This is a genomic window from Brumimicrobium sp., assembly GCF_048268645.1.
In the GTDB taxonomy this organism is placed as follows: Bacteria; Bacteroidota; Bacteroidia; order Flavobacteriales_D; family Crocinitomicaceae; genus Brumimicrobium; species Brumimicrobium ulvae.
Genome location: NZ_JBLWVE010000002.1, coordinates 1 through 57,671 on the forward strand (window position 1 = coordinate 1; position 57,671 = coordinate 57,671).

At 36.5% G+C, this 57,671-nt stretch carries 55 protein-coding genes (1 of these 55 running past the window's edge); 34 read left to right on the forward strand and 21 right to left on the reverse strand.

All coding sequences use genetic code 11. The annotated features are described in order from the left end of the window. The 3 genes from ACN0U3_RS03105 to ade all read right to left on the reverse strand — a co-directional run. A partial coding sequence (locus tag ACN0U3_RS03105; protein ID WP_417265107.1) for a PKD domain-containing protein occupies positions 1 to 2,473 on the reverse strand: 2,473 nt, incomplete at its 3' end. A gap of 38 nt (positions 2,474 to 2,511) precedes the next feature. Next, entirely contained in the window at positions 2,512 to 2,940 is a 429-nt protein-coding gene (locus ACN0U3_RS03110; protein WP_417265108.1) for a hypothetical protein, read from the reverse strand. Between the two features lie 273 nt (positions 2,941 to 3,213). Next, entirely contained in the window at positions 3,214 to 4,839 is a 1,626-nt protein-coding gene (ade, locus tag ACN0U3_RS03115; RefSeq protein WP_417265109.1) for an adenine deaminase, read from the reverse strand. Positions 4,840 to 5,039: 200 nt separating this feature from the next. Here ade and ACN0U3_RS03120 point away from each other — a divergent pair, with 200 nt between their 5' ends. The 5 genes from ACN0U3_RS03120 to ACN0U3_RS03140 all read left to right on the forward strand — a co-directional run bounded on the left by ACN0U3_RS03120 (position 5,040) and on the right by ACN0U3_RS03140 (position 8,013). Further along, entirely contained in the window at positions 5,040 to 5,378 is a 339-nt protein-coding gene (locus ACN0U3_RS03120; protein WP_299203478.1) for a hypothetical protein, read from the forward strand. A gap of 60 nt (positions 5,379 to 5,438) precedes the next feature. Further along, positions 5,439 to 5,564 carry an FAD-dependent oxidoreductase gene (locus tag ACN0U3_RS03125; RefSeq protein WP_417265231.1) on the forward strand — a complete coding sequence of 42 codons (126 nt, stop codon included), beginning with the start codon at positions 5,439 to 5,441 and terminating at the stop codon, positions 5,562 to 5,564. Positions 5,565 to 5,763: 199 nt separating this feature from the next. Continuing rightward, a complete protein-coding gene (locus tag ACN0U3_RS03130; protein WP_417265110.1) occupies positions 5,764 to 6,378 on the forward strand; it encodes a hypothetical protein in 615 nt (204 codons plus the stop codon). Between the two features lie 210 nt (positions 6,379 to 6,588). Beyond that, on the forward strand, positions 6,589 to 7,242 hold the full coding sequence (locus ACN0U3_RS03135) for a hypothetical protein (RefSeq protein ID WP_417265111.1): 654 nt from the start codon (positions 6,589 to 6,591) through the stop codon (positions 7,240 to 7,242). A gap of 126 nt (positions 7,243 to 7,368) precedes the next feature. Next, the gene (locus ACN0U3_RS03140; RefSeq protein ID WP_417265112.1) at positions 7,369 to 8,013 is read left to right on the forward strand and encodes an LA_2272 family surface repeat-containing protein; all 645 of its coding nucleotides are present in this window, start codon (positions 7,369 to 7,371) and stop codon (positions 8,011 to 8,013) included. A 26-nt stretch (positions 8,014 to 8,039) separates the two neighbouring features. On the opposite strand, the gene ACN0U3_RS03145 is transcribed toward ACN0U3_RS03140, so the two are convergent. Next, the gene (locus tag ACN0U3_RS03145; RefSeq protein ID WP_417265113.1) at positions 8,040 to 8,435 is read right to left on the reverse strand and encodes a hypothetical protein; all 396 of its coding nucleotides are present in this window, start codon (positions 8,433 to 8,435) and stop codon (positions 8,040 to 8,042) included. A 150-nt stretch (positions 8,436 to 8,585) separates the two neighbouring features. Here ACN0U3_RS03145 and ACN0U3_RS03150 point away from each other — a divergent pair, with 150 nt between their 5' ends. The 3 genes from ACN0U3_RS03150 to ACN0U3_RS03160 are packed head-to-tail and all read left to right on the forward strand — an operon-like array spanning position 8,586 to position 10,317. Further along, positions 8,586 to 9,059 carry a hypothetical protein gene (locus ACN0U3_RS03150; protein WP_417265114.1) on the forward strand — a complete coding sequence of 158 codons (474 nt, stop codon included), beginning with the start codon at positions 8,586 to 8,588 and terminating at the stop codon, positions 9,057 to 9,059. Between the two features lie 19 nt (positions 9,060 to 9,078). Further along, positions 9,079 to 9,768, forward strand: coding sequence for a hypothetical protein (locus tag ACN0U3_RS03155; RefSeq protein ID WP_417265115.1), 690 nt, complete (start codon positions 9,079 to 9,081; stop codon positions 9,766 to 9,768). A 27-nt stretch (positions 9,769 to 9,795) separates the two neighbouring features. Next, on the forward strand, positions 9,796 to 10,317 hold the full coding sequence (locus tag ACN0U3_RS03160) for a hypothetical protein (protein WP_417265116.1): 522 nt from the start codon (positions 9,796 to 9,798) through the stop codon (positions 10,315 to 10,317). 172 nt (positions 10,318 to 10,489) lie between these two features. On the opposite strand, the gene ACN0U3_RS03165 is transcribed toward ACN0U3_RS03160, so the two are convergent. Continuing rightward, a complete protein-coding gene (locus ACN0U3_RS03165; RefSeq protein ID WP_417265117.1) occupies positions 10,490 to 12,613 on the reverse strand; it encodes a M3 family metallopeptidase in 2,124 nt (707 codons plus the stop codon). 178 nt (positions 12,614 to 12,791) lie between these two features. Here ACN0U3_RS03165 and ACN0U3_RS03170 point away from each other — a divergent pair, with 178 nt between their 5' ends. From ACN0U3_RS03170 to ACN0U3_RS03220, 11 genes are all read left to right on the forward strand, one after another. Next, positions 12,792 to 13,382: a hypothetical protein gene (locus tag ACN0U3_RS03170; RefSeq protein ID WP_299203487.1), complete on the forward strand. Its 591-nt coding sequence runs from the start codon at positions 12,792 to 12,794 to the stop codon at positions 13,380 to 13,382. Positions 13,383 to 13,462: 80 nt separating this feature from the next. Further along, on the forward strand, positions 13,463 to 14,305 hold the full coding sequence (locus tag ACN0U3_RS03175) for a hypothetical protein (RefSeq protein WP_299203490.1): 843 nt from the start codon (positions 13,463 to 13,465) through the stop codon (positions 14,303 to 14,305). 3 nt (positions 14,306 to 14,308) lie between these two features. Further along, positions 14,309 to 14,773, forward strand: coding sequence for a DUF4268 domain-containing protein (locus ACN0U3_RS03180; protein ID WP_299203493.1), 465 nt, complete (start codon positions 14,309 to 14,311; stop codon positions 14,771 to 14,773). 126 nt (positions 14,774 to 14,899) lie between these two features. Next, the gene (locus ACN0U3_RS03185) at positions 14,900 to 16,543 is read left to right on the forward strand and encodes an acyl-CoA carboxylase subunit beta (RefSeq protein ID WP_299203496.1); all 1,644 of its coding nucleotides are present in this window, start codon (positions 14,900 to 14,902) and stop codon (positions 16,541 to 16,543) included. Between the two features lie 12 nt (positions 16,544 to 16,555). Further along, positions 16,556 to 17,011 (forward strand): GNAT family N-acetyltransferase, encoded by a 456-nt coding sequence (locus ACN0U3_RS03190; protein ID WP_299203499.1) that lies wholly within the window; start codon positions 16,556 to 16,558, stop codon positions 17,009 to 17,011. 9 nt (positions 17,012 to 17,020) lie between these two features. Beyond that, complete coding sequence (locus tag ACN0U3_RS03195) at positions 17,021 to 19,066, forward strand: M13 family metallopeptidase (RefSeq protein ID WP_417265118.1); 2,046 nt, start codon at positions 17,021 to 17,023, stop codon at positions 19,064 to 19,066. 15 nt (positions 19,067 to 19,081) lie between these two features. Next, complete coding sequence (gene miaA, locus ACN0U3_RS03200) at positions 19,082 to 19,975, forward strand: tRNA (adenosine(37)-N6)-dimethylallyltransferase MiaA (protein WP_417265119.1); 894 nt, start codon at positions 19,082 to 19,084, stop codon at positions 19,973 to 19,975. Between the two features lie 77 nt (positions 19,976 to 20,052). Then, on the forward strand, positions 20,053 to 20,685 hold the full coding sequence (locus ACN0U3_RS03205; RefSeq protein ID WP_417265120.1) for a hypothetical protein: 633 nt from the start codon (positions 20,053 to 20,055) through the stop codon (positions 20,683 to 20,685). A gap of 222 nt (positions 20,686 to 20,907) precedes the next feature. Then, on the forward strand, positions 20,908 to 22,692 hold the full coding sequence (gene rpsA, locus ACN0U3_RS03210) for a 30S ribosomal protein S1 (protein WP_417265121.1): 1,785 nt from the start codon (positions 20,908 to 20,910) through the stop codon (positions 22,690 to 22,692). A gap of 499 nt (positions 22,693 to 23,191) precedes the next feature. Continuing rightward, on the forward strand, positions 23,192 to 24,853 hold the full coding sequence (locus ACN0U3_RS03215) for a YceI family protein (RefSeq protein ID WP_417265122.1): 1,662 nt from the start codon (positions 23,192 to 23,194) through the stop codon (positions 24,851 to 24,853). Positions 24,854 to 25,039: 186 nt separating this feature from the next. Continuing rightward, on the forward strand, positions 25,040 to 25,906 hold the full coding sequence (locus ACN0U3_RS03220) for a DUF2279 domain-containing protein (protein WP_417265123.1): 867 nt from the start codon (positions 25,040 to 25,042) through the stop codon (positions 25,904 to 25,906). Positions 25,907 to 26,009: 103 nt separating this feature from the next. Here ACN0U3_RS03220 and fabF read toward each other — a convergent pair whose 3' ends face one another. Continuing rightward, the gene (gene fabF, locus ACN0U3_RS03225; protein ID WP_417265124.1) at positions 26,010 to 27,254 is read right to left on the reverse strand and encodes a beta-ketoacyl-ACP synthase II; all 1,245 of its coding nucleotides are present in this window, start codon (positions 27,252 to 27,254) and stop codon (positions 26,010 to 26,012) included. A gap of 655 nt (positions 27,255 to 27,909) precedes the next feature. Between fabF and ACN0U3_RS03230 the strand changes: the two genes are divergently transcribed. After that, positions 27,910 to 28,764, forward strand: coding sequence for a rhomboid family intramembrane serine protease (locus tag ACN0U3_RS03230; RefSeq protein ID WP_417265125.1), 855 nt, complete (start codon positions 27,910 to 27,912; stop codon positions 28,762 to 28,764). A 191-nt stretch (positions 28,765 to 28,955) separates the two neighbouring features. On the opposite strand, the gene menD is transcribed toward ACN0U3_RS03230, so the two are convergent. After that, positions 28,956 to 30,692, reverse strand: coding sequence for a 2-succinyl-5-enolpyruvyl-6-hydroxy-3-cyclohexene-1-carboxylic-acid synthase (gene menD / locus ACN0U3_RS03235; RefSeq protein ID WP_417265126.1), 1,737 nt, complete (start codon positions 30,690 to 30,692; stop codon positions 28,956 to 28,958). A gap of 149 nt (positions 30,693 to 30,841) precedes the next feature. On the opposite strand from menD, the gene ACN0U3_RS03240 reads away from it, so the two are divergent. Next, positions 30,842 to 34,339: an N-acetylmuramoyl-L-alanine amidase gene (locus ACN0U3_RS03240; RefSeq protein WP_417265127.1), complete on the forward strand. Its 3,498-nt coding sequence runs from the start codon at positions 30,842 to 30,844 to the stop codon at positions 34,337 to 34,339. A 167-nt stretch (positions 34,340 to 34,506) separates the two neighbouring features. Here ACN0U3_RS03240 and ACN0U3_RS03245 read toward each other — a convergent pair whose 3' ends face one another. Next, positions 34,507 to 35,361, reverse strand: coding sequence for a substrate-binding domain-containing protein (locus ACN0U3_RS03245; RefSeq protein ID WP_417265128.1), 855 nt, complete (start codon positions 35,359 to 35,361; stop codon positions 34,507 to 34,509). 1 nt (position 35,362) lies between these two features. Further along, on the reverse strand, positions 35,363 to 37,135 hold the full coding sequence (locus ACN0U3_RS03250; protein ID WP_417265129.1) for an ABC transporter ATP-binding protein: 1,773 nt from the start codon (positions 37,133 to 37,135) through the stop codon (positions 35,363 to 35,365). A 134-nt stretch (positions 37,136 to 37,269) separates the two neighbouring features. Here ACN0U3_RS03250 and rlmB point away from each other — a divergent pair, with 134 nt between their 5' ends. Beyond that, a complete protein-coding gene (gene rlmB, locus ACN0U3_RS03255) occupies positions 37,270 to 38,025 on the forward strand; it encodes a 23S rRNA (guanosine(2251)-2'-O)-methyltransferase RlmB (protein ID WP_299203540.1) in 756 nt (251 codons plus the stop codon). A gap of 198 nt (positions 38,026 to 38,223) precedes the next feature. On the opposite strand, the gene ACN0U3_RS03260 is transcribed toward rlmB, so the two are convergent. From ACN0U3_RS03260 to ACN0U3_RS03290, 7 genes are all read right to left on the reverse strand, one after another. Next, positions 38,224 to 38,931: a YjjG family noncanonical pyrimidine nucleotidase gene (locus tag ACN0U3_RS03260; protein ID WP_299203543.1), complete on the reverse strand. Its 708-nt coding sequence runs from the start codon at positions 38,929 to 38,931 to the stop codon at positions 38,224 to 38,226. Then, positions 38,928 to 39,350: a hypothetical protein gene (locus ACN0U3_RS03265; protein WP_417265130.1), complete on the reverse strand. Its 423-nt coding sequence runs from the start codon at positions 39,348 to 39,350 to the stop codon at positions 38,928 to 38,930. The genes ACN0U3_RS03260 and ACN0U3_RS03265 overlap by 4 nt, the downstream gene beginning before the upstream one ends. Positions 39,351 to 39,402: 52 nt before the next feature. Then, a complete protein-coding gene (gene upp / locus ACN0U3_RS03270) occupies positions 39,403 to 40,050 on the reverse strand; it encodes a uracil phosphoribosyltransferase (protein ID WP_417265131.1) in 648 nt (215 codons plus the stop codon). Positions 40,051 to 40,266: 216 nt separating this feature from the next. After that, positions 40,267 to 40,665 (reverse strand): DUF1987 domain-containing protein, encoded by a 399-nt coding sequence (locus ACN0U3_RS03275; protein ID WP_299203552.1) that lies wholly within the window; start codon positions 40,663 to 40,665, stop codon positions 40,267 to 40,269. Positions 40,666 to 40,771: 106 nt separating this feature from the next. After that, positions 40,772 to 41,593 (reverse strand): hypothetical protein, encoded by an 822-nt coding sequence (locus ACN0U3_RS03280; RefSeq protein WP_417265132.1) that lies wholly within the window; start codon positions 41,591 to 41,593, stop codon positions 40,772 to 40,774. An 11-nt stretch (positions 41,594 to 41,604) separates the two neighbouring features. Beyond that, positions 41,605 to 42,285: a hypothetical protein gene (locus ACN0U3_RS03285; RefSeq protein ID WP_417265133.1), complete on the reverse strand. Its 681-nt coding sequence runs from the start codon at positions 42,283 to 42,285 to the stop codon at positions 41,605 to 41,607. Then, positions 42,264 to 42,812: a DNA-3-methyladenine glycosylase I gene (locus ACN0U3_RS03290; RefSeq protein WP_417265134.1), complete on the reverse strand. Its 549-nt coding sequence runs from the start codon at positions 42,810 to 42,812 to the stop codon at positions 42,264 to 42,266. The genes ACN0U3_RS03285 and ACN0U3_RS03290 overlap by 22 nt, the downstream gene beginning before the upstream one ends. A gap of 51 nt (positions 42,813 to 42,863) precedes the next feature. Between ACN0U3_RS03290 and ACN0U3_RS03295 the strand changes: the two genes are divergently transcribed. Continuing rightward, on the forward strand, positions 42,864 to 43,466 hold the full coding sequence (locus ACN0U3_RS03295) for a transferase hexapeptide repeat family protein (protein ID WP_417265135.1): 603 nt from the start codon (positions 42,864 to 42,866) through the stop codon (positions 43,464 to 43,466). Between the two features lie 28 nt (positions 43,467 to 43,494). On the opposite strand, the gene ACN0U3_RS03300 is transcribed toward ACN0U3_RS03295, so the two are convergent. Further along, positions 43,495 to 43,935 (reverse strand): PaaI family thioesterase, encoded by a 441-nt coding sequence (locus ACN0U3_RS03300; RefSeq protein ID WP_417265232.1) that lies wholly within the window; start codon positions 43,933 to 43,935, stop codon positions 43,495 to 43,497. A 96-nt stretch (positions 43,936 to 44,031) separates the two neighbouring features. Here ACN0U3_RS03300 and ACN0U3_RS03305 point away from each other — a divergent pair, with 96 nt between their 5' ends. The 10 genes from ACN0U3_RS03305 (at position 44,032) to mnhG (ending at position 52,295) form a co-directional block, all read left to right on the forward strand. Beyond that, positions 44,032 to 44,517 carry a hypothetical protein gene (locus ACN0U3_RS03305; protein ID WP_299203570.1) on the forward strand — a complete coding sequence of 162 codons (486 nt, stop codon included), beginning with the start codon at positions 44,032 to 44,034 and terminating at the stop codon, positions 44,515 to 44,517. A 45-nt stretch (positions 44,518 to 44,562) separates the two neighbouring features. Then, positions 44,563 to 45,126, forward strand: a complete 564-nt coding sequence (locus ACN0U3_RS03310; protein ID WP_417265136.1) for an L-threonylcarbamoyladenylate synthase — start codon at positions 44,563 to 44,565, stop codon at positions 45,124 to 45,126. A 3-nt stretch (positions 45,127 to 45,129) separates the two neighbouring features. Beyond that, positions 45,130 to 46,449 carry a DEAD/DEAH box helicase gene (locus ACN0U3_RS03315; RefSeq protein ID WP_299203576.1) on the forward strand — a complete coding sequence of 440 codons (1,320 nt, stop codon included), beginning with the start codon at positions 45,130 to 45,132 and terminating at the stop codon, positions 46,447 to 46,449. Positions 46,450 to 46,564: 115 nt separating this feature from the next. Further along, complete coding sequence (gene mbhE / locus ACN0U3_RS03320; RefSeq protein ID WP_417265137.1) at positions 46,565 to 48,874, forward strand: hydrogen gas-evolving membrane-bound hydrogenase subunit E; 2,310 nt, start codon at positions 46,565 to 46,567, stop codon at positions 48,872 to 48,874. A 1-nt stretch (position 48,875) separates the two neighbouring features. Next, positions 48,876 to 49,289 carry a Na+/H+ antiporter subunit B gene (locus ACN0U3_RS03325; protein WP_417265138.1) on the forward strand — a complete coding sequence of 138 codons (414 nt, stop codon included), beginning with the start codon at positions 48,876 to 48,878 and terminating at the stop codon, positions 49,287 to 49,289. Positions 49,290 to 49,294: 5 nt separating this feature from the next. Then, a complete protein-coding gene (locus ACN0U3_RS03330; RefSeq protein WP_417265139.1) occupies positions 49,295 to 49,648 on the forward strand; it encodes a Na+/H+ antiporter subunit C in 354 nt (117 codons plus the stop codon). Beyond that, positions 49,645 to 51,171 (forward strand): complex I subunit 5 family protein, encoded by a 1,527-nt coding sequence (locus tag ACN0U3_RS03335; protein WP_299203590.1) that lies wholly within the window; start codon positions 49,645 to 49,647, stop codon positions 51,169 to 51,171. Before ACN0U3_RS03330 ends, ACN0U3_RS03335 begins: the two co-directional genes overlap by 4 nt. Next, a complete protein-coding gene (locus ACN0U3_RS03340; RefSeq protein WP_417265140.1) occupies positions 51,168 to 51,644 on the forward strand; it encodes a Na+/H+ antiporter subunit E in 477 nt (158 codons plus the stop codon). Before ACN0U3_RS03335 ends, ACN0U3_RS03340 begins: the two co-directional genes overlap by 4 nt. Further along, a complete protein-coding gene (locus ACN0U3_RS03345; protein ID WP_417265141.1) occupies positions 51,641 to 51,916 on the forward strand; it encodes a cation:proton antiporter in 276 nt (91 codons plus the stop codon). Before ACN0U3_RS03340 ends, ACN0U3_RS03345 begins: the two co-directional genes overlap by 4 nt. Continuing rightward, a complete protein-coding gene (gene mnhG / locus ACN0U3_RS03350) occupies positions 51,909 to 52,295 on the forward strand; it encodes a monovalent cation/H(+) antiporter subunit G (RefSeq protein ID WP_299203599.1) in 387 nt (128 codons plus the stop codon). Before ACN0U3_RS03345 ends, mnhG begins: the two co-directional genes overlap by 8 nt. Before the next feature lie 552 nt (positions 52,296 to 52,847). Here mnhG and ACN0U3_RS03355 read toward each other — a convergent pair. The 4 genes from ACN0U3_RS03355 to ACN0U3_RS03370 form a co-directional block, all read right to left on the reverse strand. Beyond that, entirely contained in the window at positions 52,848 to 53,654 is an 807-nt protein-coding gene (locus tag ACN0U3_RS03355; protein ID WP_417265142.1) for an SDR family oxidoreductase, read from the reverse strand. A gap of 60 nt (positions 53,655 to 53,714) precedes the next feature. Further along, on the reverse strand, positions 53,715 to 54,284 hold the full coding sequence (locus ACN0U3_RS03360; RefSeq protein ID WP_299203605.1) for a DUF1287 domain-containing protein: 570 nt from the start codon (positions 54,282 to 54,284) through the stop codon (positions 53,715 to 53,717). 153 nt (positions 54,285 to 54,437) lie between these two features. After that, on the reverse strand, positions 54,438 to 54,977 hold the full coding sequence (locus ACN0U3_RS03365; protein ID WP_417265143.1) for a PepSY-like domain-containing protein: 540 nt from the start codon (positions 54,975 to 54,977) through the stop codon (positions 54,438 to 54,440). 121 nt (positions 54,978 to 55,098) lie between these two features. Then, positions 55,099 to 56,334, reverse strand: coding sequence for an exo-beta-N-acetylmuramidase NamZ domain-containing protein (locus ACN0U3_RS03370; RefSeq protein ID WP_417265144.1), 1,236 nt, complete (start codon positions 56,332 to 56,334; stop codon positions 55,099 to 55,101). Between the two features lie 21 nt (positions 56,335 to 56,355). On the opposite strand from ACN0U3_RS03370, the gene ACN0U3_RS03375 reads away from it, so the two are divergent. Next, a protein-coding gene (locus ACN0U3_RS03375) for an ABC transporter permease (RefSeq protein WP_417265145.1) crosses the window boundary here: on the forward strand, positions 56,356 to 57,671 show its 5' portion. The gene runs 385 nt beyond the window's last position; the window shows 1,316 of its 1,701 coding nt (coding positions 1–1,316); the start codon lies at positions 56,356 to 56,358; its stop codon lies off the right edge, out of view.

A 57,671-nucleotide genomic window follows, 5' to 3' on the forward strand; every position in this document is an offset into this window, starting at 1 on the left:
TGTTGTAGGTTCTTGTGATTACCTCAGGACAAGTATTTCCATCTGAAACATCACTTACGTGAGTCACAATTGGATTTGCTGTACAGTTATCAGCTTCATCTGTAATTAAGGTAACATCTGCTGCTGGAACATCTCCTATACACTGAACTGTTAGGTCAGCTGGTGCTGTTCCGGTTGGATTCGTATTATCATCAATAGTAATCGTTTGAACCACGTCAGTGCTATTACCGCAATCATCCGTAATTCTATACGTTCTTGTGATTACCTCAGGACAAGTATTCCCGTCTGAGACATCACTTACGTGAGTTACAGTTGGTGTAACAGTACAGTTATCAGCTTCATCTGTAATTAGTGCCACATTTGCGGCAGGCACATCACCAATACATTGAACTGTTAAATCAGCTGGAGCCGTTCCTGTAGGTGGAATAATATCATTAATGGTGATGGTTTGCGTACACGTTTCTGTATTTCCACAATCATCTTCAATTTGATAAGTACGCGTAATCACCTCAGGACATGTATTTCCATCAGAAACCTCGCTAAGCAAAGTAAAAGTAGCGGGAAGCACTGAAGCCCCTCCAGTTGTAGAAGCTGAGCCACCTGCCGCTTGGAAAGCCGCAAAGTTTGCATAAGCAGGTTGTTCAGAAATATCACACACTGCAGTTAAAGCAGGTGGACAATTCATGGTTAGCACTGCATTAATAATAGTAATTGTAAATGATGTTTCATTTTCACAAAACGGAGCTACAGTAGCTCTATCATAAATATATAAAGTAGTTGTTGCAGAAATCACATCACCAGGATTGTATTGCGTACCTGTACCATTCATTCCTGTATAATACGCTTCATTCCCTGTCAAATTAACACCTGTAATTGCAGGCAGTGTATAAGGGCTACATTGAGTTACATCAGCAACAGGGTCGATCACTGGAGAAGGATCTACAGTAATACATACCGTTGTATCATAGTCACATCCGAAATTATCTGTTACTTCAAAAGTATAACATGCATTACCTGTTGAAGTAGGTTCAACAGTAATAGGATTTGTACCACCAACTATTGTGGGGTCAGCTTGCCATCCTTCAGTAACAATTGTCGGTGTAAATGTAATTGCGGGTGGCAGAATAGCTGGATCGAAGTTCAGGCTCCAGTCAAAAATGAATCCGTTATCACTTCCCATATGGTCTGTAATAATTAAGGTCCAGTCTCCATTTAAATCGCAACCTATCAATCCTCCCATAGAGTTTGCAGACTCATATGAACCAGCTGGCAAACTTACACCACCAGTTCCGTTAGCGACTAGTGTTCCATTTGTAGCTGTTGGATCAAAACAGTAATTGTATCCTACCCCTTGAACCGTAGGTTGCCCATCATCATCAACAGGTTCTCCAAGAAATGTGTTAGACCCTCCAGGATAATCTTTTAAAGAAACAGTCTGCCCGTTTGGACATTCAATAACGATATCTAAATCTCCCAAATAAGAATGTTCAATATCAAGACAGATAGATACAATATCACTAATGTTGGTAACAGTTTGAGTTGCTCCATAGCAATCGATATTAACACTCGTTTCATAAGAAACTCCAGAGCCATCTGGTAGAGATATAGGTGGAAAATTAGGTTGATCACATGTTTTTTCATAAGTTACAGGAGTAACCACACCGTTAAAACTTGCTTGTTCCCCCAAACATATAGGGTCTGGACTTCCAATGGTGCCAGAGAAATTAGGTGTTGTAGAAACTCGGATTTCTTGATCTATATCATTAGCGTTAGAACAACCTTGGACATCTTCAATTTCAAGCTGTACAATATATGCACCCTCAGTTGTATAAGTATGTGTAACACTTTGTCCCACAATAGCTGGGCCATCTTGCGTGCTCCATGTAAAGGTAGAAGTCGCATCAGATTGTGCGTAGGAGGTATTATTATCTGGATAAACTCCAGTTCCATTCATGGTTACTGCAGTCCCTTGACAGATTCTAATAATTCCATCTCCATCAGGAGCAGGAGAAAAAATTGCGTTCGCAATAATATCCTGACAAGGTTGAGTACAAGCGATGTTAGCACTCCAACCGGCATTATTCACAGACCCATCAGATGTAAAAACAAAAGTCAAACACCCAGAAGTATTACTTGTCGTTGCAGCAACAAAGCCTGGACCTGCGGTTCCTGTATAAGATCCTAATGTAGGAGCAGCGGTACTATTTCCGTCATAAATCGTCAACATATCCCAGCTGTTCTCACTATCGAAAAACGTAAAATCTGCTGTTAACTTCCCTCCATTATCTGGACAGATGGTATAGGTCAAATTTTCACTACCACTATAACTCCCTCCATTTCCTCCGGAGTCATAAAAGGTACCACTACATGTTGAAATAGAACCCCCATTGGTCATATTGTAATTTTGCGCTTGTAGGATATTCATTCCTAAAAATAGGAACAGCAATGTCATTGCTAATTTAGCATGTTTCATATAAAAGTTTTAGCTTTAGTAGTTTTGTAAAAGATGGCTTACCTGTTTCTCACTTGTTTATTAATGTATTCGTTGGATTGAATAACAATGATCGTGTTATCGCTCGCATCTAAACGAAAAACACCTTTCTCAATCCCGGGAAAAGAATACAGTAAAAAATTGAAACCATCAGCTTTAGCTGCTGCTGCAAACTCACTTGGAGTAATTTCATTTTTCATGTATAAGATTTGTGGTAAAACTGGTAATTGATTGAATTTCACAATAGCAACCGTATCAATTTTGTACCCTTCTGTTGATTTAATTTTTAGGTACTCAATCAATCCTGGGTTATCCGATATACTTGATTGGTATTTTTGATCTCCTAAAAATTCTTTAACAAGTTGATCAGCAGATGGTGATTGGGCGTTTAATTGTATAGAAATAAAAAAAGTAAATAGTAACAATGCACACGTTGTTATCTGTTTCATAAATGTAGTTTTGTGTTTAACAAGCTTTTAACGCTATTCAACTTTTAAAGTTGCTTAGAATTAAGTTTTTATCGATAAAAAAACATTACATTTTTATTAACAACATGTTAAAAACAATCTCAAAAAACTGATAATCAAGAGGGTTAACCCCTCATTTTATTTGGTGTTTTTTCTGACTTTTTTTTAAAAAAAATATAAAACGAGAGTTCCGAAAAAAATAAGGTTAAAATTTGAATTACAGTAATTCTTAAAGAATCAGAAACAACTAAACATTTATTCATGATAAAGTGAAACAAACTCAAATGCTCCTCCATCGAAAAGTCCTTTGTCACTCAATTTTAGCTGAGGAATAACCAACAAGGCACAAAACGACAAGGTCATGTAAGGAGAGGTCAATTTCGACCCTAACTCTTTGGAACGTTTGTCTAGAAAAGCATAGCGCTCAGCAACCTTTTCCCCATCATCTGTTGTCATTATTCCTGCAACAGGTAGCCCCAAGACCTCTTCCTCATTTCCATTGGCTAAGGAGATTCCTCCCTTCTCTCTAATAATTAAATTGATTGCTTTTTGAATGTCTGCATCATTGGTTCCTACCGCAATAATGTTGTGACTGTCATGAGCCACACAAGAAGCAATGGCTCCTTCCTTCAATCCGAAGTTTTTGATAAATGCCACTGCTGGTTCCGCATCAAAATAACGATTAACAACAACCACTTTCAGCACATCGTGCTCAAGGTCTGCCAATAATTCCCCATCTTTTGACCTAAGCGTGTGTTGAATTTCTTTAGTTACCAGTTGACCATCCTCAACTACAATTACACGTACACTCTCACTAGTGGAAGGGACCTTTAATTGCGACAATTCAACAGGCGAACAACTAAAGTTATTGGGTACCTCTGCATCTACTCTTGCGAATTTCACCTCATCATTTTCAAAAACGATATTTCCATCGATAATGGTTTGGCAAACATTAAAATCTATTAAATCCTCAACGATACAGAAGTCAGCTTGATCTCCGATACGCAGTTGGCCCACATCCATTCTATAATGTTCAATTGGTGTAATACATGCTGCATTCAAAACATTGAACAAGTTACAGCCTTTTGCAATTGCCCTTGCTACCAATTTATTAATGTGTCCAACTACAAAATCATTAGGATGTTTATCGTCAGAGCACAACATTATTTCATTTGGAAACTCATCAATTAAAGTCCACAATGCATCAAAATTCTTCGCGGCACTTCCTTCACGTATGAGAATCTTCATTCCGTATTTTAACTTATCAAGCGCTTCTTCTTTAGTAAAACATTCATGATCAGTTTCAATTCCCGCTTCGATATACTTCTTTGCATCTTCCCCCCTTAACCCTGGAGCATGTCCATCTACTTTTTTATTCAGGCTCTTGGCCAATTCAATTTTCGCCATCACTGATTCATCTCGAAAAAGCACACCAGGGTAGTTCATCATTTCAGCCAAGTAATTCACGCGTGGCAATTTGAACAATTCACGAAGATCTTCTAGGTCTATTTCAGCACCAGCAGTTTCAAAAGTTGTAGCAGGAACACAAGAAGGCGCACCAAAAAAGAATTTAAAGGGAGTTTGATTTCCATTTTTCACCATGTACTCCACTCCACTTCGTCCCAAAACATTTCCAATTTCATGCGGATCAGATATCGTAGCAACCGTACCTTGTTTTACCGCTAATCGGGCAAATTCAGAGGGAATTAACATTGAACTTTCAACGTGAACATGCGCATCTATAAACCCAGGGAGTATATATTGATTCGGGACATCATTGTGCGGTGTGATTGAATGGATTTTTCCTTTTTCAACTTTCAATATCCCTTTAATGATTTGTTTATTCTGTATATCGACTATGTTCCCTTTAAACTCTTGCATTTAATATTGTTTTAGGTAAAAATAAAAAATCAAAAGCTTTAGTCTATAAATTTGACAGATTAAATACTTTCTGCTTTTAAACACATATTTATAATTTCTTCTAAAATTATATGAAATGTCATTTCTTGGATTTACTAATAATTAGTTTTATTTTTTGAGGCTCAAACAATTAATGAAAGCCCTAACTAAAAACTGATACTATGAAAACACTACAAATCACTCTTGGTCTATTACTTATTTCAAGCTTATTTGCATTTGACTTGGAAGATTATGAACATGAGAAGTTCATCGGAACATACGGACATAAAGCCAGTTATGCGATTATTATCAATCCCGATATGACCTTCACTTATATTGACAACACAAACAATAAGAACATAAGTATATCAGGAAAATGGGAGTATAAAGGCAAAGAAATCCACCTAAAAAGCAATTCAAGATCTAAAATAAGATCCAAATGGACCTTGATTAATAAAGACTCCTGTTTGAAATCTAAAAAAGGTTTTACATATTATACATTGTGTAGGAATTGTGATTGAACTAAAAATAACACTCCAATAATTGAAATATAATCATTTCCTTTTCTCCAAATTCAACACATTCATTGGGCAGGTTCGGAAACGGCAACTGTTTGGAATGGTTATATGGAGGGTGCTTTAAGATCCGGTGAAAGAGCAGCTATGGAGGTTTCTGAAAGTTTAAAAATGGAAGCTAAACAAAATTGATTGACTCCTCCCGAAAAAAACACTTATACATCCTACACAACAAATAACATACAACCGATTGTAATTGGGATGGGAAACACTTTTTTTTGAGTCTAGTTTATTCGACCTAGTAAAGTATATGTGTTTTTAGTATATTTAGAGTATGAATGCAATGGTGTGTATTTTTGTAAGCTTTAATTTATTTGGAAGGTAACTAATAATGATTAGACTTATTCAAATATTTTTTATTTTCTGTATCTTCAACTTGACTGCACAAAATGGCAATGTTGTTATTGTTTTTCCAAATTCAGCAGTGCTTTATGAAGCTTATAGCAGTGTTTTGAAAGTTGGATTTACGAAAAAAAAGATTAGAAAATTTATTTTGGAATGTGAAGGATGTGATACTATTTATCAAAAATCAGAGAACGATCCAACAGAATTTGTTCTAACACCAGGAAGCGTGAATAAAGTTGTATTGAAATTGAAAGATCCTAGAAAGAACACCATTCTCGAAAGATTAGAAATTAAAGTGACAAAACCACCTGCTCCAACATTAAAAATTGATCACCACGATAGTCAATATAAGGTAAAGAACATACCCGAAAATCTATATTTAGAAAAGCCCAAAGACTTGCCAATAATATCAGAGTACTTTATTTTAAGTTGGACAATAAAAATTAACGACACTGTTTTAAAAGGCTTTACATCGAAATTAACAGAAGAGGTTAAAAACTATATACAACAAAAAAATAAAGGGATAATGAGAATTGAGGTCATCTATAGAGACGTCTATGGAAAACAGGAAATGAACGAATTTTTTGAATTTGAATTATGAATAATTATTCCCCCTTCTTACCATCAACCTCTAAAACCTCCTGTTTTTACATTCATGTAAAACCAAATATTTGTATCTTGGTTAAAATAATTAATAAACTGTAGAGCTGTCAGGTTAAAGATTGAAACGTACTTATTTAGTTCTCTCTCCTTATTTATTTGAAAAATGTTCACATTCACAACATAATAATCGATGTATAAACTTCTACTGATGATAACTCTACTTAATTTGAATTCTATTTCAAATTGCTATGGGCAAGAAGCTTCCGACTCAGTAGAACATTCAATAGGTGATCTTCTAATCGCTAATATTCATTATGGAACGTACTTCTATAAGCAAGACTTTAATGGCCAACTAAATAACTTCGATCATTCTAAAATTTTCAACCCTATACAAACCATAGGCATTTCATTGTCGGGTATATATTCTAATGGGGATAAACACACATACGGTATTCACTTTTCTTATGCTCAAGTCATTCCTCAAAAGGTAAATGTAAATGATACGACTGGAGGAATTATTAATGGTTTTAATTTTGGATGTAGCTTTTATGGGCTTAACTTAACTCCAAAGTCAAAATTTTCAAGTACTATTGTTGGAATAGGCTTTAACACAGGTCGTCTTAGAATAAAATCAGAATCTTATAAGTCGCAAAAGAATCCATTTTTTGCACCCGTTATATCTTTAAGTCCAAAGTTTTATTTAGGTAAAATAACAATTGGTTTAAGAACCGAATATCAATTGGATGTTTCCAAAAAAGGATGGCGTTCAGTTAATTTTACTAATAAGAAAAACAGCATTTCTGTTTTAAAACTGAATCAATCCGCATTAATAACCTACTTTTCTTTAGGATGGAAGTTTTGAATATGCCTAATGTTGATGGAGAGTATTGAATCAATCATGCTATTCAAAACAAATCATTTTCTTATATTTAACTTTATTAGCACTTAAAATCCGATTTACTCGATTGATTTAGCAAAAAGCTCAAATATGTTTCGAACACTAATTATATTATTGCTTTTATTCTTCAACAGTGTTTCTTTTTCACAAAATAATTTATCCGAAATTGACAAGAAAGAAAAAGATCGATATGGTATTTGGCTTATTCCGTCAGCATCAAGAAATATTTACGGAATTGCTACTGGTTTTGTTGGCTCAGAATCAATTTGCAATAGACCCTATACCAAACACTCTCATGGAATTAACCTACAGCTAATTGGTCAAGGAATATTTCAAGTCTTTTTAATCAATAAAGCGAAGTTCAACGATCCACAAGCAAATTCAGATTCCACCAATCTTTTCACTCAGGATACTATCCCCTTGCGGGCCATCCACAATGGACTAATTGTTTCTCCTTTTGGGACGTTTACCGACCAAGTAAATGGCCTCTCTTTTTCATTATGGATGAGTATGGGCAAAAAAATAAACGGAGTTTCCATTAATCTTCTCTGGAATTTTTACGATAAAATGAATGGCATATCAATAGGTTTAGTAAATCAAACAGCAGAAACGAATGGACTACAAATTGGCATGATCAATAAGTCATTAAAGTTAAAAGGAGTTCAATTGGGATTTTGGAATAAAAATGAAAAAAGATCACTTCCAATAATTAATTGGAATTTCAGTCGTGATTAATAATTATTCCTCAAAAGAAACAGGTTCTAATCACGGTTTTCGCATCCACAAGCTGTGAGGAGTACGGAACCAAAATCACTTTTCGTAGTGGACTCATGCCCGGGCCCTACTTTTTCTTTTTTATAAAAGACTAGGTTGCATCCATCTTCTTTCGTTTCTAGGCCAAAAGTAACAGTGTATTTATACCCATCACGTCCATAGGACTTCGAAACTTCCCCTTGGTCAAAAATTACCGTTGCATCCTTTGGTGAAATCTGAATTGGCAAACCTAAATCGGAAGAAAAAGCAGAAAGTGCTCCCAATACATCTTGTCGGCAAGCATCATTTTTAGTATTTTCTGTAATTTTTTCGTCTGGAAAAGAACATGATATTAAGCTACTCATCACGCAAAACAAAATTAATGTAATAGGGCTTCTTGTCATAGTGTTGGTTTTTCTTGCAAGATATAAAAACTCATCAAAAAAGCTTACTTTTGAAGTCTGCTAAAAACAACTTAATAAATATCAGATGAGTAACTTGTTTGAACAGTGCTATAGTTTAGTGACTAGCTAGATCAAAAAAAGCAAAAATAAATGGACGTTATTAAAGATAATTTTTTCTACATCTGGCTAGTTCTAGCAGTTTCAATGCTTGCATTTTTCTTTATCGTTGGAGAAAAAGCAATGAGAAAATTCAAAAGTCTTGAAACAAAACACATTTTATTTTCAGAGAAATTTGCTTCGGGCTACTCCACAAAGTCCCTTAGAACTCGTCATGGTGGGGCAAGCAAGCTATTGCATATTGTAATTACCGAAAAAGAACTTATACTTAAAACCTATTTGTTTATGGCATTTATAGCAAAAAAGCATGATTTACTTCATATTATCCCACTCACAGATATAGTGAGTACTGAATTAAAAAAGAATAATATACACTCAAAACTACACATTAAGTTTTTTGGAGTTAATGGTGAGGAAAAAGAAATTGTATTAATGTCAGATAGAATTTTGAAGATTAAAAAAATTCTAGATCAATACATTGCAAAACACAATTCCTTAAAGGAATAAGTGATAATTTTATACAACAATGCTAAAAAGAAGTCTATTATTAATTTCACTTTTGTATTCCTTTTTGAACACTGCTCAAGAAAATCACGACAGCAATAAATCTATTTTATTGCGTGGTAAAGCATCTGCATTTGTAATTATCGAAGATTTATATTTCTTAAATTGGAATCTAGGTACAGAATATAGATTTGCTGAACGCCATTCGATTGGAGTTGATTATGTGTTTTTTAGATGGCGGCAAGAAAATGACATTTACATAGACGGGATAGATTCTGGTTCAGGGCCAAGTGCTTATTCTCGCAGACGATACTTCCTGATCGACTACCGATTTTACCCATTCAGAAAACTAATGCAACAGAAAAGTATAGATCTATACATTAACCCTTTCGTTAAAATCGGTCAAAGAAAAATTTGGTCAGACGATCCCGAAACCTATTATTCAGACAATGATGGATCCGCAATATTAAATCAAGGTTCTACTTTTTTTGACTATGGCTTTGCACTTGGTTTACACTACTCGTTTGGCAAAAAAGACAGAATAGGTTTAGACCTAAATATAGGAACCGTTTATCGAGAAACACAAATTCAATATGAGCAGCGTTTTGATTATGATAACTTTGTTCTTGTCGAAAGTACTTCAGGCAACCGAAATCACTGGACAATGCATATGAGACTAAATCTATATATAAAATTATTTAAATTTGAATAAATACTCATTTTACCAATAAAACAAAACATGAATAAAATAAGCTACTTCCTTATTTCCATACTCTTTTTATTGAGTTTCACTACTCTATCACAGGACGAAATAAAGAAAACAATAAAACTCCAAGCGGAAAAAATAGTAACTTCAGTCTTTGAAAAAGAGTATGACACCCTAATCAAATATACCCACCCTAGGCTCATTGAGCTCGCAGGAGGAAAAGATGTTTTAATGGAAATAATAAAGTCCGAAATGAAAGCAATTGAAGAGCAAGGCTTAATTATTGAAAAGGTAGAAATCGGAGATTCCATCCTGCTTGGAAAGCACAAAAAAGAATACCACACCTTAGTTCCAAAAGTTATGATTTTTAGAATTCAAGGAAAAAGGATATTGTCGAAGAGTTATTTATTTGGATTTTCAAGTGACAAAGGTAAAAACTGGACATTTATTGAAGCAGACAAATTACAATCTGAAAAAGGGGCCTTAATTCTCCCCAACTTCAAAACTTCAATTAAAATTCCAAAACAACCAGACCCGATTTTCTTAGAGGATTAAATAAGTATAAAGTGGTTGAAACCTCTGTTGGATATCAAATAGATTCAATAAGTGAAGGACAAACCCTCACTTATTGAATTTATAAGCAACTAGTAAGCTATTTAATTTCTCCAAACAACAGTCCTTTAACAATTAAAGCATCTGCTCTTCGCTCACAGTTTTCCTTTTTATACTAATTCAACCCTCTGGCTTTAATCATCGGTGCAATTTCTGGTGCTCTTCCGCTCCAATCCTTGTACATTGCATCATAGTCTAAAGTGTTTCCAACTGAAAGAACCATATCTCTATAGCGTTGACCATTCTCTCTGGTCATTCCTCCATTCTCTTTAAACCATTGGTAGGCATCATGATGTAACATTTCTGTCCATAGGTAAGAATAATATCCAGCAGCATATCCACCACTAAATACATGAGCAAAATAGCTAGAACTGTATCTTGGTTTAACCGCATGAACCTTATCTAAACCATATTTGTTCAACATCGTTTTTTCGAATGTTTTCACATCAGTAATTTCACCTTGCGAAGAAATGGTATGCCATGCAAAATCAATATTTGATGAAGCTAAATTTTCTGTCAAACCATAACCTTGATTAAAAGTTCCTGCGGCTTGGATCTTATTTAAAAGCTCAGTTGGAATTACTTTTCTAGTTTGATAATGCAATGCATAATTATTTAAAACCTCAGGTTCTGTCGCCCAACTCTCATTTAACTGCGACGGGAATTCAACAAAATCTCTTGCAACCGATGTTCCGGATAAACTAGGATACTTTTGATTGGCAAAGAAACCATGTAAAGCATGACCAAATTCATGGAACATTGTAATGGCATTATCAAAACTCAATAAAGTAGGCTCACCGTCTGCTGGCTTTGGATAATTACACACATTGTAAATCACAGGCTTTGTTCCAAAAAGGTGTGATTGATCAACGAAATTACTCATCCATGCGCCTCCTCTTTTACTTTCTCTAGAATAAAAATCTGCATAAAACAATCCTAGTTCAGAACCGTCCTCTTCAAAAACTTCATACACCAAAACATCTTCATGGTATACCGGAATATCATCTCTCTTCTTAAATGTTATTCCATATAGTTTTTCTGCTGCATAAAACACTCCGTTTTCCAAAACAGACATCATTTCAAAATAAGGCTTGATCTCATTTTCATCTAAGTCATACTTTGCCTTACGCACTTTTTCTGCATAATAATTCCAATCCCAAGGTTCCAAATCACCTTTGATTCCATCTGCGTGCATCATTTCTTCAATCATCTTAGATTCTTCTTGCGCTTTTTCAATTGCTGCTGGAATTAAGCCATCAAAGAAATTACGGACATTGTCCTTATTTTTAATCATCGTTTTTTGAAGGCTCCAATCGGCATAAGTTTCAAAACCTAACAATTGTGCTTTTTCAAGACGTAAAGTCGCCAATTTCATCACTAGGTCTTCCGTATTGTTTTTTTCACCACTTGTTCTGTTCCAAGCATTTTCAAAAACTTTTTGACGTGTAGCTCTGTTTGACAATGAACTCAACAAAGGTTGTTGTGTGGTGTTCAAGATAGGAATCCTATAAGCGCCATCTTCAGTTTTTAGTGAGGCCAAAGTAGATTCACTCAATCCTTCTAATTCTTTTTTATCTGTGATGATTAACGCCCCCTCATTGGTTGCTGCCAAAAGTGTTTTTCCAAATTCTGCTGTCAAGGAAGCTAAGTTTGAATTAATTTCTTTCAACTTTTCCTTCTCCTCAGTGCTTAAATTTGCTCCTGCAACAACAAAGTCTTTGTAGTATTCTTCGAGTAGTTTTTCTGATTCTGCGTCTAGTGACAAAGTCGCTTTTTGGTCATGCAGCTTTTTAATGCGCTCAAACAATGCTGAATTCAGATAAATTTCATCGTTCAACTCCGAAAATAATGGCGCTAACTTTTGATTTAATGCCTGCAAAGTATCATTGGTGTGTGCACCCGTTAAAGCATAAAACACATTTGCTGCACGACTCAATTGTTCACCACTTTTTTCCAAAGCAACCAAGGTATTTTCGAACGTCGGTTCTTCTTCTTGATCGATGATTTTCTCAATATGCGCTCTTTTCACACGAATTCCTTCCATAATGGCAGGCTCAAAATGTTCATTTTTAATCTGGGTAAAATCCGGTGCCAGGTAAGGCAATTCACTCACCATTACCAATGGATTATCTGAAAATTCTTCATTCATGTTTTCTGATGTTCTCTTTTCATTCGCTTGATCGCCACAACTCGAAAGTCCGACAGCCAAAGCAAACAGGATTAAACTTGTTTTTTTCATCTCAATACAGCTTTACTTTTTTTATATTTTCCCTAAAGATAGTAAAAAGCAACACTCAAAGAACATTGAAATAATCTCCTGCTATTCTTCACAGGATATTCCAAGAATATTTTCTATCTTTTTAGTCCAAAGAACCAGAAAAAAGTAAGTATCTTTCCCCGTTAAAAACAACAAAGTAATGACCAAGTACATCTCTTTCCTTACCTCTGCCCTGCTGCTCTTCTCGTGTCAATCCACAAAAGAAAGTAATGACAAGGAGGTGTACAGTTATTTAGAGCTTTGCTTTGAAGATTATTATTTAAATTATGATGTTGAAGTTACGCCTTTGCTCAATCAGTTTGAATTGCATTTATTGGAAGAAGGCCATTTATCCGATACCACAGGTCAAGCCTACAAAGCACTCTTTAGTTCTTTAGACAGTACTGATTACTTCAATCCTCCATTAAAAAAAGAGGACTTCAATAATACAATTCTTTATAAGAGTCCTTCAGACATCATGGCTTGTGCGACAACTGTTTTTTCAATTGATTCATCAGCGGTTTTGAACACCCAATTCTCGAAAATAGCCAAAGAAATCAGTGACAAAATCACCAATGAAGAGGAAATTTCAATTCATTACTTCTTCAACATATACCAAACCCGATTAAGCAATGCAGAAATAAGAATGCCTTATGTTAAGCAGTCAATCTTACTTTTGCTCTACCGATGGTATTTTAAAAGTAAATACGACAGGGAAATCCAAATAAAGGAAACACATAGAATCGAGTAGTCTTAATTTAAATGGTCAATTTTCAGATTCACCTTCCTATTTCAATTCAATAAGCTTATCTTTGTTCAAAAATTTACATTATGAGACTCGCTCAAATAGCTAGAAAATTAAAAGTAAAATCAACTGAAGTAGTCGCTTTTATTGAGCAAAAATTTGAGGTTCAAATCCCACACGCTCCAAACACTAAAATTCCTGATGAATTTGTTGGTGAAATTTTAAATCATTTCGCTCCAACTGAGATTGAAAACCATGTCGTTGAAGAAACTGAAAAAGAAGTACTTCCTTCTAAGGAATTAAAAGAGGAAGAAACGATTCAAACTCAAGAAGAACTAATTAAGGAATCAGCTGTAGAGTCAGTATTGGAAGCTAAAAAGGAAATACATGACGAGTCTCACCCTGAAGAAAGCACCCAAGAAACAGTAGAACTCAACATTGAAGACGGTGTAATTAAAGCACCAAAAGTGGAGGTTGAAGGAGTGAAAGTCATTGGAAAAATTGATTTACCATCTGATCGAGCTGAAGAAACAGAAGAAGATAAGCCGGAGGACGAAGAAACAACTGAAACAGAAACTTTAGGAGAACCTATAAACGAAGCAAATAAAGAGGTTCAAACTCCTAAGCCAAAAAAGAAAAGTAAAAAATCGAGTCCGAAAAAGAAATCTAAAAATCAGCTCACCTACGAAGAGGAAAAACTCAAAGCTCAAGAAGCCTACAAACAAGAGTTAGAAAAGAAAAAGAAACTCGAAAAACAAAAGAAGAAAGAGAATTACGAGCGTTTGATGAAGGAGCGGTCGGCACAAAAGCCAAAAAAGAAGTCCAGTAAAAAGAAAGCTCAACAGAAGGTGCAAAAAAGACAGGAAGAAAAAAAGCAAGAAGCTCCAAAGTCTTTATGGGGACGTTTTATTTATTGGCTTAACCACTAATTCATGTTTTCGAAGGAAGAACGCAAGGCTTTAAACGCTGCATTTTGGACCCGATTCAAAGAAAAAGCAGGAGTTAATAAAGGTGCAAATGGAAAGCGCATCAATTGGGTGAACTACCCAACACGTGTAAAACAAATTTACATTCGCTTGCATGCTGATACTAAAATCGCACGTTTTTCTATAGACCTACAAGATAAAGATGAAGGTGTTCGCATGCTTGTTTGGGAACAGTTTGAAGAACTTAAAAAAGTGCTCGAGGAAGAAATGATTGTCCCAGGTGTTTGGGAAGAACTTGCGTACAATGCTGCTGGACAACCCATTTCAAGAATTTCTTGGACCCTTGATCAAGTAAATATTTACAAGAAAGAGGACCATCAAAAAATATATGATTTCTTCATTCCTTTACTCGTTCGATTTGATCGATTTTATTCAACTTACGATGACATTCTAATTGGCTTATTGAAGTAGGCCAGCATCAGCTTGAAAAATATTGGTGAAAACGATGTATATAAGAAACAAAACCGAGAATTTCTTGTAAAAATCGGTCTAAAATCAGCTATTTCGATTATTTTTAACCCACAATATTTTTATACCATGGCAATTTCAAAAAAAGAATTAGATTTCAATAAAAACGACGATGCAATGCGTCTTAAAATAGCACAACTGGAAAGAGAACTTGCAAAAGTTTATGAAGGAGGTGGAAAAGCAAGAATAGAAAAACATCACAACAAAGGTAAGTTGACAGCACGCGAGCGCATTGACTTATTATTAGACAAAGGTTCATACCGCTTTGAAGTCGCTGCATTTGCAGGAAAAGGAATGTATGAAGAGCATGGCGGATGTCCTGCTGGTGGAGTTGTAATTAAAATAGGATATGTTTCCGGTAAACAATGTATCGTTGTAGCCAACGATGCCACGGTGAAAGCGGGAGCATGGTTTCCAATAACAGGGAAGAAAAACCTAAGAGCGCAAGAGATTGCAATGGAAAACAATCTTCCTATTATTTACTTGGTGGATTCTGCTGGAGTATACCTTCCAATGCAGGACGAAATTTTCCCAGACAAAGAACATTTTGGTCGAATATTCAGAAACAATGCTGTTATGAGTTCGATGGGAATTACACAAATTGCTGCAGTAATGGGTAGTTGTGTAGCAGGAGGAGCTTACTTGCCTATAATGTCCGATGAGAGTTTAATTGTGAACAAAACTGGTACAATTTTCTTGGCAGGTTCCTATTTAGTAAAAGCTGCTATTGGAGAAAGTATCGACAATGAAACATTAGGTGGTGCCACAACGCATACTGAAATTTCAGGGGTGTGTGATTACAAATCTGAGTCTGATGAAGAATGCATTGAGACGATTCGTGAATTAATGAGTCAAATCGGAGCACCAAAGTCAGCTGGTTTTGACAAAATAGAAGGTGTTCTACCGAAAAAAGACCTCAAAGACATCTACGGTATTTTACCAAAAGAAAGAACAAAACCTTATGATGTTCGTGATGTTATAGAATGTATTGTTGATGATTCAAAATTCACAGAATACAAAAAAGAATATGGTCAAACCATCGTTACAGCGTATGCCCGAATTGATGGCTGGAGCGTTGGAATAGTTGCCAATCAAAGGTCCATTACCAAAAATGGTAAAGGAGAAATGCAGTTTGGTGGAGTAATTTACTCTGACTCTGCAGATAAAGCCGCTCGATTCATTATGAATTGCAACCAGAAAAACATCCCATTGGTTTTCTTACAAGATGTTTCAGGATTCATGGTAGGTTCGAAAAGTGAACATGGAGGAATCATTAAAGATGGTGCAAAAATGGTAAGTGCAATGGCCAATTCGGTGGTTCCAAAATTCACAGTTGTGATGGGGAACTCCTACGGAGCAGGAAATTATGCTATGTGTGGGAAAGCCTACGACCCACGTTTAATGCTCGCATGGCCGACTGCAGAATTAGCAGTAATGAGTGGAGCTTCAGCAGCAAAAACCCTAATGCAAATTGAAATGGCTTCTTTAAAATCGAAAGGTGAAGAGATTACCAAAGAGAAAGAAAAAGAAATGTATGACGCGATTAAAAATCGTTACGATGAGCAAATCAGTCCATACTATGCGGCTTCTAGAATTTGGGTAGATGCAATTATTGATCCTGCTGAAACAAGAAACATCATCGCTTTAGGAATTGAAGCAGCGAATTTGAAACCTGCTGAGAAACCATATAACGTTGGAGTAATTCAAACATAAAAAACGGAACAAATGCTCAATTGGCAATTTAAACATTATAATGATTTGTCATTAAATGAATTTCATGACATCATTGCGCTGCGTATAAAAGTATTCGTTGTAGAACAAAACTGTCCTTATCAAGAACTTGATGGAAAAGACAAAAAATCCTATCACTTAATCTGTAGGAATGGAATTGGTGACCTTGTAGGAACAATGAGAATTCTTCCTCAAGGTGTTGCCTATAACGATGTTGCTTTTGGAAGAATTGTTCTTGACGAAGAAGAAAGAGGTGAAAAAGAAGGACATCAAATGATGAAAGAAGCAATGGCTTTTTGTCTAGCTGAATTTGGCGATGTTCCTGTTTACTTATCTGCCCAAAAACATTTAGAACCATTTTACAACAAACATAATTTTAACTCAACAGGAAAAGAATACTTAGAAGACGGTATTCCTCATGTCGAGATGTGCTATACCCCAATTAAATAAAACAAAATCATGTTCAACAATTTAAACAAAGGCTTATTGTTGGTTTTAGGAGCTTCCTTAGTCGCTTGCGGAACTTCAAAAAACGACAAAAAGAAAATTAATGCAAATTCACCTTATACGATAAACACAAGCTATTTGGATAAATCAACTTCTCCGAAAGATGATTTTTTCCAATTTGCAAACGGAACTTGGATCAAAAACAATCCTATCCCTCCTTCAGAATCACGTTGGGGAAGTTTCAATGAATTGGACCAGGTCAATAAAGTGAAATTAACCTCCATTCTCAACGAAGCATTGACTGCAAACGCACCAAAAGGAAGTGACCTTCAACTCATTGGAGATTACTACAAAGCAATGAAAAACGAAGACGCAAGAGCCAAGTTTTCATTGGAAAAAATTGAAGAAGTCAAAAAAGAACTTGAACAATTCAAGTCTAATGAAGACATCCCGCAAACTGTCTTTTCTTTGAAGGAAAGAGGTATTTCAGCATTTTACAGTATTTACGTAGGTCAAGATTTAAAAAACGTTGACCAACATGTGCTTTATTTATCACAAGGAGGACTAGGAATGCCTAACCGTGAGTATTATTTAGACCGAACAAACCAACCCATTCAAAAGGAGTACATTAAGTACATGACAAAAGCTTTCGAATTATTTGGATTTGACCATCCTGCTGAACGTGCAAACTATGCTTTTGAATTAGAATTGAAAATGGCTGAAACAATGATGAAGCCTGCTGAATTAAGAGTTCCGGAAAACACCTACAATCCAATGTCAATCGAAGAAGTTCAAAAAATGAACAGGTTCATTGATGTTAAACGTTATATTTCTAACTACAGCAATGGTAAAACAAAGCAAGTTATTGTAGGTCAACCAGATCACTTCATCAAACTATCCACTATTTTCGAACTCCAAAATTTCGAAAGCATCCACAATTACATCGCGTGGAAAATGATCAATCATTACGCTCCATACATGCATGAAGAGTTGGTGAGAATCAACTTTGATTTTTACGGAACTGCTCTTTCAGGCAAGAAAGAAATGAAACCAATCAATGAAAGGGCAATTGAGGAAATGACCAACAAACCAGTCAAAACAGCACTGGCTAAAGAATTTGTTGCACGTCACTTCTCTGAAGAAGCAAAAACAAAGGTGAATACAATGGTAGACCACCTTTTAACCGTTTATGAAGAGCGTATCAACAATTTAGAATGGATGACTACGGAGACAAAAAGGGAAGCTTTGAAAAAACTTCATTCTATAGGACGAAAATTAGGTTATCCTGACGAGTGGAAAAACCTAGACGGATTAACCATCGATGGTGAAAACTACCTGGCCAATATAGATGAATGCAATCGTTTTTACTACAAAGAAAACATGTCTAAATTGTCAGAACCTGTGGATAGAGATGAATGGGGTATGCCCGCTCATATGGTTAATGCTTACTACCATCCCTTGCTAAACGAAATTGCATTTCCAGCAGGAATAATGCAAGCGCCATTTTTTGACATCAACGCTGAAGACGCTGTTAATTATGGAGGCATAGGAATGGTTATCGGACATGAGTTCACTCATGGATTTGATGATATGGGAAGTAAGTTTGCTGCAGATGGGTCTTTCACAAATTGGTGGTCGGAGACTGACCGTCAGAATTTTGAAGAAAGAACCGAAAAGCTAGGCGCTACATTTAGTGGCTTTTGTCCTATTGATGGTCACTGTGTGAATCCAGATTTAACGATGGGTGAAAACATAGCCGACTTGGGAGGAATCACCATGGCTTATTATGCTTATGCCATGACAGATGAGTATAAGCGTGGGGAGATCAAAGAAGGATTTACACCAGCGCAACGCTTTTTCATTGCCTATGCTCAATTGTGGAAAATCAATTATACAGATGCTGAATTGAAAAAACGTATCGCAACTGACCCACACAGTCCGGGGAAATATAGAGTAAATGGACCTTTAATGAATTCACCAGAGTTCTTTGAAGCCTTTAATATAAAAGAAGGTGACCCAATGCGTAAAAGTGCGCAAGAAATTTCTAAGATCTGGTAAACTAGATTCAAAAGAATGAAAAAATTAATTGTAATTGCAGGGCCAACAGCAAGCGGAAAAACTTCGCTTGCTGTGGCATTGGCAAAACAATTAAAGGCACCGGTAATTTCTGCGGATAGTCGACAGTTCTACAAAGAACTTTCTATTGGAACTGCAAAACCTAGCGCAGAAGAAATGGATGGTGTTCCACATTATTTTATTGGATCACACAGCATTCATGACGCATTAACCGCAGGACAATATGAAAAGCAAGCCCTGGCCAAGACCGAAGAACTATTCAAGCTGCATGACTATATTATACTTGTGGGAGGCTCCGGAATGTTTATCAATGCTCTAATCTATGGTACAGACCAATTGCCACACGAACCAAAAGTACGTGAATTTTGGAATACCGAATTTGAACAAAGGGGAATTGAGTTTCTTCAGGAGAAACTAAAATCTGCCGACCCTGAATTTTTCGCTGAAGTAGATAAAGCAAATCCTGTTCGTCTCATTCGTGCTTTAGAAATCATAGAAATTACAGGTCAACCCTACTCTACACTTCGAAAGCAAAACAAGAAAGTTCCGCGTTATAATACGCACTACTTTGTCATTGATCACCCAAGAGAAGAATTATACAACCGTATAAATCAACGGGTCGACAACATGATTGAAGAAGGCTTGATTGCTGAAGTCAGAAAACACCAAGAATTTCAAAACTTACAAGCTTTAAATACAGTTGGGTATAAGGAAATTTTCGAATACCTTAATTACAACATCGCTTATGAAAGAGCGATAGAACTCATCAAACAAAACACCAGAAGATACGCCAAACGTCAACTCACTTGGTTCAGAAAGGAAGAAAATGCTATTTGGTTAACACCTGTCAATCAAGAAAGCATGATTCAATCAATACTTTCCACACTTTAGACCTTCCTTGGGTTTTGGCACTAAAAACCTTTGATATCAAAAATCATTTTAGTTATATTTGATGTAAACAAATCAATATGAAGCACATAATACTCACCCTACTGTTTTTCGGATTGACTTTTAGCGCATGTAAAAAGAAGGACATTGATTTTATCATGACAGGTCAGGTCAGCGCTTTAAATAACGGAGCAAACATCAGTAATGTGAGTATACAAGCTTATACCTCTAGTCTAAGTAACAACCTCCCAAAGTTAGTCGGAACCACAACAACAGATGCTTCAGGAAACTATGAATTAAAAATCGAACGATCAAAGTTTGAGCTTTTAACCCTCAAGTTAAATAAGGACAATTATTTCGAAGGCATAAAAACCTATTCTTTTGACGATTTGACCACAGCGCAAGAAAATGAAACTCAACACTCACTAAGTCCAAAAGCTTTTACTCACTTTATCGTCAAGAGCAACACCAACAATCAATTGAAAATTCAGAAAATTTCAGGAAAAACGGATTGTGAGGCATGTTGCGCAAACGGTATTTACATATACGAAGGACCAATAGACACCATTGTAAGTTGCGCCAACGATGGTGACACCTACATGAAGTTTTATTGGTGGAAATATGGACCTGGAGGCAACAACGTTTTAGCGAATGGAGTTGACAGCATTTACAACAATGCCTTTCAGACCATAGACTACAATTTTGATTTTTAAAGCATTACATTATAGCCTTCAAATAAATGTGTACTCTTTCATAAAACACGAAATAAAATACACATTTTCTCCATTACATTTTGTCATTCAATTAAATATACTCTATCTTTGCACTCCAATTTAATGAAAAATTGGGAAATCGTTAATCTTAAGCCCGACGATTTAATATAAACATCTTTCAAGTTTTTAAGATTGCTTGGAATACAATTAAAAGTTGCCAATATGGCTGAAAACAAAATTATTGCTCAGGGAAATCCTGAATTTGACTGGGACGCGTTAGCTAACGAAGGTTATAGTCAAGCCCAACACGCTGAATACGTTGATACGTATGGCGAAACATTAACTTCTATCAATGAGAAAGAAGTGATCAAAGGAACTGTTGTTGCAATTACAGACCGTGAGGTTGTTGTAAACATCGGTTACAAATCTGAAGGAGTTATTCCTATTAACGAATTTCGTTACAACCAAGACCTTAAAGTAGGTGATGAAGTTGTAGTATTTGTTGAATCTCAGGAAGACCGTAACGGTCAACTTGTTGTTTCTCACAAGACTGCACGTATGCACCATGCTTGGGATCGTGTTAACGAAGTGTTGAAAACTGGTGAGGTTATCACTGGTCATGTTAAGTGTAGAACAAAAGGAGGATTAATCGTTGATGTATTTGGAATTGAGGCATTCTTGCCAGGATCTCAAATTGACGTTAAGCCAATCCGTGACTACGACATGTATGTTGGAAAAGACATGGAATTCCGTGTTGTTAAAATCAACCAAGAATTTAGAAACGTTGTTGTTTCTCACAAAGCGCTTATTGAAGCAGAGCTTGAAGAGCAGAAAAAACAAATTATCTCTGGTCTTGAAAAAGGACAGGTTCTTGAAGGTACAGTTAAAAACATTACTTCATACGGTGTATTCATCGATTTAGGTGGTGTTGATGGTCTTGTTCACATTACAGATCTTTCTTGGGGACGTGTTAACCACCCAGAAGAGATTGTTCAATTAGATCAAAAATTAAATGTTGTAATCCTTGACTTCGATGACGATAAGAAACGTATCGCTCTTGGATTGAAACAACTACAAGCACATCCTTGGGATGCACTTGATGAGAACATGAACGTTGGAGATACTGTAAAAGGTAAAGTAGTAGTACTTGCTGATTACGGAGCTTTCGTTGAAATCGCACCAGGTGTTGAAGGATTAATTCACGTTTCTGAAATGAGCTGGTCACAGCACTTAAGAACAGCACAAGATTTCCTTACTGTAGGTGATGAAGTTGAAGCTGTTGTTCTAACATTAGACCGTGAAGAACGTAAAATGTCTCTTGGAATCAAGCAATTGATGCCAGATCCATGGGAAGAAATTCAAAACCGTTACCCAGTTGAGTCTAAGCACAAAGCTAAGGTTCGTAACTTCACTAACTTCGGAGTTTTCGTTGAGCTAGAAGAAGGTGTTGATGGTTTAATTCATATTTCTGACCTTTCTTGGCAAAAGAAAATCAAGCACCCATCTGAATTCTGTAAAGTTGGAGAAGAAATGGAAGTTGTGGTTCTTGAAATCGATCAAGAAAACAGACGTATCTCTTTAGGTCATAAACAACTTGAAGAAAACCCATGGGATGTATTTGAAACTATCTTCGGAGAAGGTTCGGTACACCAAGGTACTATCGTTGAACAAAAAGATAAATCAGGTATCGTATCTTTACCATACGGTGTAGAAGGAATTTGTCCTGCTAAGCACATGCGTAAAGAAGATGGTTCTAATGCGAAAGTAGAAGAGCAACTTGACTTTAAAGTGATCGAGTTCAATAAAGATGCGAAGAAAATCGTTGTTTCTCACTTAAGAACATTTGAAGAAGGTGAAGATAAACCAACTACTAAAAAATCTAGCGGTAAAGCTGGAGGTGGTAGTACTTCAAAAGCAATTAGTGATGTAAATAAAGGTTCTGAAAAATCTACATTAGGAGATTTGGATGCACTTGCAGCATTAAAAGAAAAAATGGAAGGAAAGTAATTTCTTAACATCTTAATACTAAAAGTCCCGGTTCATTTGAATCGGGACTTTTTTTATTTGATTCTCCGCCTTCTTAGCACTATGAATTTTAATGGATATCTTGCTTGATTGTCAACCTTTAAGTTAAAACCCTCAATCTGTAAGACTTTTATTGTAAAAAATGATATTCAAAAGATATATATAAAGATTTCTCGTCATCCCAATAAATTGGGATTCTGTCGAAAAGACAGGTTTCAGGCTAGGACAAATGGGAAAAAGAAGAAAAGCAGAGCTTTTCTTCTTTTTCCCTAACTTGACCCCACACACGACTGTCCTTTCGATCATCCCAAAATTCTTTGATTTTTGGGATGGAGAAATCTTATAAAAATGTTACTGGTATAGTCGCGGAGAATCACTTTTTTATTTATAATTCTTTGATTGTTCAACAAATTGTATTTTTACTTGTTATTAATACACTTCTAAAAAATAACAACTATTTTTATATAAAATTAAATTGATTATGATCACCATCACAGCAGTATTTTTATTGATCTCAGGAATTTTCGCAGCCTTAGCAAAAGTGAGAAAAAACACAAAACCTAGCGAGTTTATCGCTGTATTTATCCTCGGACTGAGTACGCTTATCCTGACAAAAGACTACTTCTTTGATGGAAATGGACCAAATCAAACCATCACTTTCATTCTTATCGCAACACTTAGTGTGAGTTTTGCTCTTGGAGAATTACTGAAGAAAAAACAACAACCTATTTTCTTAATTATCCCCTTTCTTTTAAGCTTTGTACTCCTACTCTTTCCTGAATTGTCAACACATGAATACTTAAGTCGTGGCGTTGAAGATGTGTTTATATTGCTTGGCTTTGCTGCAATAAGTGCGTTGACTCCTATCATCATGCATGTATTTAATCTGCTGATCAAATACCTAACTGCTAAATTTAGTCCTATCGTATGGAACAAAACCGATGCCCACTTATTAGAAAGCGCATTAGCTTACGCCTTTATTGGTGGAATTGCCGCTTTAGGTGGATTCCTTTTAGGAAAGTTAGGCCTGTTAATTGCCGCTACATTCTTCCTTTCCACTTCCTTTATCGCACGAAACAGAACTTCTATCACTCCTAGTATTTTATTGAGTACAGGTGGAGCTCTATTCCTTGTCTCAGCCGCTTTTATGATTATGGAACAAGCAGGATTTCAAGCATTAGACCTTACCAATGGAGAAGTGCTTGAAGGAATTTTTATGGCTGGATTTATTGCAGTGATCTACGAATTATTTATTCGATTGGCTCAACATAGAAAAGGAAAATGGAGGGTTTTGTTACTGTTTAAAGCCTTGTTCGTTCCTGTGATGATCATCTTTTTACTTGGCTTTGCTTACACACAATTGGAACGTTTAGGCGGCGTACTCACATTAAGTGCTTTGCTCATTTCTTTGGGCGTACTATCACTTTTATACAGTACTTTTAAAATCGCTTCGAATATTATTGGCCTTAAATTAATTACTTTAGGATCAGTTTTACTTATTGCTCCTTTATTCTCACCTGTCCAGCAAAGCTCAGGTATCGATTTAGGTGCTTTAGGGATTTCACAAGATGAACAGAGTAAGAAGCCAAAAGCAGCAGGAAAAAGCTATCACGAAAAACTAAATGAACCAAATGGTCAAGACCTTGCCCAAGCAATTGGAAAATGGACAATTGATGAGGAAGCTTCAAAAGTATTCTTTGAACTTGGTCCTGTAGGCGGAAGAACCAGTGGAGAGTTTAGCGTCGTAAAAGGAAGCTTCAACGTTAAGGAAAACACTGCACAGTCTGAAATATCTGTGGCGATGCCCGTAAAGAACATCACGACATTCAATTCTATGCGGGATGAATCACTTTTGGAAGAAGAATATCTTCATGAAGAAAAGTATCCTGAAATTAAATTCAAAGCTAAAAGCTTTACCCCGGAGGGAGATGCCTACAAAGTTGACGGAGAATTTACTTTACTAGGGGTCACCAAAGACTTATCGCTGACTTTAAAACTTGTCGGGATTGGTGAAAAAGATGGAAAGGAAATAATGGTTCTCTGGGGAAAAGCATCCTTGAACCGAACGGATTATGGAATGTCGTCTTCTGCAAAAATCGGGGATATTGTTGACTTTCATTTTGAAGTTCAGTTAAAAAGATAGCACCGTTAGGGTAAAAAACATTACCGCAAAGTGAAGAGTGATTTGAACAAAGTTAAAAAGTCAAGTAGATTTTAAATAGCTGTAAAAGAACTTTTGAAACAAAGACAACTTGCATTCTACATTTCATTCACTACTTTTAAGCCAGTGAAAAAACTGGTCCTCATACTCTTTTGTAGCCTGACTTTTATGAGTCAAGCACAGCCTTTTTTTGAAAATGATTCTGTTTTCAATCCAAAAAGAACCGCTTGGTCCAGCGGAATTATCGGTGCGGGTTGGGCAGGAAGTATTCTTACGTTAAGAAATGTGTGGTACAAAGAAAGTTGGACAAATGATTTTCACACATTTGATGATTCCCGACAATGGTTGGGTATGGATAAAGCAGGCCATTTTTTCACAGGCCACATGATTACCAAAAACATTTCATCGGTTTACCGCTGGTCTGGTATTGAAAGAAAGAAAAGTTTACTCATCGGTTCAGCTGTTGGATTTGGTTATTTGGCCAGTCTTGAGTTACTCGACGGCTACTCTGATGAATGGGGTTTTTCTTGGGCTGATGTGGGCGCCAACGCGCTCGGAGTAGCTTGGTACGCATGGCAAAATCTACTTTGGGAAGAACAACGCTTCAAACTAAAGTTCAGCGCCCACCTATCCCCTTATGCACAATACCGTCCAAATGTACTAGGAAACTCCTTCTCTGAACGATTATTAAAAGATTACAATGGACAGACCTATTGGATTTCTATTACTCCAAGTCAGTTTCTAAATACCTCATCAACATTTCCAAAATGGTTAAGTTTTAGTTTTGGATACAGTATAGACGAAAAGTTACACGGAGACCTTAATGTCTTTAATTATGTGGATACAAAAAGTGGAGTTAAAACCTTCCATGCTAAAAGTCAATACCTTTTCTCTCTCGACATAGATTTCGAACAGTTCAATCCAAAAAGAAAATGGATTTCAACTCTATTCAAAGTAATTAACCATGTTAAGGTTCCGTTTCCAACATTGATTTTCAATGGAAATAAATTGGAGGTAAGTCCGCTTTATTTTTAATTTAACCACAAAGCCCGCAGAGTTTTTCGTAAATAAAAAGAGGAGAATAGAAAGTTCCCTCTCTGTTCTCCTCTATGTTTTTCTTTCTCCGAGTAATCCGTTCTTATTCTTCGTATCTTTTCAACAACACCGCAGCAATATGTCCTCCAAATCCAAAAGTATTGCTCAAAGCATAATCTACTTTCGCAGGAACACCTTTCCCCACAGGGAAGTCATAACTGTCTTTACAACTCTCTTCGAAATCCTCAACGTTAATCGTTGGCGGAACCATTTGATCTTTGATGGATTGAGCACAAAGTATCGCCTCTACCGCACCAGCAGCACCTAATAAATGTCCTGTCATCGATTTTGTTCCACTCACCAACAATGATTTACGTTTTTCAAAAACAGCATCCAATGCTTTGATCTCACTAACATCTCCGTTTGGAGTTGATGTTGCATGCATATTGATGTAATCAACTTGGTCTGCGGAAATCCCAGCTTCTTCCAAAGCCAATTTCATTCCTTTAATTGCTCCTGCACCTTCTGGGTGCGTCCCTGTTAGATGGTATGCATCTGCAGCCATTCCACCACCAACAATTTCAGCAATAATATTTGCACCACGCTTTTTCGCATGTTCTAGCTCTTCTACAACTAAAGCTCCAGCTCCTTCTCCCATCACAAAACCATCACGGTTCACATCAAAAGGACGAGAAGCAGTGGCATAATCATCATTTTTTGTTGACAAGGCTTTTAAAGAACCAAAACCACCGATGGTTGCCGCCCCAATAGGAGATTCTGAACCACCTGAGATAATCATATCTGCTTTATTCCAACGAACATAGTTAAACGCTTCGATAATTGCCGTAGTTGAAGTTGCGCATGCAGAAACTGGTGCAAAGTTGATTCCGCGAAGCCCGTATTTCATAGAAATTACACCTGCAGCGATATCCACAAGAATTCTAGGAATAAAAAACGGGTTAAAACGAGGTGTTCCATCTCCATCGTGAAATTCTTTCAATTGATCCTCAAAAGTTTGAATTCCACCATTTCCAGAACCCCAAATCACTCCCACTCTATCTAAATCTAATGATTCAAAATCTATTGCAGCTTGCTTTACCGCTTCGTCTACAGCAACCAATGAGTATTGCGTAAACATATCATATTTCTTACGTTCTTTTCTATCTATATGGTCTTCCGGATTAAAATCCTTTAGCTCACAAGCAAATTGTGTCTTGAATTTAGAGGCATCAAATGTTTTAATGGGCGCAGCTCCACTGACTCCAGCAAGTGCATTTTTCCAAAACGCTTCAACTGAATTTCCAATTGGTGTTAAGGCTCCCATTCCTGTGATTACAACTCTACGCATAATATTTTAAGTTTTTTATTGCGGGGCGAATATAAGAATAATCAATTACGAATGATTCAATTAGGAATTACGAATTTTAGAATTACGAATGATTCAATTACGAATTGAAACAATTACGAATGGCTTTAACTCTGGGCGTGGTACCAAAAGCCCGTCGAATTGCAGCTAATTGTTCCACTTGGCCATCTTGCTCCCTACTCTCTACTCTTGCTCAATACTCTTGCTCAATACTCTTGCTCAATACTGTTTTGGGGCTTACCTAACCTTCTCTCCGTAAACTCCAAGAAAGTTAGGTCGGGCTATTCACTGTATCTTTTTTTACAAAAAAGGATGCCGTTGCTATCCCTAAGCCGAAAAAAAGAATTTCTGCTTCGCAACTGGCAGTTAAGTACGGAAAAACTTTCCGATTCTAAAATTAGTAAACTGAAAAGCTTAATCACTAAAAAGCAGGAAATGAACTCAAAGCATCCTCCCCCTTTATCCCCCTCCAAAGGGGGAAACGCAGATTCAAACATTTTAGCTTGAGAAAACACATGCCGATATTAAAATAAGTAAAACGGAAAATATTCATTCTTAAATCGTTCTAAAAAAGCAAAGACTTAATGACAGAATGACGTAAGTTTACAATCGGAACACATTTTGACAAGCCTTTTCTATGAAAATGATTCAATCAGACAAAAGCCGAACACTCGAGGCGCTTATTTACCCTTTATTGGTATTGATAGTGATGTGGTCTGTGTTTTTATTGGATCGTTATTTTCAATTGGGACTGTACAAATTTGGTGTTAAGCCACAAACTATGGAAGGCATCAAAGGTATATTCCTCATGCCATTCATCCATGGTCAACGCGACTTCTCTCACATCATCAACAATTCTGTTCCCACCTTCATCTTGTTAAGTACCTTGATCTATTTCTATCGTGAAATTGCATTACAAGTAACACTCTTTGTTTGGTTAGGAACTGGATTTTTATTGTGGTATTTGGCAGTCAACACCCATTCTTACCATATCGGTATGTCAGGAGTCCTTTATGGATTGTTTGGATTTCTTTTCATCAGTGGATTCTTTAAAAAGTATTTGCCCTTGCAAGCGATTTCATTATTTGTTGCCTTTGTATATGGATCAATGATTTGGGGAATCTTTCCTATGGAACAAGGTGTTTCCTGGGAAGGACATCTTTCAGGGTTCCTTGTCGGATCGTTATTGGCGGTTGTTTTCCGTAAAAAAGGTCCAGTACCTCCAAAGTACCGCTATGAAATTGAAAAAGAAATGGGAATTGAACCACCAGATTTAGAAGGTCAATGGAAAGAAAATCGGAGAATTTGGGAAGAGCAGCAATTGGCACGTCAGGAAGAAATTAGACAGCGTGTTGCAAAACTAGAAGAATTAAAAAGAGACCAACCAGCTGAGCCTGAAGGAAAAATAGAAAGTAAAAAAAAAACCTCAACATCAAACTACATTGACGTCAATTACCATTTCGTTCCCAAGAAAAAGAAAGAAGAAGAATAATGACTAAAAGTTAATTCACTCAAAATCACTAATCCTACCATTTGACCACATTAAATTAATATTCTACCGTTCAAGTAATTAAACTGAATTTAAGATCAAAGAATATATAAATTAGCAACAGCTATGAATTAGCAACATAAACCAACGTTTTTTTTGACTCCCATTTACTAAAGTAATTGGGAGTTTTTTTTTTATAATTCTAAAACGGGAGCATTCTTCACTTTTGTTTTTTCGAAGTAATCAGCCAGTACTTTACTACTCAATTCACCATCTGTGAAAATTTCGAATACTGCAGGTCGGTCATTTGATTGAATCGCGTAAAAGGCATCCAACTGATTATCGATTTCCTCCATTGAATTCGCTGCATAGTAATTAACGTTAAAAGCTGCGCAAATTGATTGCGCTGAAAAATTGTGTTTCGCCACAAAAAATTCGTCTCCATTTGGAGTGGTTTGAGGACCAGGAATAATATTGAAAATACCTCCTCCGCCATTATTGATCAAGAACACACGAAAGTTTGAAGGAACATGGTGATTCCAAAAAGCATTGCTATCGTAAAAGAAGCTAATATCTCCTGTAATGAAAGTATGCAATTTATTTTCTCCGACAATGGCGTTTCCTATCGCTGTGCTTGTAGAACCATCAATCCCACTTGTTCCTCGATTACAGAAGTAGGAAACACTCTTAATTGGATCAAAAAGTTGAGCATAACGAATCACAGAACTATTTGAAAGGTGCAAGTCGCTTTGATCTGGGATGGTATCTAAAATCAGATTGAAAACAGATAAATCTGAATAAGGTATTGTATCTAGATAATCCAAATGATTACCTTGAACGAGATAATCAAGTTGTTTCCATTGTTCACCATAACGTGAATTGTTCCTTGAGAATCCTTCCTCTAAAAGCACATCAAAAAAATGATTTGGCTGCATTGGAATTGAATTGGTCAAAGACTGAAAAGTATCCATGAACTGGAATTCCTCACCGATTTTCCAATGATTTTTCGCTTGATATTTTCGTAGATAGGACTTGATTTTCTTGGAAATTACAGCTCCTCCAATGGTAATCAACAAGTCCGGCTGATACAATTCCGGATCTTCATCCAAGAAACTTGTAATGGTTCTATCGATGCAATGAACAAAGCTTCTGTCTTGTAAATTACTGGTGTTTTCAACCACAACAGCCACGCTTTTATCACTGGCTAAATTCTTTAACTGTTCATTTAAAAAGGCATTTTTGGGCATTTGTCCACACAAAATCATCTTTTTTGCTGAACTGTTCCATACATTACGCAGATGTTCTTTTTGAACACTGGTCAATTGGGCGTTCAATGCGAACAACTCAGTAGTTTTCTGAGGAAATTCTTTCGCAGCTTTATCTGCATCAAGGGTAGCATACAACGGTTCTGAAAAAGGAAAGTTAAGATGAACAGGTCCTCCTTTTAAAGACTTTGCAGTATTCATTACCTCATCAATGGATCTTTTATTGAACCATTTTTGATCTTTCGACTGTGGACTTTCAAACAAGCTTGAAGCAGCACAAATATGGTTTTGGAATACATTTTCCTGACGGATTGTTTGGCCATCACCTTGGTCAGTCCACTCGCTAGGACGATCGGCAGAAACCACAACCAAAGGAATATTTCTGTAAAACGCCTCGCTTACGGCAGGATAGTAATTCAAAAGTGCGGAACCAGAAGTACACATCACTGCCACAGGAGAATTTGATTGCTCGGCCATTCCCAAAGCATAAAAAGCCGCACTTCTTTCATCAGGAATTACAAAACATTTAAAACGCTCATCATTGGCAAAAGAAACCACCAAAGGGGCATTTCTAGAACCTGGAGAAAACACAATGTACTTAACTCCATGCTGATGAAAAGATTCTACCAACTGTTGAACTCCGACTTTCTCACTAATTTTTCCCATTTCACTATCACTTTTCACTGCGAAGATATATTCTTTTTCTATACTTAAAGTTGAATAAACATAGATTTTTAGATAAAGACATAAATCTATTCCCACACTTTTATATAAAGAAGAAATAAGTTAGATTTGTAGTCAAACTACTAATTAACATGAAACTACTATTTTCTTTACTTCTACTATTGATTTCTTCTGGAATCACTTTCGCTCAAAATTCAAACTTTACTTCAACATCAGAAGAACAATACCATAGCCAGATAGAAGCGCATAAAATGCCTACGACGACCTACACTTATCAGGCTGGCATTCCTCAAAACCAGAGCCATACCTTTGATTTATCCTTAAACCACTTGTTTTCTTGTTTTGGAATAGGTTTTACATCTTCCCAAACGAATATTGACCCTGGACAATTCAAAATCAGTTACAGAACAAGAAACACAGGAGGAAATTGGTCTGAATGGATGAATACAGAAGCGGAATTTAGTCCAGATGAAACACCTACTGTAAAGTATTGGTCTGACGCGTTATTCACTAGTGATGCTACCAGTCAAGCTGAAATCCAAATCAAAGTTTCAGTTCCAGTTGAAGTGAGTCATGTACAAATCGATTTGTTTGATGGAAACTACCAAGACGCAAAAGATTTATCTGATGACACCAACGATTCAAATACACCACAAAAAAGTACCAAAACAGCCCGTGCCAACTGTCCTGAGGCACCACAAATCATTACCCGGAGTCAATGGTGTGGTGGTTCTGCCGCCTGCTCACAAGTAAACGCTTGGTACAATCCAACGTATATCAATATAGGGCACATCGTTATTCATCACGGGGCATCTCCAAACACTTATTCTAGTGGACAAGCAGTTGTGCGTTCGTATTACAACTATCATGTCAACACGCTTGGCTGGGCAGATATTGGTTACAATTATTTAATCGACAAATATGGTAACCTTTACCAAGGGCGACACAATCCAAACTTTCCAACTTCGGACGTTAGAGGTGCACATGCAGGTTCGGCCAACAGCAGTTCCATTGGTGTCAATTTCTTAGGAAATCTTGATGTAACAATTGCAACCACTCCACAGTTAAACAAACTATATGATTTATTAGCGTGGTGGTTTGATTACAAAGCATTGGATCCTTTAGGATCTGCAAATATGCAAACCCAGGCGTATGGTGTGCAATACATGGAACGAATTACATGTCATCGGGACATTAACCCTACTTCTTGTCCAGGAAATGATATGTATGCAAGAATGCCAAGCATAAGACAAGCAGTCCAAGCGGTAATCGACGACTGTAATAATGTTGTTACTGATCAAATCGCTCCATCAACAAATGTAACTTCCACTTACGAATGGCGTGGTCACGATTTTTGGACAATGTTTGACGACACTGATAACCCAGGAGGAACTGGTGTTGAAAAGCAATTTTACCAAGTTTTAGATTTTGATGGTACAGAATGGAGAGCGAACTCAGACAATGGATTTTTCAACGACAACTTTGACAACGCTATACATTCAGAGTGGACAATTCAAAACGGGACTTGGGCAATCAACAACAACGCCCTACAACAAAATGATGAAACGATAGGAAACACTAATATCTATACAGAACTAACACAGAACGCAAGCCATGAGTTCCTCTATCAATGGTCGGTAAACATGAGTGGAACAGGTTCAAATCGAAGGTCTGGTTTACATTTTTTTGCAGATAATCCCACACTTACCAACCGCGGAAATTCATATCTAGCATGGTTTAGAGCAGACGACAATTCTGTTCAGATATACAAGGTAGAAAATGATGTGTTAAATCTTGTTGCGAATGTTTCCCACACCATCAACGTTAATACTTGGTATGATTTCAAAGTAACATTTTCGCCAACAACAGGTGAGATTATCGTTTTTATTGACAATGCCAGGGTGGCATCATACACAGACCCATCACCATTTACTTCTGGGAGCTACATTTCTTTAAGAAACGGAGATTCACAAGTTCACTTTGACAATTTAAAAGTCCGAAAAAACAGAGATTTTCAAGAGAAAATAAGTGTTGGCCCTTTAGCTACGAAAGACAGTCGCTACGAGAGTCCAAACAACACTATTGATGCATGTAGAATAAACTCTTTAGTAAAAGATGGTGCAGATAATTGGTCTGCCCAAAACGCCAAAGCTTTTTACATCGACTGGACCGCTCCAACGACAATGGCAAGTGTAGTAGAACCATGGCAAACTGATGATTTCACCGTTGATTTTGATGACCAAGATAACGTGAACGGAAGTCAACTTCAAAAATCATTTTATCAAGTCATTGATTACGACGGTTCACATTGGGGAGCGAATGCTCAAAATGGTTTCTACAGTGATAATTTCGATCAAGCCACAATTCACCCTAACTGGACTGCAGAAAATGGAACATGGACTAGCGCAAATGGTCACTTAGAACAAACCGATGAATCTTTAGGAAACACAAATCTATACGCTTTTCTGAAACAGGACCTTTCCAATAGATACCTTTATGACTTCAACATGAAGTTAAGTGGAAACGGGAATAATAAAAGAGGCGGTTTTCATTATTTCAGTGATAATCCTACAGCTCCCAACAGGGGAAATTCATATTTCATTTGGTTTAGACAAGAGCTTCAAACGCTTGAATTTTACAGTGTAAGCAACGACACCTTCATGCAACAAAAGGTCGTTCCAGTTAGCTTTAGTGAAAATGTTTGGATGAATATTAAAGTGGTATATGATAGGGTTACAGGAGAAACTTTTGTCTATAAAAACAACAAGTTAATCGGGGACTGGAAACACGATAACCCACTATTTTCTGGAGATTATGTTTCTTTTAGAAGTGGAAACAGCATTCTTTCCGTAAGAAATTTCAAAGTGTATCGTTCTAGATACCCATCAACCCAAGTTAGCATTGGTGATCCAACAAGTGATATTAGGTATCAAAATCCCGACCCCAACACTTATTCTGCAAAAGTAAAATCAATTGTGCAAGACAGTGCTCAGAACCTCTCAGAAATTTACCTATTAAATTTAAACATTGACTGGACTCCACCGGTCGGATTAACGCATGTTTATGATGGTTCAGGAAATGATATCGACACCTTCTACACTGCGAATGCCATTACTGCAAATTGGAATTCAGCTACAGACATTAACTCTGACATTTCTCATTATGAAATGAGTGTTGGCACTACACCAGGTGATTCCAACAGTGTTGCATGGACCAATGTTGGGAACACAACCAACCACTCACTCAACAACCTAAGTTTGAATGGTGGAACCATGTATTATGTGAACATAAGAGCTGTAAACAATGCTGGGCTATCATCAGGAATTATCAGTTCAAACGGACAGTTCTTGGAGTCTCAAGTAGGTCTTACAGAAGATGAAATCTTACCGTTTTATATTTATCCAAATCCATTTACAAATCAAATCACTATTGATTTCATACAAAACCTAAAGGATGTTACTTTAGTTTTATATAATGTTAATGGTCAGGTTATAAAAAATCAAAAAGTGAATCAAGTTGATCAAACTTCATATGAAATGAAAGTAAGCAATTCACTAGCGAATGGGGTTTACATTCTTGAAGTGAGGTCAGAAAACGATGTTTGGAAGGTAAAGTTGATTAAAAGATAATTGATTTAAGTCTCTATTATAAAAAAGGGAGAAAAGAAGGTGTTCAACCTGATCTTTTCTCCCTTTTGACTTTAAAAGCAATACCCGTTAATAATGAACACTGCTTCAATTATTTTTCATTCGAACAGGATGTAAGCTTATTGACAATAAACAAGCTACCTCGTCTTCTAAAACAGTTTTTTCATATAATCCTTTGCCTCTTCAGCGGTAATCAACTTAAGCTTTAGCAAGTAATCGATTACATGATCAAAATCCTTGTCGAATCGAGCGCCTTCATAATTCCAATTGGTTTCGCTGAGCCATTTTGTAACATCTTCCAGCTTTAGACCATATCTCCAAGCCAGAACTTGAGGCGTATTTTCATCCTCCTTCACCATTTTTGCTTTTTTATTTACGATATCCAGCATGGTTTGTAACTGTTCTGCGTATTCCTCTGCAACTTCAGAACGAACAGCAATCACAAAACAAGGCCAAGGAGTAACGACTTCATCGATGTAGCGACATTTTTCTTGCTCTGTATATGGGTGAGTTGTGTATTTTTCCCACAAAAATGCCTGTGCTTCGTTATTTTGCAAAGCCCAAAGTCCTCCGTAAACATCTCCAACACTGTTGAACCTCAACTTATCGATGTCCCATCCTTTTTGATCTGCCAGAACATATGCCATCAAGTGAGAACCAGATCCTTCACGAGAAATGGCAAAAGTTTTTCCTTCCAACTCATCTGTTCTTTGAATTGATTTATCATCAAAAGGAACATGAATTCCCCAATGCAAAGGAGAAGTTACATAAACCTGTAAGATTTTAGCATCTAAACCTTGTAAAATGGCGCGAGAAACTCCTTCAGTTAACAAAACAGCAACATCAATGGTTTTATTTTTTAATCCTTTGATCATTTGTCCTGTTCCTCCTCCCATATCTTCCCAATGCAAGGCTATATTTTCTTTACGAAAATCACCTTCTTCCATGGCTAATCGCCAAGGCAAATTGAAATGTTCAGGAACACCTCCTATTTTTAATCTCATTTTATTCTTCATTTCCTAAAAATTGTTTTTCGTATAAATTCTTATAAAAACCATCTTTTGCTAAAAGCTCTTGATGACTTCCTTCTTCCATCACACGACCTTGATCGAGCACAATAATCTTATCGGCACGTTGTATCGTTGATAATCGGTGAGCAATAACAATAGAAGTTCTTCCTACGGTCAGTTTCTCTGTGGCTTTTTGAATCATTTCCTCGCTTTCATTGTCCACACTTGAAGTTGCTTCATCTAAAATTAAAATGTGAGGATTATAAACATAAGCACGAATAAAAGCAAGTAATTGTTGTTGACCTGTCGACAACACACCACCACGTTCACCGATTTCATAATCGTAATTATTGGGTAACTTCATAATGAATTGATGCGCCCCAACTGCTTTTGCAGCTTCAACAACTTGTTCTCTTGAAATGTTCTTATCTCCTAGCGTTATGTTTTGCATAATGGTGTCAGAGAATAAAAACACATCTTGAAGAACAATAGATATATTTTTTCTTAGATAAGTCAAATCAAGGTCACGAATATCGGTGTTTCCTATTGTGATGGTTCCTTTTTGGTACTCATAAAAGCGTGATAACAAGTTTACAATGGAAGATTTCCCGGCTCCTGTTGCCCCTACAAACGCAACTGTTTGGTTCGGTTCAATATTCAAATCAATGTCCTTTAACACCCAATCCTTATCCTGATAAGCAAACCAAACTTTACTAAATCGAATATTTTGTTGAAAATCTAACTCTTTAAGTTCACCAGCATCCTGAATTACCTCATCTCTATCTAAAGTTTTAAACACCCTTTCAGCTCGAACAACTCCTCTTTGAAGGATATTGAATTTATCAGCCAACTGACGAATTGGACGATATAACATGTTTACCCACAAGGTGAATTTAACAATTGTTCCAGTAGAATCTGCAGCCACCGAGAGTCCGCTAGTCAATGACCATGCACTAAAAACAATTAAGAAAGCAATTGATAAAGAGGTCAAGAATTCGACTACTGGAAAGAAAATCGAATTCGCCCAAATGGTATCAATATGTGCTTGTCGATGACGTGCATTAATAGCTGCAAAACGTTTCTGTTCAATTTTTTCACGGTTAAACAACTGTAGAATTGACATTCCAGTAAGGCGTTCTTGTACAAAAGTATTTAACCTATTGACCTCCACACTTTCTTTTTGATAAGCTTTTTTCATTGCTTTTGCAAATATTCTTGTGGCCACAAGGAGTAAAGGAATAGGCAACAATACAAAGAAAGTCAGCATTGAATTTGAATAAAACATCCAAACAACAATGGTTATAAGGATGATAATATCTTTGAACATATTGATCAATCCTTGCGAGAAAATTTCAGAAATGGCTTCTAAATCTGAAACGATTCTTGTTACCACCGACCCAATTGGAGTTTGATCGAAGTATTTCATATTGAAGGACATCATGTGGCCAAACAACTTAATACGAATATCTTTAATTACTGATTGTGCCAGCAAATTCGCAAAAAAGGTCGTCATAAATTGGAATACCGCTTCAATAACCAGCATTCCAATTACGATTAATGTCCACCACCAAAGCGCCTTTGCATCTTGATCTTTCACGATGTATTCGTCCACCATATCACCAATTATACTTGGGCGTAGTGGAGAAAGAACAGCCAATCCGATAGTAAAAATGAACGCAAGAAATAAATACTTTCTATACGGCTTTACATAAACGAACAATCGCTTAAGAATATAAAAATCGAATATGTTTTTTTTAACTTCAGCCATACTGCAAAAATAGCCTGACAGATGAGATTTCCATACTTTTTACTTATAATTTATATGAATAACAACAGAATCTACACTTCTGTTCAACGTCAATTCAAAAACAAGCGTTAACTTTGTGTTTTACAAAAGATAATATGTCAAATAAAAGAGGTGAAATAGAAGATTTGATTTTCGGAGTTCGTGCTGTAATAGAAGCAATTGACGCCAGAAAGGAAATCAACAAGATAATGATTCAGCGTGGAATGGACAAAGCGCTATTCAAAGAGTTAAAAGAGGCTTTGGCCAATAAAAAATACACTTTGCAATTTGTACCTGCTGAGAAGTTAAACAGATTAACACAAAAGAATCATCAAGGGGTTATTGCATTTATTTCTCCAGTAATTTATCATGAGTTATCGGATGTTCTTTCAGATGTTTTTGAACGTGGAGATATACCTAACATTTTAGTTTTGGACAGAATTACAGATGTTAGAAACTTTGGTGCGATTGCAAGAACGGCAGAATGTTCTGGAGTTCATGCGATTCTTATTCCAGATAAAAACTCTGCATTAATCACTAGTGATTCAATCAAAACTTCTTCTGGAGCACTCCACAAGATACCTGTTTGTAAAACAAGAGATTTAGAAGAATCTGTGGCTTTCCTTAAAGAATCAGGTTTACGTGTGGTTGCATGTACAGAAAAAACACATGACTTTGTATTTGATGTAACATTAAGTGGTCCAACAGCAATCATTATGGGTTCTGAAGAAGATGGTATTTCACAAGCCTTATTAAATTTGGCACATCAGCGTGCAAAAATTCCACTTCTTGGAACCATATCTTCGTACAATGTTGGAGTTTCAGCAGGAATTGTTTTGTATGAAAAAATGAGACAAATGATATTGAGTTAAACAATTGACGAAATGATAAAAGGCCGGGGATGAATATTCTCGGTTTTTTTTATTTTTAAGAGAATATCTTCTACACACTTAGGGTGAAAGTAGTTTCAATCGCTTTTTGAAAAGCGTTAACGGTTCGCGCAAAGCTTTGCAACATTCTATTTTGATTGAAATATGCTCTTCGTGTTAGAACCCTATAAAATTGTAGCTTTATTTTATTCCCAAAATCAATGGAGGAACTTCTTCTAAATGTTCAACACGTTCAATGGTTGCATTGCTTTCGAATTTCTTTTCAGGATCGAACAAAACACCACGAATACCAGCATTTTCTGCACCAATCACATCTGCTTTAAAATCATCTCCAATCATAATGGACTCATTAGCTTTCGCTTTTGTACGGCTTAAAGCACCTTGAAAAACAAGCGGATGTGGTTTTGTCACTCCCACTTCTTCACTGCACAGAATATCATCAAAAAAATGAATAATCCCACTGTTTTCAAGTTTCGTAAACTGCACTTCTTTAAAACCATTGGTTATTATGTGCAAGCGGTAATTGTTGTTTTTTAAGTCCGTTAAAACCTCTTTCGTTGAAGGAAAAAGATGAGTTTGGTAGGGAGAAATTTGTAAGTAACGCTCCCCCATTGTTTTCCCCAGTTTGTCGTCATTCACCTCAAAACTTTTTAAGGTATCTACAAATCGACCATTTCTCAATTGGGTTTTATCTATTTTTCCAGCGCCATAATCATTCCAGTAACGGGCATTTACATCCCTATAGACCTTTAGAAATTCTTCAAAAGAAGCAGAATAATTATTCAACTTTAATTCTTCATACAAAACACGTAATGCGCTTTCAGAATTCTTATCAAAATCCCAAAGGGTTCTGTCTAAATCAAAAAACACATCTTTTATAATATTCATAGCATCAAATCTTTTATGAAATACGTTCCTCCGGTAATAAGGAAGCAATCTAGGGTAAGAAACAAGATGATCAGCGGAAATGTTTTGCGTTTGTGCTTATAAAACTTAGCGACAATAATTGAACCTAAAGGAATTGACAAGAAAAGTGGAAAGGCCCAACATGTAAAGTAAATCCCAACCTTTCCTTTTAAATAGATAATACGCCTATTCATTTTGGTGAACTTTTTCTTCACTGGAACTGTTTTCCCTTTTCGTTCTGCTTTTCTCACACGTCGGGCATGTCTTTTTACAGAAAGTTGCATAAAATAATTACTGGCAAAGTAAAAAATGGTTGCTGAAATATACCCTCCAATTGAACAAGCAATAAAGGTTTCCAAGAAAGTTAAGTCTGCTGCTGGTCCCGCTATGGGAGCAAACATAAATTTCCAAGTACTAAAAAGTGTAAAGCTTATGTAAGTCCACATCTATATCCTATACTTTTTCTCCAAATGCAAGATCTCCGGCATCCCCCAGACCAGGAACAATATATGCTTGAGCAGTCAACTCTAGGTCTACAGCACCTACCCATATTTTGGTAGATTTAGGCACTTTTTTCTCAATAAAATTCAGGCCTTCTTCTGTGGCAATTCCAAAAACCAAATGAATTTGCTTGGGTGTTCCGTACCTTTTTAACACCTGATAAACAGCAGCTAAGGAATTACCAGTAGCCAGCATTGGGTCACTAATAATTAAAACCTTACCATCTAAACTTGGCGAGGCACAATATTCTACTTCAATTTCAAATTCATCCTTAGATGTATGTTTTCTAAAAGCACTGACAAAAGCCGAATCTGCCTTATCAAAATAATTCAAGAGTCCTTGGTGCATGGGTATACCTGCACGTAAAATGGTAGCCAATACAATTTCATCATCGCATGTATTCATCATTGCTTCTCCGAGTGGAGTAGTGATTTCTTTTTCCGAATACTTTAAAGTTTTAGAGAGCTCATAGGCCATTATCTCTGCGATACGCTCTAAATTTTTGCGGAAACGAAGGCGGTCTTTCTGTACTCTCGCATCACGAATTTCAGACAGAAACTGATTAAAAATCGAATTGGTTTTTGAAAAATTAGTTATCATGGTTGCAAATTTAGCTCTAAAATACCATGTTCTTATGAAATGAAAGGGTTAATCTTGATTTATTTATTCGACATGAATTAAAATCTATTCCGATCCCCTCTATCAAACCCGAATTGTTTTAATAAGATTTTTCCATCTCTGATCTCAAAGATTTCAGAAATAGAGAAGTGACAATCGATTGGTATTGACGTAGAAAAAAAGAAGAGGGTAGAATGTTTAGAATGACTCGATTGGTTCAACCTCTACTCGTTTGAATTCGAAGGGCACATTAACCACACAAGAGAAGTCGAATCCAGCCTCCTTCATTTCAACATCTTCTTTGGTGTATTTCCAGACTACAACAACATCATGTCCTTTTTCAAACAAATCATTCATTTTATGCAATAAGAATAAAATTTGCTTTGAGGTTGAGATGTTGAAATACTCCATATTGAACACCAATTCTGTTCTCGTATTCGGTGCAGATGAATAAGCATAGAACCACTTCAAAACTGGAGCCCAAAATTCATCCGCAGGTTGAGGAATAGCTCTCCCTTGAATCAACATTATTCCTGATTCCGAGTTAAAGTTAATATATGGCGTATTGGCGGTTGCCGCTTTTTCTAAAACTTCCATTCACATTTACAATATCAAGTCCACAATATCATAATTATTTTGTGTCTTTCCAGCCCTTTCATAAAAAACAGAACGAAGATATAGATGAATTGATTCTTTACAAGGATTAAGCGCTGTTTTTATTAGATAAATAGCTAAAAACCTTAAATACCGCTTCTTTTTCAATATTCCCCAGCTGAAAACCAGCCTCCAAAAACGCCTTATCTAACTCTTTTTCAAAGTAATACGACACACTCCCTATCATATGTACCTTAAATTTTAAATTTAAAGGCTGTAAGGCAGTTGTACAGAAATCTATAAATGAACGATTTAAAATTTTCTGAATCACAATTTCAGAACGAAATTTATGCGCAATTTTAGTCAATCCAGCAACAAACATTCTTCCATCCGATTCATAAATGCGATGCAGGACAGGCTTATGTTCAAAATAAGCATCAATTTCTTGTACGATTAAAAAAGGTAATTCTTTTCTAAAGTATGATTGAAGCAGACGCTTACCGATATCGAATCCGCTTCCTTCATCTCCGAGCATATAGCCTAGACCTGAAGTTTGCTGAACGATTTTATGGCCATCAAAATGAGCGGCAACCGCTCCTGTCCCCAGAATCCCTATAACCCCCTCGGTATCGCCTAAATGGGCTACACAAGCTGCATAAATATCTGTTTCCACTTGTTGAACAAGCAGCGAGAATTTTTCTAAAAAACGGATGACTTTATTTTTGGCTTCATTACTTTCACAACCTGCGCCAAAAAAATAAACTGAACTACCTTGGAGTTGTTCCACTTCGATCAAATCTGAAATAACCTTCAGTTTACTGTTTGATAATTCTTGGGGATGCAAACCAACAGTCGTAATTGACTTTTGTTGTCCCGAAATATCATGAAAAACCCAAGTAGATTTTGTTCCACCGCTTTCAACAACTATCATTTAATTGTGTTTTAATACCAGTCGAATCGGTAGCCAAGGTTAAATGAAACAGACAAAGGTGAAATGTCATTTCCTAGAATCGCATAAGGATCGTACAATCTTGTAATTACTTCTAAGCCCATATCAAACATCAAAGCACCACGAATAGGAAGTTGGTATTTCACGCCTATTGTCCCTCCAAAAGCGAATAACAATGAATATTGTGGGCTTAGACCTGTTAATGGCTGCGGTGGATAATCTGCAGTTTCATAATCTTTGATATCATATTGACTATCCATACGGTAATCTGCGCTATAAGAACTCAGAATTCCTTTAATGTGTCCCCCAGCAAAAACTGCAAACCCTATGTCATATTGATTAAAAAGGTAGTAGCGTGTTCCCCCATCAACTGCAAAGTAAGATGTTTTAGCAATTAAATCAGCGTCTGCTAAGGAAGGAGTCACCCCTGGTTTCCCAGAAACAGATGTTTCACTTACATTTTTTACAGGCAACATATAAGCGGCACGCACAAACAAAGTATTTTCAGGAGTTCGGGGTACTTCTAGAAAAATATTTCCTCCTATTCTATTAACGGGCAAATTTATACCATGAAAAGTACTTACCCCTCCACCCAATGAAAATTGAGCCACACTCACATTTGTTGTTGCGGTGAGTAAAAAAATCAATAATCCTATCCAATATCTTTTATCCATTTCGGTTTACTTTTTAACGTTCTTTTAAATACAGGACAACTTTCTGAATGAGCGCCTTTTAAATAGCTTGTACTCATCAAAAATTCTTCCACAATCTTTTCTCCGGTAAATTTAAAATATTTTTTAAACAACCTCGTCCACTCTTTATGTGAATACCCTAGGTGTTCATCTAACCATAAATTAAAACTACCATATTTTTTTTGAATCTCAATAACTTTTTGAGCATTATAAATCACTGCTTCGATTTTCCTCTTGTTTCGTACTATTCCAGCATTGTTCATTAACTCCTCAATCTTCTCCTCACCGTATTGCGCAATTTTATTTACCTGAAAATCATCAAAAGCCGACTTGAAATTTTCTTCTTTTTTCAATATTAAAGACCAACTCAATCCCGCCTGATTAATTTCAAGAATTAAACGTCCAAATAATTCATCATCGCTTGTTGTTGGAAAACCATACCGTTGATCATGATATTTTTTATCTAAATTGTTTTCGTTTAAATCTTTTGTAAATTCGCAATAATTCATTACTTAACTAACGTATGAATGAACAAAAAAGTTGTAAAAAAGCAATAAAAAATGGCAAATATTTTTGAATTCAATGGTTTCAAACCAGTTGTACATCCTTCAAGCTTTGTACACCCCAATGCCACTGTAACAGGGAATGTAATCATAGGTAAAGACGTTTATATTGGTCCAGGTGCTGCTATTCGTGGTGATTGGGGGAAAATTGTAATCAAGGATGGCTGCAACGTACAAGAAAACTGTACAATTCATATGTTTCCAGGCACTACAGTTACACTACATGAAGGGGCGCACATTGGCCATGGAGCAATTGTTCATGGAGGAATCATCGGAGCCAATTCTTTGATAGGAATGAATACGGTAATTATGGACGATGCCGTTATTGGTGAAGAATGTATTATTGGAGCATTGAGTTTTGTTCCAGCCAAAATGAACATTCCAAAAAGAAGCTTAGTGATTGGTAATCCTGCTCGCGTAATCAAGGAAGTCAGTCAAGAAATGATTGACTGGAAAACCAAAGGAACCGCACTTTACCAAGCGCTTCCAGGGGAATGTTATGCAACACTTAAACCGTGTGAACCCTTAACAGCGGAAGAAGAAAACAGACCCAGTCAGGAGCGTATGTACAGCACTTGGGAGAAGATTAAATCCAAGTAATTTTGGAGACTTCTCAGCTTCTCATCTATCAATCCTTCTTATAGGCCAAGAATGCTTTTTCTGCTGGATAAGCGTTAAATGTCCCACTTGCTTTTGCCACCAACACATCATCTTGATTGATTACAGAAGCCTCAACATACAACAAGCGTTTTCCTGCGGAAATGACCTTTCCAATTGAAACCAAGTGATCTCCCATTCTCACAGGTTTTAGGTAATTCACTTGCAACTCAACAGTGCTTACCACATTCTGATTTTTCCCAGCGATGGTCAGTGCTGCAACACCAAGAGTCCCGTCTATCAGCCCTGCAATTACACCACCATGAGCCGCGATTGGAGTAGCCAAATGTTTCTCTTTAATCTCAAGCGTGTATTTCACTTCACCTTCCTTTAAAACTTCAAGTTCCATCTCTAGTAGAGCACCAAATTTGTTGGACTCTTTATACATTGTCAATACCCTTTCGTCAATCATTTTTCTCAAAATTTTCTACAAAAGTAAGCTTATTCAAGTAAAAAAGGAGAAAAGACTTAACTTTGAACAAGCAAAGTATTATGAAAACTGTTAAATATGAAGTTTTTTAAACGCAACAAAAAATACAAAGGTGATTCGACCAAAAAACCGGCATCAAAGCTAAAGGTAAAACCTTTTGAATACCATCCGAAGATCATTTTAGCATGGGCCAAAGGAATTGAAGGCAACAGCGACCTTTTGAACTATCTTCTTGAGCATGATTATAAGGAATTGGTTATGGCTTCACACGCCATTCATTTGAGGGATAAAGCTAGAGACTGGCTAATGGAAAACGGATATCCACACATCATGGCTATGATTAATGCTGCCGAAGGGAATAAACAAGCTTTACAATGGTTGAGAATGAACAACTTTACTTTATTTTACAACATGGCTTTGGCCATAGATGGTCATGACGAAGGATTTAAATGGATCAATCAAAACAGCACACAAGAATACTTTTACCTCACGAAAATAATCAAGGACGTTAAAGATGGAATTGAAGAAGGTCACAATGACATTCATAAAAGAAGCAGAGATTAGTGTGAATACAGATGAGTTGAGTATTTTTGTAGAAAATTAAACGCCTTGGAGAAATTAGTGAACATACATGATGCAGCAGAAGGCCTAAAAGCGGGGAAAACCTTGCTTTATCCTACGGATACCGTTTGGGGACTAGGTTGTGATGCTACAAATGAAGAAGCAATAAAGCAGTTGGAGCAAATTAAAAATCGTCCAGAAGACAAATCTTTTATTCTTCTTGTAGATAGTGTTGCAATGTTAGAAAGGTATGTTACTGATTTTCCAGATGTGATTTATGATCTAATAGACTTTGCTGTTCAACCACTGACCATTATCTATGATCGACCAATTAATTTACCTGAGGCGATTTTAGCAGAAGATGGAACCATTGCCATTCGCGTAACAGAAGATATGAATTGCAAGAAACTCATTCAACGGTTGAGAAAACCCTTAGTTTCTACGAGTGCTAATCTATCTGGAAAAGCTACACCGGGGAATTATGCTGAAATAAGTGGAACTATTAAATCATCAGTAGATTTAATACTCAATGAGCGTTTAAATGAAAATATGCGAACCCCTTCTTCTATTGTAAAAGTAGGAAGTGACCACCGCGTTAAAGTAATTCGATAGAATATGAAATTTGAAGATATAAAACTTACTAAGCCGCTCTTAAACGCGCTGAATGAACAAGGAATCACTGAAATGACTCCCATTCAAGAGAAGGCCATTCCTAAAGTATTGGCTGGTACAGATGTAATTGGTATTGCGCAAACAGGAACGGGAAAAACATTGGCTTACTTACTGCCTATTTTAAGAGATTTGAAATTCACAGAATCTAAACATCCGCGTGTTTTGGTACTGGTTCCAACAAGAGAATTGGCCGTCCAGGTCGCTTCAGAGGTTGAGAAACTCACCGAATATATGTCTACCCGAACGATTGCTGTTTATGGTGGTACGAACATCAACACACAGAAAAAAGCTGTATATGCCGGTTGTGATATTATCATTGGAACGCCTGGTCGACTTTACGACATTGCCATGACAGGACTTTTGAGGCTCAAAGACATCAAAAAAGTTGTCATTGACGAATGTGATGAAATGTTAAGTCTTGGATTCAGACCACAAATTCAACGCATATTTGATTTACTTCCTACGAAGCGTCAAAACCTTTTGTTTTCCGCTACCATTACAGAAGATGTAGATGAACTAGTGGCCACGTTCTTTAGAAAAACCGAAAGAATTATCGCTGCACCAACAGGAACTCCACTACAAAAAATCAATCAAGTAGCTTATCAAGCCCACAACTTCAATACAAAATACAATTTATTGAAGCACTTGTTGACAGAAGACAAGAGCATTGAAAAAGTATTTATTTTTGTTCAATCTAGGGTTTATGCAGATATTCTATTCAAAAAAATAGAAGAAGACTTCCCAGAGCAGTACGGTATCATTCACAGTAACAAGTCCCAGAACTTCCGTCTAAGAATGGTTCGTGAATTCAAAGAAAACCAATTGAAAGGAATAGTTGCAACCGACTTAGTTGCCCGTGGTATTGACATAGACAACGTGAGTCACGTGATCAACTTTGACTTGCCAGATCAGAGAGAAAATTACATTCATCGAATTGGACGTACAGGACGTGCACAATCAGAAGGGAACACCATTTCCTTTATCATGGAAGACGACCAAAAGATGTTTGAAGAGATTCAAGACTTCATGAAACTATCTATTGAATACACGCCATTCCCAGAAGGTGTTGAAGCAACAACAAAATTAATTCCTTTGGAAGAGGCTCCAGATTTAAACGACGCCCCTTCACTACTCAACCCAAAACACTCAGTAGGAGAAGGTTCAAAAGACGCTGTTTCACAAAAACCAGTCAAAAGAAACATTCGACCGATTGAAAAAAAGATAGAAAGGAAAAAATCTCGTAAGAATAAACGTAAAAAGTAGAACAAAAACTCTCCTAATTTGTATATTACGGAGTTAGTTTATAGAATTGAAAAAGGCGCGCTGTCGGGTTTACAAAATAAAACTCGCCAATTAGTCAAGAGAATATTATAGAATTATGACCACATTTTTATTTGTTACACTTGCTTCATTCTTGTTTGCGCTGCTCCTATTTGGAATAGGACAACAAACGTTTAAACGAATGACGTGGTTTGCATCCCTTCTTCCCATTTCATTATTTATCTACTTTTCGACTTTTGCGAAAGGAGTTATGAATGGAGAAATTTTTAACTTTTTCACTTCTTGGGTTCCCTCTTTGGGGATTAATTTAGACTTCCGACTCGATAATTTAGCCCTTTTATTTACATTGCTGATCACAGGAATAGGTAGTATTGTATTTCTGTACACTTCTCAATATTTAAAAGGACACCCGAAGCTCATGCGTTTTTACGTATTCCTTTCGGTGTTTATGGGAGCAATGATTGGTTTGGTCACTTCCAACAACATCCTTACGCTATTCATATTCTGGGAATTAACCAGTATCAGTTCTTTTTTCCTCATTAGTTTTAACAACACCGAGAAAGCTTCTAGAAAATCGGCCATTATTGCCCTTACAATCACTGGACTAGGTGGTCTTGCCTTATTGGCATTTGGAGTTTTGGCCGGTCAAATGACGGGAACTTATTCCATCTCGGAAATGCTTCAATCCCCAGAAGCTTTTGCCAGTCATGAGTACACAGGCTACCTTTTACTGTTCTTATTCTTAGCTACTTTCACAAAGTCTGCTCAGTTTCCCTTTCATTTTTGGTTGCCTGGAGCAATGAAAGCCCCAACACCAGTATCCACTTATCTGCATTCTGCAACCATGGTAAAAGCGGGTATTTATTTATTATTGCGTTTTACACCACACTTTGAAGCCAACCCACAATACTTCAACATCATGTTGATTGTAGGTGGAGTTACAATGCTTTACGCAGCCATTAACACCTTATTCAAAACAGATTTAAAAGGGATTCTTGCCTATTCAACCATTGGCGCTTTGGGTATCATTGTGTTCTTAATCGGTATTGGGACCAGCGCTTCAATCACTGCAGCTATTGTTTTCATAGTTGTTCACGCATTGTATAAAGCCAGTTTATTTTTGGTTACCGGAACAATTGATCATCAAGCAGGAACAAGAGACATCACTCAATTGGCAGGATTAAGAAAAGTGTTACTCCCATTATCCATTGCTGGAATTATTGCTGCTTTATCAAGTGGAGGCTTCCCTCCTACAGTTGGTTTTCTTGGAAAAGACTTAATTTATGAAGCAACACTACATGGAAGCATAAGCCCTGCTCTATTAACAACACTTGCTGTAATTACGAATATATTTATGGTATTCGCAGGATTACTTGTAGGGGTAAAACCATTCACTGGAAAACTACCTGAAGCATTAGGACCGATAAAAAAACCTCATTTTATATTGTGGTTTATGCCTATGATTTTAGCCGCTTTAAGTTTGTTATTCGGATTGTTTCCGAGCATGGTGCAAAGTTTATTTACAAATAACATCACTCCATTATTAACAGGTGAAAACAGTCCACATTTGGCCATATGGCATGGATTCAACCTGATTTTATTGCTGAGTGGTATAACCTTAGTCTTTGGACTAGGCTTATATTTCCTTTGGAAACCAAGTCACCAAAAAGAAGGTGCAATTGCTAAAATCGAAGGCTATGCTCCTAAGGCCATCGCTTTACAATTCGCAAATTTATTTCAAAAAACATCCTATTTTTTAACCCGTACATTCCAAAATGGGTATTTACGCCGTTATGTAATGATTATTTTGGTTTTGTTGACCATTGTTTTCGGAATACACATCTTCATTAATCCACGAATATTCCTTTCTTTAACAGAAATAAAATCATTGAATTGGAACGAGATTGTGGTGCTCTTAATGATGTTGATTTCCATTTTATTTACTGTTTTTACAAAATCACGATTAACAGCAATTGCTGGAATGGGCGTTTTAGGTTATACCATGTGTTTAATCTTCATTTTTTATGGTGCTCCTGATTTAGCAATGACACAATTCTCTATTGACACATTAACCGTTATTTTATTTGTACTGGTGCTGTATCGTTTGCCAAAATATTTGAACCTATCCAACAAAACCAATCGCATTAGAGATGCAATTGTAGCGACATCTTTCGGAACATTCTTGGCCTTTACAATTATTGAAATTATGAATGAGAATCCGGTAAAAGGAGTCACTCAATACTATGCAGAAAATGCTTATACACTGGCCAAAGGTAAAAACGTGGTGAACGTGATATTGGTTGACTTCCGTGGATTTGACACCATGATTGAAGTAGCAGTGCTTGCCATTGCTGCAATTGGAGTATTTGGATTATTAAAGTTATACCTTAAAAAACACGAGAAATAATATGAACAGTCTGATTTTAAATACCATTTCGAAAACATTACTGCCTTTATTGGTTTTGTTTTCTGTCTTCGTTTTATTGCGTGGACACTATTTGCCAGGAGGAGGGTTTGTTGGAGGACTCATTGCAGCAATTGCTTTTATTCTTCATGCTTTTGCAAATGGATTAAACGAAACCAAAAAAATCTTGCGTATTCACCCAGGATTTTTAATTCCCATAGGATTGCTGATTGCTACATTAAGTGCAATAGCTCCTATGATTATCACTGGAGAACCACTCATGACAGGATTATGGTATGAGAAAGACATTCCGATTCTTGGTAAAATAGGAAGCGCATTGTTCTTTGATGCCGGAGTATATTTTGTTGTGATAGGCGTTTGTTTAACCATCATATTCACGATCTCAGAAAGCGTTTAACAATTATGGAAATACTTTTAGCGATAATGACAGGAATACTCTACGCTGCAGGAATCTATTTGATTTTGCGTCGTAGTTTAGTCAAATTAATTATAGGAATCGTCATCCTTGGAAACGGAGTTAACCTTCTTATTTTCCTCATGGGTGGACTTGTCAAAGGTCGTCCACCACTTATTCCAGAAGATGCCAGCGCACTTGAAGGGATATTTGCAGACCCGGTACCTCAAGCCTTAATCTTAACAGCAATTGTAATTAGTTTTGGTTTACAATCTTTTGCTATTGTCTTGATTAAGCGTGCTTATAAAGTCTTGAAAACAGACGATATTGATACAATGAATAAAACAGACGACATCACATGAGCGAACATTTAACTATATATCCGATTATTGTCCATTTGTTGACTGCAATTTTATTGTTGTTATCCTGGATGAACCCAAAGGTTCAGCGCTACATCAGTATTATAGGAAGTATTGTTGGAATCATCGTTGGTGGACTGCTTTTCAGTCAGGTATGGACAGAAGGAATTCAAAGCGTTCAGCTCGGTAATTGGAAAGCTCCATTTGGAATTACAATGGTTGCAGATACATTTGCCGTGACTTTAATTGTGCTGACCAACATTGTTGCTTTAGCCGTTTCCATTATTTCTACGCGCAACATGGTTTCCTCTCGTTTGAAATTTGGCTACTATGCAATTTTCCACTTTTTAATCATGGGGCTCAGCGGGGCTTTCATTACTGGAGATTTATTCAGTCTATACGTTTGGTTTGAAGTCATTATAATTTCTTCCTTCGTATTGTTAACCATTGGTGGACGTAACATTCAAATTGAAGGAGCCGTAAAATACTTCACACTGAACATGCTCTCCTCCATTATATTCTTAACTGGAATAGCAATGGTTTATGGAGTCACAGGTTCATTGAATATGGCTGAACTGTCTAGAATTATACCTGAAATTGAGAATCAAGGGTTGGTGCACACCATCTCATTAATCTTCTTTATCGGTTTTGGTGTAAAATCAGGAGTTTTCCCTCTGTATTTTTGGCTTCCAGCTTCTTACCACACACCGCCTGCTGCAGTTTCAGCATTGTTTGCTGGACTCTTAACGAAGGTCGGAATCTACGCCATGATTCGTGTATTTACATTGATATTTCCATTGGGTGAAATCAACCAAATGATTTTAATGGTAGTTGCAGGCTTCACCATATTCTTTGGAGGAATTGGAGCACTCGTTCAGAAGGACATTCAAAGAATCTTTTCTTACCTCATCATTTGTCATATCGGATTTATGGTTGGAGGTCTAAGCTTATTTACTGAAGTAGCAATCGTAGGTGCAGTAATGTATATGTTCCATGATATCATTGTGAAAGCAACACTATTTTTAATCGGTGGAGTAATGTACCGTATTTTTGGAAGCACAAGACTGTATGACATGGGCGGATTAATGGATAATTATCCTCGACTTTCATTTCTTTTTGCAATCCCTATGTTTGCCCTGGTTGGAGTTCCTCCTTTATCTGGATTCTGGCCAAAGGTTTCTTTATTTATGGCGAGTTACACCCAAGGAGAAATGTTTTTACTGATCATGTTTATATTCGCAAGTTTAATCACCCTTGTGATCATTGCTAAAATATGGAACAGCACTTTCTCTAAAAAACCTGTAGAAAGAGAAAAAAGAAAAGCATTTAAATATTTTGAAAAATTCAGTTTTGCAGAAAAAGCCGCATATATCGTACCTATCATTATTTTGGTAGGAGTGACGTTATACTACAGTTTCTTTGCAGAGCATTTCCAAGTCATTTCAGAACGCATTGGAAAAGAATTGATGAACACAGAACATTATTATAATGCTGTTTTTGGAATTAAAGAAGAGACAAAACTATGAGAGTTCAATTTTTATTAAATATCTTATTGGCTGTTGTTTGGGTGTTCTTAACAGGAACAGTTAATGCAACCAACTTTGCTTTTGGATTTATCCTGAGTTACTTAGTCCTTTGGTTGATTAGCAGCAATGATGACAAGAGGAAGTATTTTGTCATTGGTCCGCGTATCATTGGTTTTGCATTTTACTTTTTATATGAATTAGTAAAAGCCAACCTACAAGTTGCAGCTGATGTAGTGACACCAAAGTTTTACATGGAACCAGGAATTATTAAGTATCCATTAGATGCAAAAACAGATTTAGAAATTACTTTGTTGGCCAATGTAATCACATTAACACCAGGAACCCTGAGCCTTGATGTTTCAGATGATAGAAAAGTATTGTATATCCATGCCATGTATGTCAGTGATAAAGATGAGTTTATCGACAGCATTAAAAATGGATTTGAAAAACGAATTTTGAAAATAGTCCGATGAATTTAGAAGATTTTTTAGCATATATCATACTTCCCATATTGAGCACCTCTACTCTTTTGGTATTTATTCGCTTTCTTATGGGACCCAGTTTATCTGACCGTGTGGTTTCGCTTGACTTATTGATTACTATTGGTATTTCGATTATCGCAGTGTACAGCATTGTAACCAATCGTCCATCCTTTTTGGACATCGCAATGATTTTTGCCTTAATTGCTTTCTTAAGCACTGTAGCGTTCTCGTATTACCTTGAAAAAAGAAAGAAAAATGAATGATATTATAATAATGGTGATTATTTCACTGGGAACTTTATTTATTCTCCTTGCTGCAATTGGACTGGTGCGAATGCCTGACTTATACCTAAGAATGTCTGTTACCACAAAAGCAGCAACTTTAGGTGTTGGATTAATCCTTATCGGATTGGCACTTCACTATATGGAAACTTCTATTACAACGCGAGTGATTGCGATTATTGTTTTCCTTCTATTAACGGCCCCCATTAGTGCACACGTAATTGGTAGAGCGTCATATTTCATTGGTGTTCCCATGTGGAAAAAGACAAAAATTGATGATCTTGAAGGAATGTACAATACCAAAACTCATGAGTTAAAAAGTGGTTTCGAAGAGGAACCAGAACCTGAAGCAGAAGACTAGTGTTTTAATGGTGCATTGTGAATGTTGAATTACTGGCGTCCGATATAAATTTTTCGATTATTCTTCAGCCTTTATCTATTCTGTACTATGGCTTGTTTTGCGATTTTAAGGGCTTAGATTTGAGGAAAAGTATGTTCGTGGCGTTTGGGATTCCACAGCGAAAATGAGTTTTCAAGTGGAATTGCATTTCTTTGAAAAAGAACCGAGCTTGCGAGCTCATGACTTCCTTTGAAAAGAAAATATTTGAATAAATATAGCATGGAACTTTAGAAAATCTCATGGTGCGAAGCATTCGCCTTGGAATTCCATTGATTTTTTTGTTTCGTTTTTTTATCAAGAAAAAAATGAAAAAGACATAGGAGATAGAGCGAAACTTTTGTTTTTGGGGTAAAGCCTTTTTAATCGGACGAAAGTGAATGTTGAATTATCACTTTTTGAAATGTAATTCAAACATTGTAATACACAACACGAATTGAAAATATAGCGCAACAAGGACTAAATTCAATTCGATTTAGCTTTTTATTAGAATGACTTTATGAACTCAATTCATCATTATTTACTTCTCCCAGTAAAGTGCTCCATCGTTTTATAAATTCCCATTACACTACCTGCGAACCAATCAAACATTTTAATGGGCATGATCGCTTGTCCAAAACGCGTCACTCGGTAAATCCAACCCGGCAAGGTCACCATTACCTTTTTCTTTTCAATAGCTTTTATAATAGACAATGCCGCAGCTTCTGGTTTTAACAATGGTATTTTAGACCTTACTCCATCAAACATTCCTGTGGTAATATAATAAGGCATTATTGTGGTAAACTGAACATTCTTGTTGAGTTGCTTCATCTCCAAGCGCAAACTATCGGACCAACCAATCAAGGACCATTTACTTGCTGCGTATACCGACATTTTTGGATTAGAAATCAATCCTCCTGAGGAAGCAATATTACAGACAACACCTTCATTTTGATCCATCATCCCCTGAAGAAATTCGTGGGTAATCAACATTGGAGCGTTGGCGTTTATTTCTGTAGTTGCCAAAATTTCTTTTGTGGAATGCTCATGAAAATATTTTCCAACAATAATTCCCGCATTGTTAATCAAAAGATCAATAGTTCCTATTTCTGTCTTGACCTTTTCGGCAGTGGATTTAATTTGTTCTGGCTGAGCAACATCTACAACATAACCTGAAATCTTTCCTAAAGCTTTAAACTCATCAATGACTTGTTCTATCCCACTTGGGTTGATGTCCCAAAGTACAATTTCTGCACCTCTTTCCAGCAAAAGTCTGGTCATGATTTTCCCAATTCCGGAGGCTCCTCCAGTGATTAATGCTATTTTATTTTTAAAGTCTTTCATGAATTTAATCTTTACCCAAGTGAATTAACGTTCTAATGATTGAAAAGTTAAAGTTAACAACTACCACCTATAATGTCCGGTGATGGTGTATTTAAAAAGTATGTCTTCTGCAACTTGACCAGCTCCGATATTATGCACAATAAGCGGTCTTTTTCCATCGCTGGTTTTCCTATCGACAACAATTCCAATGTGGACCATTCCCCTTCCTAGGTTCCAAGTTACAATATCACCTGGTAAATAATCTTTTGGGTCTTTGGATAAAGGAAGTGATGCGCCTTTTCTTTCAAAGTACTTCATCAAGTTAGGCACACGCCTATGGTCAATATTTCGGTCTGTTTTGGTAAGCCCCCAATTTTTAGGATAAACCGAAAAGTGGGCGCGCATATCTTCGTGTACCTCTTTTTGTAAATCAATGTCCAACATTCGGTAGGCACGAATAACAACATCTGTACACACCCCTTTATCACTTGGTACATCGCCATTGGGATAAGGAATAGAATAATAACTTGGATCGTAAACAACATCTTGTTTTGTTAATTCCATTGCAGCATCTGCTAACTTTTGTCCTGACTGACTGTAGCCTTGCGCAACAACAAACAAGCAAGTCAATATGCTTAATATAAATTTCATCTATAAATTGTTTTATTCAGTTCCCTTTCGAACAACAAAGCAAAGCACTCTCTCCATTTTGTATATTCTACCTGTACCACCCAAAAGAGCTGAGAAGCACATTTACTTTATTTTAAAATATTAAATGCATTAGTACAATAGCAAACTCAATTTCTATTGATCAATTCTAATAAATTTACCTTCTTTGGTAAACTCAAGCTCAATTCCATTGTCTAATTCAACTTCTTGCTTATTTCTGTCTAGCTTCCATTCAACAATTGAATTTTCAGCGTAATTTGACTTTACATACTTTAAAATAGAACTTGGAATAACACTATCTGGTAACTTTGTGGAACCATCGACTTCTATAATCTCGTTTTTTCCATTAAATTCTAGCTCAACTCCGTTGTCTAATTTTAATTCATGATGAACCCCTAATAAAGTCTCTTCTTTTTTGGCTTTTATCACTTTTGCATTCGGAAAATGTTTACTCATGTACTTTTTGATTTCTTTGGGCAGATCAGCAGCTGAAATTATTTCATCTTTATAAATCTTAGAGTGGTTATTTGCTAAATCATTTGATGAAATAGTTACCCCTTCATTAATCGCCTCTTCTGTTTTTTCAATTTGAACGTTTTGTGCGAATACAACACCACTTCCTAAGAGAAGAGTGAAAACAGTACCTGATACAATCTTGTTAAAATGCTTTTTCATAGTTTTATTTTTTATTGAATAAATTAACTAATCCAATATCGTTATTAAATATTGAAAATCAAAAGGTTTATATCCAATAAAAGTTAAGGAAAATCGATGGTGACATTTTTAGTTCTTAATTCTACTTGTAGATTAAATACGCTTTTCTCATCGCTTTAAAGGCATCCAAATCATCTTTCCATGACGCTCTAATTTCTGCTTCAGATTTTCCTGCTATGATTTGCTTTCTTAACTCATCTGTACCTGCAAGAATATCAAACCAACGGTTCTTAGTAATAAAGAAGTCCGGTGACTCCATTGCCTTATAAGCTTCAATTAACCATTGGATCTCGAAGGCTTTGATTCTTGTCGTATCTGCATAAGCTCTTAGGTCACGTCCATAACATTCTTGATTTTGAAGCTTTGGATTTTTAGCCCCATAGCTCGACACAGGTTTAAAACGATATTCAAACCCAGGTTTCCCTTTTAAATCTGGATGTCCAAAAACTTCAAATGGTCGTTCTGTACCACGCCCCACACTCAGACTCGTCCCTTCAAACAAGCACAAACCAGGGTACAGTTGAATGGCCGCATCACTTCTTAAATTCGGTGAAGGCGAAACCGGTAGGGAATAAGGCCTATCCCTTTCATAATTCAAACAAGAAATTACCGTTAATTCACATTGAACTTCATTTTTCAACCACTTCTCTCCGTTGATCATCTGCGCTATTTCTCCTACAGTCATCCCATGCACAATAGGAATAGGGTGCATCCCTACAAACGATTCATATCCTTTTTTTCTGACAGGACCATCAACATAGTGTCCGTTTGGATTTGGACGATCCAAAACCACCACCGGAATATTATTTTCTGCAGCTGCCTCCATAATATAATGCAATGTTGAAATATAAGTATAAAACCTTGCGCCAACATCTTGCAAGTCAAACACTAAAACATCTATTCCTTCTAATTGTGCATTGCTCGGTTTCTTATTGTTTCCATAAATGGACACGATAGGTAATCCTGTTTTAGCATCTTTATCAGAAGCAACATGTTCACCTGCATCGGCATCTCCACGAAATCCGTGTTCAGGAGAAAAGACTTTAACTAATTGTATACCTGTTGCCAAAAGGGTGTCCACCAAATGAACTTCGCCAACCCTACTCGTTTGATTACCTACTAATCCAATATTTTTATCACCTAAAATTAATTTTAACGCATCTAATTGTTCAGCACCGACGACGATGGGATTTTCTTTTGTATCTTCAGTAATTTGTTCGGTATTTATTTTCGTTGGCTCTTGGGCAGGAAAATTACTTTGACAAGAAGTGAGGAAAAACACTAAAAAACTTTTCAGGAACAGACGCATTGAGTACATTAGCAAGCATTTTAAGATATTGTGAATAAAATATATTACATAGCAAAGAAAATCCACAAAGGGAAGGGCGAAGATAAAAAAGTTTCTCAACCCATTACGCGAATCGCACGATTGAGTATCATTCTTGCTATGGCTATTAATATCATCACCCTGGCCGTTGTCACAGGATTTCAGAACGAAGTCAAAGATAAGGTAATTGGTTTTGGTTCCCATGCAACAATTGTTAAAGCTGGTGAAAATTCAACATTTGAATCTGCTCCAATTATTTTTAACGATTCACTTTCACAAGCTGTAAAAGCATTAAAAGGCGTTAAAAACATTCAACCTTTTGCTTACAAGCCCGCTCTTTTACAATCAGACGCCGACACCAATCACTATCAAATCAACAACATAGACACCTTTCAAGTACAACAAGAAATTCATGGAATTATCATGAAAGGAGTTGGTGCTACTTACGATTGGACTTTCTTCGAATCTCATCTTGTGGAAGGTGTTGTTCCCAATGTGAAAGATACAATACCACACGACGAAGTCATCGTTTCTGCCCAAGTTGCAAAAAATTTAAGCATTGAAGTTGGAGACGATGTAAATGTATTTTTCGTAAAGGCCACGCCAGTTAAATTGAAATACAAGGTCACCGGAATTTTTAAAACAGGACTTCAGGAGTTTGACGAGCAAGTTGTCATTGGCGACATGCGTAACGTTCAAAAACTTAACGATTGGGGAATTCAAACAGCGATTAGGGTAGCAGACACCGTCACCAGTGATGGACAATTCGTTATTTATGCAGATGCCCGTGGAGGAAATGGAAACTACCGACATGATTGGGGAAAAGGTTTTGAAAACGCAAGAGGATTTACCTATTGTGATGCTAAAGACACTGTTATTCGCCTCATCACTTCTGACTACAACATGTTTATTGACGGATTCGGAGAATTGAATTCCATACCTGACACAGCTTATTTAAAAGTTAGCGTAGAAGGCAACAAGAGAATGCCTTGTTTTCCAAAGCACATGGAGATGGACCAGTTTAAGAAAACCTTTTTGAATGCATCAGGGACTCAATTTGCGGTAGATTTAAAAGGAGGAAAACGCGTAACATTTGAATACACCGACGGAAAAGGAAGTCACCAGAATTATATTGGAGGATATGAAGTCGAAGTTGATGACTTTAGCCAACTCGAGGAAATCACTGCCAACATCAAACGTGCAATATATTATCAAGACAACGAAGATCAAATCGAATATCGGGTAAGAACTATTTCCGAAGATCAGCAAGAGATATTCATTTGGTTGGATTTTTTAAACCTAAATGTCATCATTATATTAGTGTTAAT

Bases quoted from the DNA above. Each gene is read 5' to 3' on its own strand.
- miaA (WP_417265119.1), top strand. From the start codon at position 19,082: ATGAAAAAATTAATTGTAATTGCAGGGCCAACAGCAAGCGGAAAAACT.
- ACN0U3_RS03365 (WP_417265143.1), bottom strand. From the start codon at position 54,977: ATGAAAAAGCATTTTAACAAGATTGTATCAGGTACTGTTTTCACTCTT.
- upp (WP_417265131.1), bottom strand. From the start codon at position 40,050: ATGATAACTAATTTTTCAAAAACCAATTCGATTTTTAATCAGTTTCTG.
- ACN0U3_RS03275 (WP_299203552.1), bottom strand. From the start codon at position 40,665: ATGGAAGTTTTAGAAAAAGCGGCAACCGCCAATACGCCATATATTAAC.
- ACN0U3_RS03120 (WP_299203478.1), top strand. From the start codon at position 5,040: ATGAAAACACTACAAATCACTCTTGGTCTATTACTTATTTCAAGCTTA.
- ACN0U3_RS03170 (WP_299203487.1), top strand. From the start codon at position 12,792: ATGACCAAGTACATCTCTTTCCTTACCTCTGCCCTGCTGCTCTTCTCG.
- ACN0U3_RS03340 (WP_417265140.1), top strand. From the start codon at position 51,168: ATGAGAGTTCAATTTTTATTAAATATCTTATTGGCTGTTGTTTGGGTG.
- ACN0U3_RS03145 (WP_417265113.1), bottom strand. From the start codon at position 8,435: ATGACAAGAAGCCCTATTACATTAATTTTGTTTTGCGTGATGAGTAGC.
- ACN0U3_RS03135 (WP_417265111.1), top strand. From the start codon at position 6,589: ATGATAACTCTACTTAATTTGAATTCTATTTCAAATTGCTATGGGCAA.
- ACN0U3_RS03260 (WP_299203543.1), bottom strand. From the start codon at position 38,931: ATGAATATTATAAAAGATGTGTTTTTTGATTTAGACAGAACCCTTTGG.
- ACN0U3_RS03330 (WP_417265139.1), top strand. From the start codon at position 49,295: ATGGAAATACTTTTAGCGATAATGACAGGAATACTCTACGCTGCAGGA.
- ACN0U3_RS03130 (WP_417265110.1), top strand. From the start codon at position 5,764: ATGATTAGACTTATTCAAATATTTTTTATTTTCTGTATCTTCAACTTG.
- ACN0U3_RS03215 (WP_417265122.1), top strand. From the start codon at position 23,192: ATGATCACCATCACAGCAGTATTTTTATTGATCTCAGGAATTTTCGCA.
- ACN0U3_RS03300 (WP_417265232.1), bottom strand. From the start codon at position 43,935: ATGATTGACGAAAGGGTATTGACAATGTATAAAGAGTCCAACAAATTT.
- ACN0U3_RS03175 (WP_299203490.1), top strand. From the start codon at position 13,463: ATGAGACTCGCTCAAATAGCTAGAAAATTAAAAGTAAAATCAACTGAA.
- ACN0U3_RS03315 (WP_299203576.1), top strand. From the start codon at position 45,130: ATGAAATTTGAAGATATAAAACTTACTAAGCCGCTCTTAAACGCGCTG.
- rlmB (WP_299203540.1), top strand. From the start codon at position 37,270: ATGTCAAATAAAAGAGGTGAAATAGAAGATTTGATTTTCGGAGTTCGT.
- ACN0U3_RS03345 (WP_417265141.1), top strand. From the start codon at position 51,641: ATGAATTTAGAAGATTTTTTAGCATATATCATACTTCCCATATTGAGC.
- fabF (WP_417265124.1), bottom strand. From the start codon at position 27,254: ATGCGTAGAGTTGTAATCACAGGAATGGGAGCCTTAACACCAATTGGA.
- rpsA (WP_417265121.1), top strand. From the start codon at position 20,908: ATGGCTGAAAACAAAATTATTGCTCAGGGAAATCCTGAATTTGACTGG.
- ACN0U3_RS03155 (WP_417265115.1), top strand. From the start codon at position 9,079: ATGCTAAAAAGAAGTCTATTATTAATTTCACTTTTGTATTCCTTTTTG.
- ACN0U3_RS03250 (WP_417265129.1), bottom strand. From the start codon at position 37,135: ATGGCTGAAGTTAAAAAAAACATATTCGATTTTTATATTCTTAAGCGA.
- ACN0U3_RS03195 (WP_417265118.1), top strand. From the start codon at position 17,021: ATGTTCAACAATTTAAACAAAGGCTTATTGTTGGTTTTAGGAGCTTCC.
- ACN0U3_RS03295 (WP_417265135.1), top strand. From the start codon at position 42,864: ATGGCAAATATTTTTGAATTCAATGGTTTCAAACCAGTTGTACATCCT.
- ACN0U3_RS03165 (WP_417265117.1), bottom strand. From the start codon at position 12,613: ATGAAAAAAACAAGTTTAATCCTGTTTGCTTTGGCTGTCGGACTTTCG.
- ACN0U3_RS03230 (WP_417265125.1), top strand. From the start codon at position 27,910: ATGAAAATGATTCAATCAGACAAAAGCCGAACACTCGAGGCGCTTATT.
- ACN0U3_RS03290 (WP_417265134.1), bottom strand. From the start codon at position 42,812: ATGAATTATTGCGAATTTACAAAAGATTTAAACGAAAACAATTTAGAT.
- ACN0U3_RS03140 (WP_417265112.1), top strand. From the start codon at position 7,369: ATGTTTCGAACACTAATTATATTATTGCTTTTATTCTTCAACAGTGTT.
- ACN0U3_RS03110 (WP_417265108.1), bottom strand. From the start codon at position 2,940: ATGAAACAGATAACAACGTGTGCATTGTTACTATTTACTTTTTTTATT.
- mbhE (WP_417265137.1), top strand. From the start codon at position 46,565: ATGACCACATTTTTATTTGTTACACTTGCTTCATTCTTGTTTGCGCTG.
- ACN0U3_RS03355 (WP_417265142.1), bottom strand. From the start codon at position 53,654: ATGAAAGACTTTAAAAATAAAATAGCATTAATCACTGGAGGAGCCTCC.
- menD (WP_417265126.1), bottom strand. From the start codon at position 30,692: ATGGGAAAAATTAGTGAGAAAGTCGGAGTTCAACAGTTGGTAGAATCT.
- ade (WP_417265109.1), bottom strand. From the start codon at position 4,839: ATGCAAGAGTTTAAAGGGAACATAGTCGATATACAGAATAAACAAATC.
- ACN0U3_RS03150 (WP_417265114.1), top strand. From the start codon at position 8,586: ATGGACGTTATTAAAGATAATTTTTTCTACATCTGGCTAGTTCTAGCA.
- ACN0U3_RS03265 (WP_417265130.1), bottom strand. From the start codon at position 39,350: ATGTTTGCTCCCATAGCGGGACCAGCAGCAGACTTAACTTTCTTGGAA.
- ACN0U3_RS03190 (WP_299203499.1), top strand. From the start codon at position 16,556: ATGCTCAATTGGCAATTTAAACATTATAATGATTTGTCATTAAATGAA.
- mnhG (WP_299203599.1), top strand. From the start codon at position 51,909: ATGAATGATATTATAATAATGGTGATTATTTCACTGGGAACTTTATTT.
- ACN0U3_RS03280 (WP_417265132.1), bottom strand. From the start codon at position 41,593: ATGATAGTTGTTGAAAGCGGTGGAACAAAATCTACTTGGGTTTTTCAT.
- ACN0U3_RS03285 (WP_417265133.1), bottom strand. From the start codon at position 42,285: ATGGATAAAAGATATTGGATAGGATTATTGATTTTTTTACTCACCGCA.
- ACN0U3_RS03180 (WP_299203493.1), top strand. From the start codon at position 14,309: ATGTTTTCGAAGGAAGAACGCAAGGCTTTAAACGCTGCATTTTGGACC.
- ACN0U3_RS03360 (WP_299203605.1), bottom strand. From the start codon at position 54,284: ATGAAATTTATATTAAGCATATTGACTTGCTTGTTTGTTGTTGCGCAA.
- ACN0U3_RS03335 (WP_299203590.1), top strand. From the start codon at position 49,645: ATGAGCGAACATTTAACTATATATCCGATTATTGTCCATTTGTTGACT.
- ACN0U3_RS03370 (WP_417265144.1), bottom strand. From the start codon at position 56,334: ATGTACTCAATGCGTCTGTTCCTGAAAAGTTTTTTAGTGTTTTTCCTC.
- ACN0U3_RS03185 (WP_299203496.1), top strand. From the start codon at position 14,900: ATGGCAATTTCAAAAAAAGAATTAGATTTCAATAAAAACGACGATGCA.
- ACN0U3_RS03325 (WP_417265138.1), top strand. From the start codon at position 48,876: ATGAACAGTCTGATTTTAAATACCATTTCGAAAACATTACTGCCTTTA.
- ACN0U3_RS03160 (WP_417265116.1), top strand. From the start codon at position 9,796: ATGAATAAAATAAGCTACTTCCTTATTTCCATACTCTTTTTATTGAGT.
- ACN0U3_RS03305 (WP_299203570.1), top strand. From the start codon at position 44,032: ATGAAGTTTTTTAAACGCAACAAAAAATACAAAGGTGATTCGACCAAA.
- ACN0U3_RS03240 (WP_417265127.1), top strand. From the start codon at position 30,842: ATGAAACTACTATTTTCTTTACTTCTACTATTGATTTCTTCTGGAATC.
- ACN0U3_RS03205 (WP_417265120.1), top strand. From the start codon at position 20,053: ATGAAGCACATAATACTCACCCTACTGTTTTTCGGATTGACTTTTAGC.
- ACN0U3_RS03245 (WP_417265128.1), bottom strand. From the start codon at position 35,361: ATGAGATTAAAAATAGGAGGTGTTCCTGAACATTTCAATTTGCCTTGG.
- ACN0U3_RS03220 (WP_417265123.1), top strand. From the start codon at position 25,040: ATGAGTCAAGCACAGCCTTTTTTTGAAAATGATTCTGTTTTCAATCCA.